At 58.6% G+C, this 57,671-nt stretch carries 38 protein-coding genes and 2 pseudogenes; 21 read left to right on the top strand and 19 right to left on the bottom strand.

The window, feature by feature from the left end; all coding sequences use genetic code 11:
* Positions 1-401 precede the first annotated feature (401 nt).
* Positions 402-1,748, top strand: coding sequence for an NAD(P)/FAD-dependent oxidoreductase (locus tag AC0L24_RS30975; RefSeq protein ID WP_473564769.1), 1,347 nt, complete (start codon positions 402-404; stop codon positions 1,746-1,748).
* Between the two features lie 185 nt (positions 1,749-1,933).
* Here AC0L24_RS30975 and AC0L24_RS30970 read toward each other — a convergent pair whose 3' ends face one another.
* Positions 1,934-2,155 carry a hypothetical protein gene (locus AC0L24_RS30970; RefSeq protein WP_473564768.1) on the bottom strand — a complete coding sequence of 74 codons (222 nt, stop codon included), beginning with the start codon at positions 2,153-2,155 and terminating at the stop codon, positions 1,934-1,936.
* 56 nt (positions 2,156-2,211) lie between these two features.
* Between AC0L24_RS30970 and AC0L24_RS30965 the strand changes: the two genes are divergently transcribed.
* Entirely contained in the window at positions 2,212-3,411 is a 1,200-nt protein-coding gene (locus tag AC0L24_RS30965; RefSeq protein WP_473564767.1) for an IS256 family transposase, read from the top strand.
* On the opposite strand, the gene AC0L24_RS30960 is transcribed toward AC0L24_RS30965, so the two are convergent.
* From AC0L24_RS30960 to AC0L24_RS30950, 3 genes and pseudogenes are all read right to left on the bottom strand, one after another.
* Complete coding sequence (locus AC0L24_RS30960; protein ID WP_473564766.1) at positions 3,412-3,570, bottom strand: hypothetical protein; 159 nt, start codon at positions 3,568-3,570, stop codon at positions 3,412-3,414.
* Positions 3,570-4,061: pseudogene (locus AC0L24_RS30955) on the bottom strand (Mu transposase domain-containing protein); the annotation flags it as partial. The pseudogene AC0L24_RS30955 and the gene AC0L24_RS30960, both read right to left, overlap by 1 nt.
* A gap of 238 nt (positions 4,062-4,299) precedes the next feature.
* A complete protein-coding gene (locus AC0L24_RS30950) occupies positions 4,300-5,394 on the bottom strand; it encodes a GlxA family transcriptional regulator (protein ID WP_473564765.1) in 1,095 nt (364 codons plus the stop codon).
* Between the two features lie 634 nt (positions 5,395-6,028).
* On the opposite strand from AC0L24_RS30950, the gene AC0L24_RS30945 reads away from it, so the two are divergent.
* Complete coding sequence (locus tag AC0L24_RS30945) at positions 6,029-7,291, top strand: NAD(P)/FAD-dependent oxidoreductase (protein WP_473564764.1); 1,263 nt, start codon at positions 6,029-6,031, stop codon at positions 7,289-7,291.
* Positions 7,292-7,417: 126 nt separating this feature from the next.
* Positions 7,418-8,206: a putative hydro-lyase gene (locus AC0L24_RS30940; protein WP_473564763.1), complete on the top strand. Its 789-nt coding sequence runs from the start codon at positions 7,418-7,420 to the stop codon at positions 8,204-8,206.
* A gap of 619 nt (positions 8,207-8,825) precedes the next feature.
* On the opposite strand, the gene AC0L24_RS30935 is transcribed toward AC0L24_RS30940, so the two are convergent.
* The 4 genes from AC0L24_RS30935 to AC0L24_RS30920 all read right to left on the bottom strand — a co-directional run bounded on the left by AC0L24_RS30935 (position 8,826) and on the right by AC0L24_RS30920 (position 13,493).
* On the bottom strand, positions 8,826-9,305 hold the full coding sequence (locus AC0L24_RS30935; RefSeq protein ID WP_473564762.1) for a helix-turn-helix domain-containing protein: 480 nt from the start codon (positions 9,303-9,305) through the stop codon (positions 8,826-8,828).
* Entirely contained in the window at positions 9,292-10,017 is a 726-nt protein-coding gene (locus tag AC0L24_RS30930; RefSeq protein WP_473564774.1) for an ISL3 family transposase, read from the bottom strand. Before AC0L24_RS30930 ends, AC0L24_RS30935 begins: the two co-directional genes overlap by 14 nt.
* Before the next feature lie 711 nt (positions 10,018-10,728).
* Positions 10,729-11,427: a GntR family transcriptional regulator gene (locus AC0L24_RS30925; protein WP_473564761.1), complete on the bottom strand. Its 699-nt coding sequence runs from the start codon at positions 11,425-11,427 to the stop codon at positions 10,729-10,731.
* Positions 11,428-12,512: 1,085 nt separating this feature from the next.
* The gene (locus AC0L24_RS30920) at positions 12,513-13,493 is read right to left on the bottom strand and encodes a GlxA family transcriptional regulator (protein ID WP_473564760.1); all 981 of its coding nucleotides are present in this window, start codon (positions 13,491-13,493) and stop codon (positions 12,513-12,515) included.
* A 95-nt stretch (positions 13,494-13,588) separates the two neighbouring features.
* Here AC0L24_RS30920 and AC0L24_RS30915 point away from each other — a divergent pair, with 95 nt between their 5' ends.
* The 6 genes from AC0L24_RS30915 to AC0L24_RS30890 all read left to right on the top strand — a co-directional run bounded on the left by AC0L24_RS30915 (position 13,589) and on the right by AC0L24_RS30890 (position 24,202).
* On the top strand, positions 13,589-14,839 hold the full coding sequence (locus tag AC0L24_RS30915) for a sarcosine oxidase subunit beta family protein (RefSeq protein ID WP_473564759.1): 1,251 nt from the start codon (positions 13,589-13,591) through the stop codon (positions 14,837-14,839).
* 17 nt (positions 14,840-14,856) lie between these two features.
* Positions 14,857-15,132, top strand: coding sequence for a sarcosine oxidase subunit delta (locus tag AC0L24_RS30910; protein ID WP_473564758.1), 276 nt, complete (start codon positions 14,857-14,859; stop codon positions 15,130-15,132).
* Entirely contained in the window at positions 15,132-18,098 is a 2,967-nt protein-coding gene (locus AC0L24_RS30905; RefSeq protein ID WP_473564757.1) for a sarcosine oxidase subunit alpha family protein, read from the top strand. Before AC0L24_RS30910 ends, AC0L24_RS30905 begins: the two co-directional genes overlap by 1 nt.
* Positions 18,091-18,615 carry a sarcosine oxidase subunit gamma family protein gene (locus AC0L24_RS30900; protein ID WP_473564755.1) on the top strand — a complete coding sequence of 175 codons (525 nt, stop codon included), beginning with the start codon at positions 18,091-18,093 and terminating at the stop codon, positions 18,613-18,615. The genes AC0L24_RS30905 and AC0L24_RS30900 overlap by 8 nt, the downstream gene beginning before the upstream one ends.
* 155 nt (positions 18,616-18,770) lie before the next feature.
* Complete coding sequence (locus tag AC0L24_RS30895; protein WP_473564753.1) at positions 18,771-19,850, top strand: GlxA family transcriptional regulator; 1,080 nt, start codon at positions 18,771-18,773, stop codon at positions 19,848-19,850.
* Between the two features lie 1,055 nt (positions 19,851-20,905).
* The gene (locus tag AC0L24_RS30890) at positions 20,906-24,202 is read left to right on the top strand and encodes a metallophosphoesterase (protein WP_473564752.1); all 3,297 of its coding nucleotides are present in this window, start codon (positions 20,906-20,908) and stop codon (positions 24,200-24,202) included.
* Positions 24,203-24,532: 330 nt separating this feature from the next.
* Here the strand turns inward: AC0L24_RS30890 and AC0L24_RS30885 are convergent, their stop codons facing one another.
* Both AC0L24_RS30885 and AC0L24_RS30880 read right to left on the bottom strand, forming a co-directional pair.
* On the bottom strand, positions 24,533-25,102 hold the full coding sequence (locus tag AC0L24_RS30885) for a hypothetical protein (protein WP_473564751.1): 570 nt from the start codon (positions 25,100-25,102) through the stop codon (positions 24,533-24,535).
* A gap of 799 nt (positions 25,103-25,901) precedes the next feature.
* Positions 25,902-27,641 carry a DNA methyltransferase gene (locus AC0L24_RS30880; RefSeq protein WP_473564750.1) on the bottom strand — a complete coding sequence of 580 codons (1,740 nt, stop codon included), beginning with the start codon at positions 27,639-27,641 and terminating at the stop codon, positions 25,902-25,904.
* Positions 27,642-28,330: 689 nt separating this feature from the next.
* On the opposite strand from AC0L24_RS30880, the gene AC0L24_RS30875 reads away from it, so the two are divergent.
* The gene (locus tag AC0L24_RS30875) at positions 28,331-31,714 is read left to right on the top strand and encodes a DEAD/DEAH box helicase (RefSeq protein ID WP_473564749.1); all 3,384 of its coding nucleotides are present in this window, start codon (positions 28,331-28,333) and stop codon (positions 31,712-31,714) included.
* A gap of 698 nt (positions 31,715-32,412) precedes the next feature.
* Here the strand turns inward: AC0L24_RS30875 and AC0L24_RS30870 are convergent.
* From AC0L24_RS30870 to AC0L24_RS30855, 4 genes are all read right to left on the bottom strand, one after another.
* Entirely contained in the window at positions 32,413-32,661 is a 249-nt protein-coding gene (locus AC0L24_RS30870; RefSeq protein WP_473564748.1) for a hypothetical protein, read from the bottom strand.
* Positions 32,662-32,901: 240 nt separating this feature from the next.
* Entirely contained in the window at positions 32,902-33,099 is a 198-nt protein-coding gene (locus AC0L24_RS30865) for a hypothetical protein (RefSeq protein ID WP_473564747.1), read from the bottom strand.
* 66 nt (positions 33,100-33,165) lie between these two features.
* Positions 33,166-33,801 (bottom strand): hypothetical protein, encoded by a 636-nt coding sequence (locus AC0L24_RS30860; protein WP_473564746.1) that lies wholly within the window; start codon positions 33,799-33,801, stop codon positions 33,166-33,168.
* Positions 33,798-34,187, bottom strand: coding sequence for a sunset domain-containing protein (locus AC0L24_RS30855; protein WP_473564745.1), 390 nt, complete (start codon positions 34,185-34,187; stop codon positions 33,798-33,800). Before AC0L24_RS30855 ends, AC0L24_RS30860 begins: the two co-directional genes overlap by 4 nt.
* Before the next feature lie 78 nt (positions 34,188-34,265).
* On the opposite strand from AC0L24_RS30855, the pseudogene AC0L24_RS30850 reads away from it, so the two are divergent.
* Both AC0L24_RS30850 and AC0L24_RS30845 read left to right on the top strand, forming a co-directional pair.
* A pseudogene (locus tag AC0L24_RS30850) lies at positions 34,266-34,481 on the top strand (tyrosine-type recombinase/integrase); the annotation flags it as partial.
* A gap of 280 nt (positions 34,482-34,761) precedes the next feature.
* Positions 34,762-38,730 (top strand): hypothetical protein, encoded by a 3,969-nt coding sequence (locus AC0L24_RS30845; protein ID WP_473564743.1) that lies wholly within the window; start codon positions 34,762-34,764, stop codon positions 38,728-38,730.
* 273 nt (positions 38,731-39,003) lie between these two features.
* Here AC0L24_RS30845 and AC0L24_RS30840 read toward each other — a convergent pair whose 3' ends face one another.
* Together AC0L24_RS30840 and AC0L24_RS30835 are read right to left on the bottom strand one after the other, a co-directional pair.
* Entirely contained in the window at positions 39,004-39,399 is a 396-nt protein-coding gene (locus tag AC0L24_RS30840) for a hypothetical protein (RefSeq protein ID WP_473564742.1), read from the bottom strand.
* 34 nt (positions 39,400-39,433) lie between these two features.
* Positions 39,434-40,255: a hypothetical protein gene (locus tag AC0L24_RS30835; RefSeq protein ID WP_473564741.1), complete on the bottom strand. Its 822-nt coding sequence runs from the start codon at positions 40,253-40,255 to the stop codon at positions 39,434-39,436.
* A 1,058-nt stretch (positions 40,256-41,313) separates the two neighbouring features.
* On the opposite strand from AC0L24_RS30835, the gene AC0L24_RS30830 reads away from it, so the two are divergent.
* Entirely contained in the window at positions 41,314-42,102 is a 789-nt protein-coding gene (locus tag AC0L24_RS30830; RefSeq protein ID WP_473564740.1) for an AbiJ-NTD4 domain-containing protein, read from the top strand.
* A gap of 393 nt (positions 42,103-42,495) precedes the next feature.
* A complete protein-coding gene (locus AC0L24_RS30825) occupies positions 42,496-44,229 on the top strand; it encodes a competence protein CoiA family protein (RefSeq protein WP_473564739.1) in 1,734 nt (577 codons plus the stop codon).
* A gap of 106 nt (positions 44,230-44,335) precedes the next feature.
* Here the strand turns inward: AC0L24_RS30825 and AC0L24_RS30820 are convergent, their stop codons facing one another.
* Together AC0L24_RS30820 and AC0L24_RS30815 are read right to left on the bottom strand one after the other, a co-directional pair.
* Complete coding sequence (locus AC0L24_RS30820) at positions 44,336-45,046, bottom strand: hypothetical protein (RefSeq protein ID WP_473564738.1); 711 nt, start codon at positions 45,044-45,046, stop codon at positions 44,336-44,338.
* 12 nt (positions 45,047-45,058) lie between these two features.
* The gene (locus AC0L24_RS30815; RefSeq protein ID WP_023724567.1) at positions 45,059-45,532 is read right to left on the bottom strand and encodes a hypothetical protein; all 474 of its coding nucleotides are present in this window, start codon (positions 45,530-45,532) and stop codon (positions 45,059-45,061) included.
* Positions 45,533-45,860: 328 nt separating this feature from the next.
* Between AC0L24_RS30815 and AC0L24_RS30810 the strand changes: the two genes are divergently transcribed.
* The 5 genes from AC0L24_RS30810 (at position 45,861) to AC0L24_RS30790 (ending at position 53,515) form a co-directional block, all read left to right on the top strand.
* Positions 45,861-47,042 (top strand): CBASS cGAMP synthase, encoded by a 1,182-nt coding sequence (locus AC0L24_RS30810; protein WP_473564736.1) that lies wholly within the window; start codon positions 45,861-45,863, stop codon positions 47,040-47,042.
* Positions 47,042-48,700 (top strand): ThiF family adenylyltransferase, encoded by a 1,659-nt coding sequence (locus AC0L24_RS30805; RefSeq protein ID WP_473564735.1) that lies wholly within the window; start codon positions 47,042-47,044, stop codon positions 48,698-48,700. Before AC0L24_RS30810 ends, AC0L24_RS30805 begins: the two co-directional genes overlap by 1 nt.
* Complete coding sequence (locus AC0L24_RS30800; RefSeq protein ID WP_050593865.1) at positions 48,697-49,161, top strand: Mov34/MPN/PAD-1 family protein; 465 nt, start codon at positions 48,697-48,699, stop codon at positions 49,159-49,161. Before AC0L24_RS30805 ends, AC0L24_RS30800 begins: the two co-directional genes overlap by 4 nt.
* 371 nt (positions 49,162-49,532) lie before the next feature.
* Positions 49,533-50,705, top strand: coding sequence for a Fic family protein (locus AC0L24_RS30795; protein WP_352441421.1), 1,173 nt, complete (start codon positions 49,533-49,535; stop codon positions 50,703-50,705).
* Positions 50,702-53,515, top strand: coding sequence for an NACHT domain-containing protein (locus AC0L24_RS30790; RefSeq protein ID WP_473564734.1), 2,814 nt, complete (start codon positions 50,702-50,704; stop codon positions 53,513-53,515). Before AC0L24_RS30795 ends, AC0L24_RS30790 begins: the two co-directional genes overlap by 4 nt.
* 20 nt (positions 53,516-53,535) lie before the next feature.
* Here AC0L24_RS30790 and AC0L24_RS30785 read toward each other — a convergent pair whose 3' ends face one another.
* Complete coding sequence (locus AC0L24_RS30785) at positions 53,536-56,511, bottom strand: Tn3 family transposase (RefSeq protein ID WP_473564733.1); 2,976 nt, start codon at positions 56,509-56,511, stop codon at positions 53,536-53,538.
* Between the two features lie 495 nt (positions 56,512-57,006).
* Here AC0L24_RS30785 and AC0L24_RS30780 point away from each other — a divergent pair.
* Positions 57,007-57,671: CHASE domain-containing protein (locus AC0L24_RS30780; RefSeq protein WP_473564731.1), on the top strand; the 665-nt coding region annotated here is incomplete at its 3' end.

Genomic DNA, 57,671 nt, shown 5'->3' with positions numbered 1-57,671 from the left:
ATTACCGCACCATACCCTATAAATGAAGCGGCGGCATCCCGGTCCACGATCATAATTTCGCCCCGCGGCGATCGTCGATGCTTGCTGCCCACTCGCTTTTTGTATGGCTCCTCCCGAGCCGGTGGAGAAAAGTCCGCCAATAGTTGAGCGGCCCACGATGATTTGTACCAGCCACGAGCTCATCCAGCATCAAACGCCATTGTTCCCCAGCCGCCCGCACCACGCGCCGTAGGCTTGACGCCACCCCTGATGACCTTGTCGTTGCGATCCACCCGCTTTCAGATCAACCAACGCGGACACGTTGGCTGCCGTTTTTTCTAACGGGTTTGACGAAAATCCAAAACTTATCCGAACAAGATCGGAAGATGCTCAATCCAGAAAAGTCGAATAAGGAGTAATCTATGGCCTTCCCAAATTCGTCGCCCTACGTGATCATCGGCGCTGGTATCCATGGCTTGTCAACCGCCTATCATCTTGCCCTGGCCCTCAAGAAGGCCCGCAAGGGTTCCGGCACGGACATTCTTGTGATCGATAAGAGCGGCATCGCGGCGGGAGCATCCGGCATTGCCTGCGGCGTTGTCCGCAACAATTACTTTCAGCCCGCGATGCGCGAGCTCATGGCACACTCAGTTAGCGTTTGGGAAAGCGACGCCGAAGCCTATCAGTACAATCCAGTCGGCTACATGCAGATTAGTTCGGAATCGATGCACGAAGACGTACGGAGCATCTACGAGCAACAAAAAGCAATCGGGTATTCCTCGGTCTTTGTTGAAGGCAAAGCTGATTGCGACGCCTATATGAAGGACCTATTTTCGGATTGGCAGGCAAAGAACATCACCTCCGTCCTCCACGAAAAGAAGGGCGGCTACGCCCATAATGCAGCGGCGATCTACGCGCTGGCGAAGAAGGCAGAAGGCGAGGGTGTCCGTATCCTGACTGGGGTGACCGTTACCGGAATGACCTTCGCGAGCGGGTCAAGCTCAGCCGTGACCGGCATCGACACCGACCAGGGCCACATCAAATGCGACTATCTCGTCGTCGGCGCCGGCCCGTGGGTCCGCGATTTTTGGCGCATGGCGGAGCTGCCGCAGACGGTCATGATCAAGGGCAAGGATGGCCAGCTCCATGGCGATATCCCCATGTGGCGTTTCTGGCAGCTTGAGGAAGGTGTACTCGGCGTCGACCCGAACGCCTTCAGAGCCAACGATGGCGAGATGCCGCCGGTCATCCACGTTGACACGGACGCTCCGCTCTACTCCACCGTCGACGGAAGTCTGATCACCGACAAGATGTGGGGCATCTATTACAAGTCCGACTTCAATTTCGGCGGCGTGCAAGGTGGTGCAATGCCTTACAAGGTCGAAACACCTGTCGACGAAGTTCAGATCGATCCATACGGCCCTTCCTCGCCGCAATTTATCGCTAGCATGGGGTTCGCCCATATGTGGGTCTCGGCACTGGCTCACTGCAACAAACGATTTGAAGGAACGATGGACAAGTTCCATCGCGAGCCGTCGGGCGGCATCGGTTGCTTCACACCGGATAGCTTCCCGATCTTCGAAGCATTCCGTGAGAACGTCTACATGATCGCCGACTCCAACCACGGTTACAAAATGATCGGCGTGGGTGCGCTTGTTGCAGAAGAGGTCTTGGGCCATGAATGTCGGCTGCTAAAGCCGTTCCGCATAGGCCGCTATGAAAAGGGCGAGCTGCACCCAACCTCGAAAAGTCCTTATCCTTGGAGCTAATCGGACTGGAAAAGGCGCTCGGGATCGGACGAGCACTCATGTTAGTGCGCAGCACGGTGCAGGATAACCTGCAGCGTGCGGCAGCAGTTGGATTGACTGACCTAGCCCTCGCCGGGCTGGGCTTCAGCCGGTGCGTCTTCCAGATGTAACGTACGGTGCCTACGGCAAGCGTCAACACAGCGTATCTATCCGAGCAGGACCGCGAGATTTTGGAGCTTGGCGACGATCAGCTGGTATTTGATGGAGCGCGCCTGCTTCTCGGCCGACAGTAGATCGCGCGATCCTCGGCGGCTTGGACGCTTGATCCGGTCGTGTCCCACCGCGTGGTGTAGGTCGGCGATAGCGAAGCCGCTCGCGAGCGCGCCCTCGATAGCGCTGTAGCGAGCGAGCGGCTTTGCGGCGGTCATCGATGTTCTTCGGTAGGGTTGGGTTGCTGACACAACCTGATTCGAAGGAACCACCGATGACCAACGACATGATGAACCTGCGCACGCTCGTAGAGAAGACCCCCGACGCCGATATCCTGCGCGAGATGATCGGCTTTGCCGCCGAGCAGCTGATGGAGCTGGAGGTGGGCGCCGCCACCGGCGCGGCCCATGGCGAGAAGAACCCGCTGCGGCTTGTCCAGCGCAACGGCTACCGCGACAGAGACTGGGAGACGCGGGCCGGCACCGTCGAGCTGCGCATCCCCAAGCTCAGGAAGGGCTCTTACTTCCCGAGCTTCCTTGAGCCGCGGCGCATGGCCGAGAAGGCGCTGATCGCCGTCATTCAGGAGGCCTACGTCCAGGGTATCTCGACGCGCTCGGTCGACGACCTGGTCAAGGCGATGGGCATGAGCGGCGTCTCCAAGAGCCAGGTCAGCCGGCTGTGCGAGGAGATCGACGGCAAGGTGAAGGCCTTCCTCGACAGGCCCATCGAGGGCGACCGGCCATACCTGTGGATCGACGCCACCTACCTGAAGGTCCGCCGCGGTGGGCGGATCGTCTCGGTCGCTGTCATCATCGCCGTCGGCGTCAACGCGGCCGGCCGGCGCGAGGTGCTGGGCATGGAGATTGGCACGTCGGAGGCCGAGCCGATCTGGACGGAGTTCCTGCGCAAGCTGCCACGTCGCGGCCTGCGCGGCGTCAAGCTCGTCGTCTCCGATGCCCACGAAGGGATCAAGGCGGCCGTCACCAAGGTGCTGTGCGCGACATGGCAGCGCTGCCGGGTCCATTTCATGAGGAACGTGCTGGCGCATGCCGGCAAGAGCGGCCGCCGCGTCGCCTCGGCCTTCATCGCCACCGCCTTCGCCCAGGAGACGGCCGAGGCCGCCAGCACCCAATGGCGCGCCGTTGCCGACCAGATCCGGCCGAAGGTGCCCAAGCTCGCCACCATCATGGACGATGCCGAGCCCGACGTGCTTGCCTACATGACCTTCCCCAAGGAGCACCGTGCCAAGCTGCATAGCACCAACCCGATCGAGCGCCTCAACGGCGAGATCAAGCGCAGGACCGAGGTCGTCGGCATCTTCCCCAATGACGATGCCATAGTCCGTCTCGTCGGCGCCCTCCTGCTCGAACAGAATGATGAATGGGCCGTGCAGCGGGCGCGCTACATGACCCTTGAGACCATCAGCCAGATGAGCGATGATCCGCTCATCAGCCTGCCGGCAGTGGCGCGCTGATCAGTCCGGCCCTTGGAGAGCACGGCGACCAATGCCGTTACCTACACCACGCCATGGGGCACGATCCTTGTTCCCGGTGGCCATGATCTCGTCATAGGCGCCGAGCATGCCGTAGAGCTTCAAAGCGCCCATGAGTTCGAGAACCTGCGTCTTTTCCATCAGCTTGCCCCCCTGAGGCTGTCGTAACGGGCGCAATCGGCCTGCGGCTCATGCTTAAGCCGTAGCACATCCGGAGTGAGCACGGTCAACGCCGGCGCCGGATCGCGGCGGCGGGCCAGGATGTTGAGGAAGACGGCCGACGAACAGACGTTCTGGTCGAGGACCTCCTGACAGGCCGTCTCGACTGCCTCGCTCCCGTCGGAGACCACTGCAGCCAGGACGGCGACCATCTGCCGGTCGCCGTCGTTGGCATCCTTCAGTTTGCGGCGGACCTTTTCCGTGGCCGACGGCAGAACCCCATCCCGGAACGGTGCGCCGTTGCGTAGCGCCCCGGGCTTCCGGGAGAGGACCGGGACGTAGTGCCAGGGATCATAGACGGTCTCGCAGCGTCCGAAGGAGCGGGCGTGCTCGCCGACGATGAGGCCGTCCTGGCGGATGACGATGCGGTCGGCATAGGCCTGGATCTCGACCGGCCGTCCGACTGCAGGGGCTGGGTGCCCGCCAGTCGGGCGTGGCGGGTGAGTGTTCTGCTCAATGCTGAGGCCGTTGCCATGCTAATCGAGGGAACGAAGGCCGCCCCCATGACAATCCGAGAGGTACTTGTCGTTTTGCTTCTCGTGATTTGTTACCGTTTGCCTGGCCGAGAATGTTACACCCTCGCGCGACACGAAAGATCCGGGGCAGGAATGGCCTCGCCGATGAGCCGCTGCTGGCTTGTACGCCCCATGTCTAGAGAATTCGACGGCGTTCCCTTGAAGGCGAATGACCGAAATGCTGATTGTAACAAACAGAGAAATAGGAACTTGAGCAAAATCCAGTAGCAATCGCGATTTCGATACTCGCAAGGTTTGTGTGCATCAGCAAGTCGCGCGCATGCTCTAGCCTCAGCACCTTATAATATCGGGCTGGCGTTTGACCGGTGTGACGCTCGAATAAACGTTCGAGGTTTCTAACGCTCAAGCCTACAGCAAGGGATATCCTTTTCATGCTAATCGGGTTTTCGAAAGAAGTCTTCATCAGCGTGGCCGCCTGCATAATTTGGGGCGGAAGCGTATCCCATCTGGCCGAACTTCCCGGCCTCTGCTCCATGTCGCCCTTTCGGATGCGATCCACCTGAAATTGATTTGCAATGGAGCGCGCGAGCGCTGCTCCGTGCTCGCGCGTTATAAGGTGCAGCATCATGTCGAGACTAGCGGTGCCACCCGCGCAGGTGTAGCGGTTTCTGTCAATTACATAGAGGTCGTTGCACAGCCTAACCTCAGGAAATTCCTCCCGGAAGGCTGGTTGACCTTCCCAATGCAGGGTGCATCGGGCATCATTGAGCACTCCAGCTCTTGCCAGAAAGACAGCTCCCATCGAAAGGGCGCCCAGCTTGCAGACTTGGCGGGCGCGTTTGTTTAGGATGGCACTCAGTCGGTTCTGGTCCTGGGCAATGAGGGTCATACCAGCGCAGACGAAGACAAAATCAGGTGCACCTGATCTACCAAATTGCTCATGAACCTTCACCTCGATACCGTTTGATGCGATAGCGGTATTGCCGTCCTCGGAGGTGAAACGCCACTTATAGACCTCGCGGTCGAGGAGACGATTGGCTGCGCGCAACGGCTCGATCGCGCTGGTCAATGACATCATTGAAAACGCGTTGAGCAATACAAATTCGATTACTTGGATGTTTCCAGAAGCATGTTCGCTGTCTTTCTCGGGCGACCAATTTGCGTTTTTCGGGCTTTGTTGTATGATGCCTGTGATGCCGCTTCGAAGCTCTGCATAGTGAGCCAGTTGCTCCTGTCCAGCACTTTTACGTGCTCTGTCATCGAACGTCATGATGAACCTGCGCGTTGATTGCCCGCTACGCAAAGCAGCGAGTTGACGTGAACATGAAGCCGCGCGCGGTTTCGGCTGGGTCGAAACGCTGCGATGAGGAGCCATAAAGACTGCCTGAACCATTTGCATGAGCGAGAAGTTGTAGCCGGCAGCTCGATCGTGGTTGCAGCGGAGCGTCTGGCGATGGCTGAGGGGGGACAGGACGCTTCTGGCCGGCGGTGTGGATGCCGTTCAAAAGGCCGTCCCCGCTTGATGCGCAGCCAGCAGCCCCAGCGGCGCGGAAACAATTTAGCGACACGATCATAGTCGAACTCTGTCCCGAGGGTGACCCTCGGCTTATTTCTGGACACATAATCCGAGAAGATTGCGTAAGTGTCGTAGTCGCCGCTGCTATCATTGGGTCGCGGACCTCGGACACTAAGTCCTAATCAACGGAGTGTATCGGCCCTGGCTGTGCTCCCGGAGCAATGGCAGGGCCGCCTTCTCCTCCCAATCAGTCTGCGATCGGCTTACCCTCTCTTTCAAACCACCTTAATAACGCATTGTCAAGCGATTGTAGATTGGATACAGTTGATCAGCCCGGAATTGGGTAACTCCGCGGTCATCGGTCCACTGGAAAGAGAAAGCTTACGCAATGGTTGGAGTGAGCGTCATTGTCGTGGGCGCCGGTATTGTCGGATTATGTGTTGCCTACGAGGCGCTACAGGCGGGTGCGGCAGTCACACTCGTCGACCGCGATCCTGAGGGGGATAAAGCCTCACTGGGCAACGCTGGCGGTATCGCCGTAACAGAAGTGATACCTGCCTCCGTCCCCGGGCTGTGGAAGAAAGTGCCGCTCTGGATGCTGGATCCCCTCGGGCCGCTTGCCATTCGGGTCGAGCACGCGCCTCATCTATTGCCGTGGCTCTGGCGGTTTGCGCGTGCTGGCTCGAGATCCGAAGTGGTCCGGATCTCCGCGGCACTGGCCCAACTCAATGGTCGCGTCTATGACGACCTTCTGCCGCTATTCAATAAGGTCGGCTTGGGAGGCGATCTGTATCGCAAGGGTGCATTGACCGTGTACGAGAGCGAGAGCGGTTTGATAAATGACAAGCGGGAATGGGACGCAAAGCGAGCACTCGGTGTTGAGGTCCAAGAGTTATCGGCGCCTCACGTCAGGGATATGGAACCTGCACTTGGTCCAATAGTCAAAGGAGGGATTTTCACGCCACAATGGTCTCACGTTTCGGATCCAAAAAAGGTCGTTGACGTTCTGCGCGACTGGCTTGCCGCCAACGGTGCGGAAATCTCGAAAGCTGAGGTTTCCCGGGTAGATCCTGCAACTGACGGTGTCAGGATCACGCTAGACGGCGGCAAGACTCTCAGAGCGACAAAGGTTGTCATCGCGGCGGGTGTCTGGTCGGCCCGAATTGCCGAGCAGTTGGGTGACCGCATTTTACTCGAAAGCGAGCGCGGATATAACACCACAATAGTCTCCCCGGGCGTCGCGCTTGAGCGCGAAGTGATATTCGCAGAGCGAAAATTCGTGGCTACGCCGCTTTCGATCGGCTTGCGGATTGGCGGGGCAGCCGAGTTTGGTGGATTGACGTCGGTGCCAAACTTCAAACGCTCAAAAGCTCTCGTAAAGCTCGCAAAACTCTATCTTCCGGGACTGAAGGAAGAGGGAGGCCAGGAATGGAGTGGTCATCGGGCAGCCACGCCGGATAGCCTTCCTGTTATAGGCCGGTCCGGTCCCAGCCGGCATATCATTTATGCTTTCGGCCACGGTCATCTCGGACTGACGCAGGGTCCGACAACCGGCAAGATCGTTGGTGACCTTCTGTTCGAACGTGAGCCGCACCTTAATCTGACGCCCTTCTCCGCCGCCCGCTTCTCTCAAAAATGGGTGCCATCTTGAGTTGGCTGGCCCCTTCCCCGTGTTAACGCCTAACCTGCAAAAACCGTCTGCCAGCGGAAGTTCCGGCTTCCAAATACACGATTAACCGATCTGCTTTCATCTGCAGTGCCATTAAGTAGAAGAAGTATGAGCTCCACCTTCAGGTCTTCGGCACGAAACGTTCGTCTGATGGCGCGTTCCGGTGCCCTATCCGGTCCGACCGCCAACCTCGCTCCAGGCTTCGTACAAGCTAATCTTGTAATCCTGCCACGTGAGCTTGCCTACGATTTTTTGCTCTTCTGCCAGCGCAATACAAAGGCATGTCCACTTCTCGGAGTCTCCGACCCGGGGACAGCGATGATCGGAGGGCTTGGACAGGATCTCGATATCCGCACGGATGTGCCGCGGTATCGAATTTGGAAGGGGGGGAGACTGGTTGACGAGCCGCGGGAGATAACTCACGTCTGGCGTGACGACTTGGTAGCGTTCGCGATTGGCTGCTCCTTTTCCTTCGAAGAATCTTTGCTAAATTGCGGCGTGCCGGTACGACACATCGAAGAGCGCCGCAACGTACCCATGTTTCGGACATCAATCGCCACCGTTCCATCCGGTGTTTTCTCCGGTCCACTCGTAGTCTCGATGCGGCCCATGCGCCCCGAAGATGCGATCAAGGCAGTTGGGATCACTTGGAGGCTCCCTTTCATGCACGGCGCTCCAATCCATATAGGCGATCCAGTTGCAATCGGCATTCATGACGTCTCCCGTCCTGATTATGGTGACGCTGTGACCATTAAAGCGGGCGAGGTGCCTGTTTTCTGGGCCTGTGGAGTTACCCCCCAAGCTGCTATTGCGCAGGCACTGCCTGAATTGTGCATTACCCATGCACCGGGGCACATGCTTGTAACAGATATCCCGAATGCTCAATTGACATGCTGATCAATAAGCCAAGAGTCGATGGTTTCACCCCGCGGCTCTGCGGGAAAAATATTCTAGAGAGAGAGAGAGCGTCGGACCTATGCCTCCGGTGAACGCCCCCAAAGCCATTGAGCATGGCTCCAACTTGCCGTTCACCCGTGACCTCGATGCTGCTGGTTCTTGGCAACCTCGTCACGCTCGCTAACGTGCGGCGCGGTGCGGCAATCAACGTGAGAGGCTTCTCTCCCAGATCTTCCGCATATTTGGTGCAGAGGCGGCGTTCCCTTGGTTGCCCCGTCTGTTTCTACGGTCGTTAGGCGGCTGCCAGTAGCCTGTTTCTCAGCAGCGGATACCCGGAGCGCCCATACATCTGGCGCTTGATGGTCTTGAGACGGTTGATCTGTCCCTCGACGGGACTGGTGCTCCAGGGCTGGGTGATTGCGGCCCGAACAGCCGCAATGTCACGGCCGATGCCTGCTGCAAGAAAGCCAGTTCGCTGTCCGTGGCGTCCTCGATCCATTGCTCGAGGCCGGCATCATCGTCGCCGCGTATCAGTGCAGCGAAACGTCGAGCCAGGTCACCCGCCTTCAAGAGCTCCGGCGCGCAGTCATAGAGATGGCCCAAGAATTGCTCGGTCTGCTCATCGAGCAAAGTCGGGTCTTCGCTCAGCAGCCATGCACAGTTTCGGCGCGACGGCGGCCGCCATCGCGCATTTGACGGAGCGGTCGATGAGCACTGCTGGCGGGCGGCGGTCCACCTGTAGACGGTCGCCCTGCTGCCTGCAAAGCCGCGGCACTTGATTTCGCTCCACAGGTGCAACCCGTTGCGTTGGCCTTCCTGCCAGCGTCCTTCGAGATACTCCTGGAAAGGATCCATGAGAACCGAGCGCGGGCGGCCGCCGGTGCTCGGGCTCCCCGCCCGCTGCAAGCCAGCGCTCGACCGTTCTCACGCTCATGCCGGTCCGGGGCGCGATCTGTCGCGGCGACATGCCGGTCGTCCGCAAATCAAGGACTTCAGCATAGAGTTCACTGCGCTGGTTGCGGCGCGACCGGCGCAGGCCATCAAGCTTCGGGGAAGTCTCCACTGATGGTTCCGGATTGGCGTCGTCATCGCCACTCATCTCGGCCCATCATCGCCTTTCCGGCGGCACTGACCGCTTTGCGATGGCGGCCGAGGGCCAGACGCAACGCTTCGCCCAGATTCTGGAGAAGATGCCAGGGGTCGGCGACCTGCGTTGCATCGGGAGCACCGCGACGGGCGCCGTCAGCATAAACGCCGGCGCGATCGCGAGCGATGACTTCGATGCCCGGATGACGTTTCAGCCATGACGCGACAGTGTTGGCATTTCGGTCCGGCAACAGATCGAGGACGCGGTTGCGCTCCAGATCGCAGATGATCGTTCCGTAGCGCTGCCCCTTGCGCCAGGCCCAGTCGTCGATGCCGACCACCCGCGGCGCGTCCGGGGGCTCGAACCCGGCTGAGCGGATCATCCGCAGCAGCGTATCGCCGCTTACCGGCATGGCGAGTTTGCGCGACAAGCGCGAGCCGGATTCGCCGCCGACCGCGAAGCTGATCACCAACTGGCTCTCACCGAGGCGGGCGGTGCGTCTCGCTTTCGGCTGCACCGTTTCCGGCAATCGTTCCGTAAAGATCCGCTGACGGCATTGCGGATCGGTGCGACGGAACCGCCTGGCGTGAAGCCGGATTTCGACAACCCGTCCCTGCCACGGCAGATCAGCCACCCGGCGCATGTAGTGGCTGTGGACGCGGCCGGTTCCGCAGCCGCAGGAGGGACAGCACGAGTCTGTCGCCTTCGGCCGGGCTACAAGCACCACCTTGTCGGCCTGTGGGAGAATTTGGACAATCGAAAGCTCGGGCGAGACCAGCGAACGAAGGCATTGAGCACGGGCGAATCACCGGCGTCGACTGCGATTCCGACTCTATGGACTCATTCGCACCGCCCGTGAATCCCGGCCCCTGCACCAAATATGCGGAAGATCCCCAGATTGTCGCGCTACACTAATCAGTGCATTCACCACGGGTCGGCCGATCGCCACTGCAGAAAGGCAAGATGTCCAATACACATTAGTAGGTCTACGGCCACACGTTGAGCTACGCGCATGGCGAGTGCGTCATGTCAGGCGGGCCGCTAAGGTTCAGCCGTCGGAGCTGGTTCCCCTGCTAATGAACGAGGAGCGGAAAAATGGGGGTTGGGGCGAGAGATGTGCCGAGCTTCACTAGCGGAACCCAGGCCTCCATCCAGAAACTCGTGCCGGCCCTGATCGGTCTTGAACTGATCCTGAGCAAGTGCTTGTTCAAGGTTCAAGGGGAGCACGTGACGGAGACCCCGCCACACGCCACGGCCGCGCGTGGCGTGGTGTCCGGGGTCGGGCTTGGCATCAAGATTGATACCGGGGCGCCAGGAAACCGCTGTTCATAGTAGTCTGGAGCCACAGCCGGGGAGCGACGGTGCTCGATCCTCGGCGCGACCACATGTCAGCAAACGAGGCGGACATCCGACACATTCACACAAAGCGACCCAGTTATGTAGCTGAGTGGCTTACTCTGCGCTCACTGAGTGCTTGAAGAAGGTTCTGACCAGCCCTCAAGATATGCCCTCTCATAAACTCCACCACGTTAGGGTCGCGGTTTTTGCTCATACTCAAAATTTGCCGATGTTCCTGCTCTGCTTCGTCGAACCCAGAGGTCACAAGTAGCTGAATCCTGATATAGCGATCGATCTGGACATTGATGCCTTGGAGAATGGCGAGTGTTTGAACCCGGTCCGACGGAACATAGAGACTGCGGTGGAACTCCCAGTTCAAAGCGCCGACCCTGGAAAAATCGCGCTTATGGTAGGCGTCTTCGAGCTGCTTCAGAATTTTCTCCGAGTGAGCCAGGCTTTCGTCCGAGTGTAGGTCTAGCGAACGCGCCAAAACGTCACATTCCAGCATAGCTCGGAGGTCGAATAGCTCCATAATCTGTTCAGATGGCAGTGCCGAAACAATCGAACCCTTATGAATCTTAGAAACAATTAATCCCGCTGCTTCCAATTGGCGAAACGCTTCGCGCACCGGCATTCGGCTGCAGTCGTATTCGGCTGCGATCGCTTCTTGTATGAGCGGTGCTCCTTCCTTGAACTCGCCACTGAGGATGCGCTCCTGTAATGATTCCGCCAACGCCTCGGGTAGGCTTAGCCGCGGAAGGCGAAACTTTGCGCGCTGATTTTCCGACTCGAGCATATTGCAAATCACCGATTGTATCCAAAAACCGTTCCTGCCTTCTACACGAAAGCTACCTCGCATGAAAGGGCTCGGTCTAGTAGTGAGGACTGCAGTTTTTGCGGGCTTCGACCGCGGTTGCCTTTGCTTGATAGCGCGAAGATCGACCAGCTCGCTTGCCGAAGAATCGGGACGCGCCGATATCATCGTTCTTTGCCAACACTGCGCGAACACATCTGCGTTTCGGTCGAGTGAGGCCCGATGGTGTCTACAGGCCTGGTCTCGCTCACGTCGCATCGTTGCCGCCGACTGATCGTCAGCCAGGCACGATCCGGGAAGCTCGATGGTGTTCGTCTCGAAGGTGGTGCCGCACTGCACTTAAATGGGCTCTGCCTCACTTTGTGTGGCAACAGTATCCTGTAAGCCAGCTCATCAAGGAAGGTCATGCACTCGAAGAAGCACTGGGCTCCGGGCAGCGGAGTGAAGGTTTTGCGCGTTGCGCGAACCGACGGGCGCGGCTGGAATGTCTAGGCTGCAGTAGCTGAGAACGGCACCTGTCCCGATTGCGGGATACGCTCAAGTCGGCGTCACAGTTGGTGGCACAGACGGCTTCTGGATTATCCGGCTCATGGGGAGGCGGTTGTTATCAGGCTTCGTATCGGTCACTGGCGATGTACAGTTTGGCACTGTAGCCGCCGGGGCTCGTCGAACAGCACGGGCCGCTGAGATTGCTAGCCACCTGGGCCACTCCACAGGAGGAAAGCCAGCCGAGCGCTGATGCGACGTCTCGGCATGTCCACGAGTGACGATACGATCTTACGACACCTTAAACGCGCGGCCGCAGATGCCGCCCCACCGCCAAGGGGACCGATCCGATGGTTGCGCGCAGGGCCGTGGTTGCCGTGCTGAAAGGTGCTGGGACGCACTTTTAACAAAATCCAGACGCCCCCGAGGATGTTGTCAGACGTTTCATTGACTACAGAGGCATCACCTCGGCAGCCCTGGAGGCTATGATTGCGAGCAACTTCGAGACCGCAGTGAGCAACGGGTTGAGGCAGCACTTGCCCGATCCTACTTGCTGGGGTCGGACGATGGCAAAAACAACATTATCGCGCGCTTTCCCGTGTTTTGTCCCGAAGACGGCGCGGGGAATTCGAGAACCGCTTTAAGAATGCTTTCGAAAAATGCCCCGGACTGGAAAATCCAGCGGCGAACGCGATCTCCGAAATTGACAGTGGGCTTTGCTCCAGAAGTCTACGCGCGTGATCCAGGCGCACGTTTCGGTAGGCTTCAAGAAATCCGATTTCAAAGTGGTCCGCAAACAGTCTGTCGAGGTGGCGAACGCTGACGCCAGCGACCTTCGCCATCGCATCACGGGACAGAGGATGTTCGATGGTGGCCTCCATCTTTTCCAGGACGGTTAGCAGCGCTGGATGATGGGTGCCAAATCGCTCGGCCGACGAGCCGCGCTGAGGGGCGGTGGGTTCGCCGATTGCAGTATGGAGATACCAATCGCTGACGCGGCGAGCGAAATGCGAGCCCATCCGCTCGGAAATCATCGCATGCATCATGTCGAGGGGTGCGATGCCGCCACCGCAGGTGATCCGGTCGCCGTCTAGGACATAGCGCGCCTGCCGGGGCGACAGATTTGGAAAGGCTTCCTTAAGTAGCTCGGCATGTTCCCAATGGATGGTAAAGTCGCGATTGTCCAAGAGGCCCGCGGCGGCCAGCAGGAAAGCGCCCGAAGATATGCCGCCAATCCGGGCGCCCTGGCGCGAGAGCTTGCGTAGCATCCCGTAGAGGCCGTCCCGGTCGACCCAGTCATGGCGAGTCCCACCAGCACAAACAAACACGGTGTGGCAGGCTCCGCCCTTTGCCTGCAAATCATCGCACTCAATGGTGAGGCCCGAAGAACTTCGCACCGGCTGGCCGGAGGAACACAGCGGAATGACATCGTAAAGCGGTACGCCCGCGATCAGGTTGGCAGCGCGCAACGGTTCGGTGGCCGAAGCATAGGACATCAATGCGAAGTTCGGCACGAGCAGGAAGCCCATGCGCTGGAGGGATTTGGATTCATTCGTCACCATGTCCCCATTTTATATCACTATGTCCCTTTTGGGCAATTACAGTGACCAAACATGACGTAGGTTGCTGGATAGCAGCTCCATTCATAGGGCATTTCATGCGGTATTCGGCTCTATCCGTGCTTCTCAACGGACTTCGTGGCAACAAGGCCTGGACGCCCGCCTGGCGCGCGCCGGAGCCTAAAACCCACTACGACGTGATCATCGTCGGCGGGGGCGGGCATGGCCTAGCGACGGCCTATTATCTCGCCAAGGAATTTGGCATCGCCAATGTCGCCGTCCTGGAAAAAGGGTATATCGGCTCCGGCAACGTCGGTCGAAACACGACAATCATCCGCTCCAACTACCTGCTGCCGGGCAACAACCCCTTTTATGAGCTGTCGATGAAGCTCTGGGAAGGCCTGGAGCAGGATTTCAATTTCAACGCTATGGTCTCTCAGCGCGGCGTCCTTAATCTCTATCATTCCGACGCACAGCGCGACGCTTATATGCGGCGCGGCAATGCGATGCTGCTGCATGGCGTCGATGCGGAACTGCTCGACCGCGAGGCGGTCCGTGCCAAGCTGCCATTCCTCGATTTCGACAGTGCACGCTTCCCGATCCAGGGCGGCCTGCTGCAGAGGCGCGGTGGCACGGTGCGGCATGACGCGGTGGCCTGGGGCTTTGCCCGCGGCGCTGACATGCGCGGCGTCGACATCATCCAGCATTGCGAAGTGACCGGCATTCGCCGCGAAAACGGCAAGGTCGCCGGCGTCGAGACCACGCGCGGCTTCATCGGCTGCGGCAAGCTGGCGCTCGCGGCCGCCGGCAATTCCTCGCGGGTTGCCGAGATGGCCGATATCAAGCTGCCGCTGGAAAGCCATGTGCTTCAGGCCTTCGTCTCCGAGGGCCTGAAGCCCTTCATCGATTGCGTCGTGACCTTCGGCGCGGGCCATTTCTACGTCTCGCAGTCCGACAAGGGCGGGCTCGTCTTCGGCGGCGACATCGACGGCTACAATTCATATGCCCAGCGCGGCAATCTCGCCACCGTCGAGCATGTCGCCGAGGCCGGCAAGGCGATGATCCCAGGCATTTCCCGCGTCCGCGTGCTGCGGTCCTGGGGCGGAATCATGGACATGTCGATGGATGGCTCGCCAATCATCGACCGCACCCATATCGACAATCTCTACGTGAATGCCGGCTGGTGCTATGGCGGCTTCAAGGCGACGCCCGCATCGGGCCTCTGCTTTGCGCATCTCATCGCACGCGGCACGCCGCACGAGACCGCTCGCGCCTTTCGGCTCGACCGTTTCGCACGCGGCCATATTCTCGACGAAAAGGGCCATGGCGCCCAGCCCAACCTTCACTGATTTGCAGGGTACTGAACATGGCAAGCCTTATCCCGTGTCCACATTGCGGCTCTCGGCCGAAGGAGGAATTCACTGTGAAAGGGGCGGCCCTCACACGGCCCGCGCCCGATGCCGCCCCGGGGGCCTGGATCGAGTATGTCTATCTGCGCGACAACCCACGCGGCGCCTATGAGGAATATTGGCATCATACGTCGGGCTGCCGGCGCTGGCTGGTGGTGAGCCGCGATACGGCGACACACGAAATCTCGGGCTCCCGCGACGTCGTGCTCGACCTATCGGCGGAGACGTTCTGATGACCTCCTATCGACTGCCAAAGGGTGGCCTGATCGATCGCCAGTCACGCCTCGGCTTCAGCTTCGACGGCCAGTCGCTCATAGGCCATGCCGGCGATACGCTGGCTTCCGCCCTGCTCGTCAATGGCCGCCAACTGGTGGGCCGCAGCTTCAAATACCATCGGCCGCGCGGCATCCTGACCGCCGGCGCCGCCGAACCGAATGCATTGATGACCATCGGCAGCGGAGGGCGCACCGAGGCCAATACCCGCGCCACGATGCAGGACCTTTACGACGGTCTCGAAGCCCGGAGCCAGAACCGCTGGCCTTCGCTCCATTTCGATATCGGTTCGCTGAACAGCCTGTTCTCACCCTTCCTCGCCGCGGGCTTCTACTACAAGACCTTCATGTGGCCGGCGAAGCTCTGGGAAGGTCTCTACGAGCCCTTTATCCGACGAGCCGCCGGTCTCGGCAAGGCGACCTACGAGGCCGATCCCGACCGGTACGAGAAGAGCTGGGCGCATTGCGACCTGCTGGTGATCGGCGCCGGCCCCGCCGGGCTGGCCGCCGCGCTGACCGCCGGCCGTGCCGGGGCACGTGTCATCATCCTCGACGAACACAGCCTTGCGGGCGGATCGTTGCTGTCGGAGACCGCGACCATCGGCGGGGAAAGCGCGCCGGCATTTGCCAGGCGGCTCACCGACGAACTGGAAACGCTGCCGAATGTACGCGTACTGACCCGCACCACCGCTTTCGGCTGGTATGACGGCAATGTCTTTGGCGCTGTGGAGCGCGCCCAGAAGCATGTGCGCAACCCCGATCCAAACAAGCCGGTCGAGCGCATGTGGCGCATCGTCGCCAAGAAGGCGCTGCTCGCCACCGGCGCCGAGGAGCGGCCGCTCGTGTTCGGCGGCAACGATATTCCCGGTGTGATGATTGCGGGTGCGATGCGCAGTTATCTCAACCGCTTTGCCGTGGCCCCCGGCCAGTGCACGGCCATCTTCACCACCAATGACAGCGGTTATGCACTCGCCCGCGATCTCGAGGCGGCGGGTGTCCAGCTAACCGCAATCATCGACAGCCGCGCCGACGCCCAGTTCGCCTATACCGGCAAAGCTCGCCTTATCAAGGGCGCCGTCGTGTCTGACGCCAAGGGCGGCAGAGCGCTCTCCAGCGTCAACGTCACGGCCGCAAACGGGGCGACCGAAGCCATCGCTGTGGATGCGCTCGCCATGTCCGGCGGCTTCAGCCCGATCATCCACCTAGCCTGCCATCGCGGCGGCAAGCCGCAATGGTCGGATGTGCATGGCGCCTTCATGGCGCCGTCGGAGACCAGCGGCCTCGCGCTCGCAGGCGCCGTCACGGGCACAAGCGGATTATCGGCAAGCTTTGCAGAGGGCGGCGCGCGCGGCGCTGCCATCGCCCAAGATCTCGGGTTCGCCGTCCAGCCATTCGACGCCGGTCCTGTCGATGGCGACATAGTCGCTCCACCGGCCCGCCCGCTCTGGAATATCCGTGGCGTGAAGGGCAAGGCCTTCGTCGACTTCCAGAACGATGTCGGCCGCAAGGATCTCGGCCTTGCCGTGCAGGAAGGGTATGGCGATGTCGAACTTGCCAAGCGCTACACGACATCGGGCATGGCCACCGACCAGGGCAAGCTCTCCAATGTCAACGCAATTGGCCTGCTGGCCGAAGCGCGTGGCGTCTCTCCCGCCAAAGTCGGCACGACGACCTTCCGGCCCTTCTACACGCCGATCAGCTTCGGCGCGCTGACCGGCCCGCATCACGGCCATCATTTCCAGCCGGTGCGCAAGTCGCCTCTGCATGACTGGGCCAACAAGCACGGCGCGGTCTTCGTCGAGACCGGTCTCTGGTATCGCTCATCCTGGTTCCCGCGCGCGGGTGAAGCCAGCTGGCGACAGAGCGTCGATCGCGAGGTCCTGAACGTTCGAACGAATGTCGGCATCTGCGACGTCTCCATGCTCGGCAAGATCGAGGTCTGCGGCAAGGATGCGGCGGACTTCCTCAATCGGGTCTATTCGAACCCATTCCTGAAACTGCCGGTCGGCAAGGCGCGCTACGGCCTGATGCTGCGCGAGGACGGTTTCATCTATGATGACGGCACGACGAGCCGCCTGGCTGACGATCGCTTCTTCATGACGACGACCACGGCCTATGCCGCCGGCGTCATGACGCATCTCGAATTCTGCGCCCAGGTGCTGTGGCCGGAGCTCGACGTGCGTCTCGCCTCGGTGACGGACCAATGGGCACAGATGTCCGTGGTCGGGCCGAAGGCGCGCGTTACACTGCAGGCGATCGTCGATGATGATATTTCCAACGCTGCCTTCCCCTTTCTTGCGGCAAAGGAAGTCTCGCTGTTCGGCGGCCGGCTGCATGGCCGACTGTTTCGTATCTCGTTCTCGGGCGAACTGGCTTATGAGCTTGCCGTGCCGGCCGGCTATGGCGAGAGCGTCGCCGACGCCGTTCTCCAGTCAGGCAAGGAACATGGCATTCAGCCCTATGGCGTCGAGGCGCTCAGCGTACTGCGCATCGAGAAGGGCCATGTGACGCATAACGAGATCAACGGCACGGTGATCCCGTTGGATCTCGGATTCGCAAAGATGGTGTCGACAGCCAAACCGGATTTCATCGGCAAGGCGATGCTCGGCCGCGAGGGCCTATTGGCCGAGGATCGCCCGAGCCTTGTAGGCGTCGCCCCGCTCGATCCAACGACCACATTCCGCACCGGCTCGCACATCCTCGCCAAGGACGCCGCACCGACCCTCGAGAACGACGAGGGCTATGTCTCGTCGAGTGCCTTTTCACCGCATGTCGGCTCGACCATCGGGTTGGCGCTGGTGAAGCGTGGGCCGGAACGGCATGGTGAAGAGGTGGTTGTGTGGAACGGCTTGAAGAAGGAATTCACCCCAGCGCGGCTGTGCAATCCGGTTTTTGTCGATCCGCAGAACGAGAGGCTCCATGTCTGATTTACGCCTGACACTTCAACCGGTGCTCGGCGCCAAGACTGCGGTCACCTCTGCGAAAGTAAGGCTCTCGGCGCTGCCCGAAGGCGCGATCGTCTATGTGCTTGCAGCGCCCCGAGAACAGGACCTGGCATCCTTCCTGAGCGGACTTGGCAAAGGCGACGTCCGGGCCGTTTCGCCGAGACAGTGGTTTATGGTTGGCGACGAGCCGATGACGCATTCCGCTATGAAGACGCTATTCGAGACGCTCGAACCGCGCTCGACGGGCGTCGACCAGAGCGCCGGCCGCGTCCGTATCCGCATCGACGGCGACCAAGCAGAACGCATCCTATCAAAGGGTACGGCCATCGACCTTTCCGCCGACTCCTTTCCCGTCGGCCGATCGGCAACAACCCTGATCGGCCATATCGCCGCTCATATCACTCGCATCGGCAGTGACGCCTTCGAGTTAATTGTGCTCAGGAGCTTTGCGGAGAGCCTTTGGGACCATCTCACAGGGATTAGCGCTGAGTATAGATAGTTCAAGAATCTAGCGCAACATTTTCATGTGATGCGGTTTACTTGCCGCGTACTTAACGGAATTACCTTGCAGACGTCTCGCTCCGGGCCGTTTTCGATCCTAAGGCCTCAAAACCAAAGTCTGAATGGGTTCCAGATCTTGAGAGAAGCGTAACGATGCTGAAGATGAAGGTAGCAAAACGCCTGTTCAGTCTCTATCTTGGGCCGGGATTTTCACTACAGGCTTTTTCTTCTGCAGTAGAGGCCCTACGGCTTGCCAACGAAGTGCTTGAATCGGAGATTTATGCTTGGCGAGTTATATCTGATAACGGACACCCTGTAAGATCGAGTTGTGGACCTGCGATCTCCGTCGATACCTCGCTCAACGAGGAACGCTGTCTTCTTGGCAAAACGGGCTGGTCGCCCTCAGTGGCCGCAATTTGCGGGGGCAGCCAACCACTTACCGCAAATCGGGCCCTCCATGGCTGGTTGCGGGAATGCCGGGCTAGGAAGCTAGACCTAGTCGGAATCGCGAGCGGGGTCTTCAGCATCGCCCAGACAGGTCTGGCGGATGGACGGAAATGTGCAGTACACTGGGAACAGTTCCCATCGTTCGTGGAAAAGTTTCCAAGTGTCGCGGCGGTCGAATCTGCGTATGAGATCGACAGAGACTTGTACTCCTGCTCGGGTGGAGATGCTGCTTTCGACATGTTCGTGCAGTTCGTCAGAGAAGATTATGACTACTCTATTGCAAACCGGATGTGCGAAAAAGCCGCCGCTATGAGGGTCCGGGAACCTGGAGATCGTCAGAGACTACCGCTGCATGCAGGCGCGGCCATTCACCACAATGGCCTTTTGAAGATCATCGAACAGATGGAAAGGCATATCGACGAGCCGTTAGCGCTCGAAGACATAGCTGCGTCCAGCTGTTTGTCTCGGCGCCAAGTTGAGCGCATCTTTTCGAAACAAATAGGACGTTCGCCTGCGCGATACTATCTCGAGATGAGACTTGAGCGGGCGCACTTGTTGATCTTGAACTCGCAACTCCCAATCGTCGAGATCGCGATGGCCTGTGGTTTCATCTCGGCCTCGCACTTTTCCAAGGCATATCGCGAGAATTACGGACTGGCTCCACGTGAGGCTCGCTCGGAAGCCCTACAACGCCGACGAAGCGGGCTAGCCACGCGACCCGTTTGGCCTGCCGCTCAGGGCGGCCATGCAGCCGGCCGCCTGAGGAAACCTGCCCAAAGCACCTGATCTTGGTGTCCCCTTCTAGTCGCACGTGCATCTTCTATCAGGCATTCTCTATCACAAGCCGTTGGTGGCCAATCTCTGGATCGCGCAAATCGTTTATAACCTCGGACTTGAAGCGGGTCCAAAGCGCTGTATTGCGGCAACCAGCCGAGATGGACCTGGTGAAGACGCCGGCGAAACCAGCGATTATTTCCGCGCCGGCGATGACGTGCTTGCGAGGGCACGCAGCAGCCCAGCAGCGCGTGACGACAACACGCAACAATGTGCCCGAGGCCCTGCCTTTGGGGGTCGGAACAAGAACTGTATGCCGTCCAGAATTATCTGTCGTTGTCCGGAATTAAGCCGGGCTTAGAATCCGCCGAGAAGTGCGAGCGCGACTCATTCGATAGGGGTTACCAAAACCTGTTCCTGCGGGTTACCAATCCGCGTGTTGGGGGGCCTCAGGTTACCAATCAGCGCCACAATAAGCTATGACGACAGCCCCTTAGCGCCAATTCGGAATTAATTGTCGTTGGGGCACATTGGTAACCTGTTGACCGAAGGGCATTGGTAACCTCTTCTGGCGAAAATGGTGGGATATGAGCCACTTAGCAGTAAGGCCGACGACAGATAATTCTGGACTTGGAGTCTCACCAACGACAGATAATTCTGGACGGCATACCAGTCTGCCATTTATGCGACTTTCGAGGCACAAAAGGCGAACATTGAGGGCGTTGGGTGTTTTAGCCGTCAATAGCCCTGCACATTTCCGCGGCTCCGGCGAGCCTTTTCGGGACGATTGATTCCTGGTAGCGCGAGGGTAGCCGCTCGCGAGCGCGCCGTAAACAGCGCCGTAGCGAGCGAGCGGCGGTTTTGCGCCTCGTCCCGCTCTGATGATCGACCAAAAGCTGCCAATCCGGCGAGGGGTGGTTAATCAGCTCCTCCTATTGCCCCATTGGATGAACGTCGGCCAAATCCCTCACTTATTTGCCGGGACACTTTCGGAGCGTGAAGCTTAATGACAGACTGTTGTCTAAGGCCGATGAGTCGGATCACGAGAAAACCTGAATAGCTGATTGATGTCTGACGTAAGTTTCCGCTGGCTCCATTTGTCAGATCTTCATTTCGGCATGAAAGGCCAAGCACCGCTCTGGGCCAACCTCAAGCATCATTTCTACGATGACCTTCCTCTGTTGCATCGTCAGTCGGGGCCGTGGGATCTCCTGATCTTCTCCGGTGACATAGTGCAGAAGGGCGACGCCGAAGAATTTAAGGGCGCAACGGCTGCGCTTGTGGAACTCTACGGAAAGTTGACGGACTTGGATTGCTCGCCCAAGTTCATGGCGGTTCCAGGGAATCATGACCTCGTTCGCCCAAGCGCCAGCGATATGTCCGCGATGTTGCTGCAGGACTGGTCGAAGAAGCACAATGTCCGCGATGATTTCTTAAACAACCCTACTGGTCCCTATCGAGAAACCATTCGGAGCGCCTTTGCTAACTACCAGGCCTGGTACGAAGCGCTTGGCGCGGTCGGGATATCCGTCGTTGATGCGGCCCATGGCTTCCTGCCTGGCGATCAGGTCGTCAGGTTCGCCAAGGACGACAGGCAGCTTGGCCTGATCGGTCTAAACTCCACATGGCTTCAACTGAGCAAGGAGAACAAGGCCGGCGATCTGCACGTGGACCATCAGCAGCTTTCAGTGTTACTGCCGGATGCGGAAGGCTGGTGCCGCGCAAACGACTTCAATCTTCTGGTCACCCATCAACCGGCAGAGTGGTTGACGCCAGGCAGCTTGGACACATGGAAGAAGGAGATCGCTCCGCCTGGCCGTTTCGATCTCCATTTATTCGGTCACATGCACGAGCCTCTCTCAAGCAGCCTGTCGCAGATGGGCTCGTCCCCGGTAGCCATATTTCAGTCCCCGTCCCTTTTTGGCCTGGAACATTTCGGCGACGGTAGGACCCAACGCATCCACGGCTATAGTGCCGGCGCGCTTGTCATAAACGAGAAGGGTCGGCAGCTCAGGATCTGGCCTCGGACGTACCAAGCCACGAGATCAGGCCAGAGTCGGGTCACTCCCAATTTCGAGTTCATCTTGCCCGATAATGAGAGCACGGTGACGCAACTGCCTGACAAGCAAGTGATCAAGTCCGCAGCCGCTGGGGTGGTGAGTCCCGTCTCGCCTCTCGCGCAGGCAGAAAGAGAGGAAGCATTCGTCGCGACGGCGTGGACAGAAAAGACAAACCTCCTTTCAAGATTCAGGCATCACCTTCTGCCACCCGGGCCCCACGCCTTCGTCAGGAAGGAGGAGCAAGACATTGCTGCCAACGCGCTGACAAAGCGCGCATTGTGGATCATTGCCGATTGGGGGCTGGGTTCGGACGAGTTTGTGTCTTCCGTCCTGCAAATGCATGAGATGTCGGACTGGCCTGTGTTCCGGTTCGACTTGAGCGAAATGTCCGCCGGCAGCGATCTTGCCCAGGAAATCGAGGCCAGGCTAGGCTTCAAGATCCAGCAGATATCGGACGAGCTTGCGACTGGCGACGCGGCCGTCCTGCTCCTGGACGATTTGGTCCTGGGAGAACGAGTGCAGGGCACGATACCTAGAGAGGCAGAGCTAGAGGCCCTTTCCCAAGCTATCCTGGACTATTGCCCCGGCATAGCAATCCTGTTGCGCACCAGTTCTGATCCGGCGAATAGCCAGTTCGGGAAGGTCAAGATCGGAGCCCTAGACGAGCCCGATCTCAAAGCCTACATCGCCAATAGTCCAGAAGGCGGCATCGAGCTGGCGGCTCAGGATGCGGTTGCCAAATTGCTGCTCATCACCGGGGGCGTTCCTGATCAGGTCGACCAAGCGCTAAAGGCACTACAGGTCGTAACTTTGTCCGAGCTGGTCGCGAGCCATCAGGAGACTGGCGAGAACGAACCTTCAAGCGGTTCCCAGGGTCTCCGGCGAGCGATCGAGGACCTGGGCGCCGCCACTCAGCCAATGCTGCAGCGCGCTCTGCAGATGTTGCAAGCGCTGGCAACATTTCCTCATGGAGCTCAATTCGAGCACATTAAACGTTTCAACGGGGTCAACGGATTCTATCCCACCAATGCAACCGAGCTTCGCCATCGCGCGCTTATAGTCACTTCTACTCTTCCGGGACTGGAGCAGCAGAGCCAGGCTGAAATCCGCAGGATATTGACCGTTCCCCGCACGGTGCGCGACGTCGTGCGTGGGCAGATGTCCGAAGAGCTTCTCAATCAGCACAACAGGCGCGCGGCGGAATTGTATTTTGGCTCAAATTGGCGAGCCGGATCCACCAGTTGGCCCCCTGACCGAAAGTATTCCAGTCCGAAGTGTTCGCACCATGAGATCGCGAATGCTTCGGCTATTCTACTGCGCCTACTAAAAACGGCGTTGCGGGCCAGCGACATGGAGGAGGTTATCGCGCTGATGCACCTGAGCGCAGCCTTTGCCGACGCTCTCAACTCAGGATCACACTACTACGGTGCTTCCGAATTCTCCTCGTCGTTCTTGCACACGGCACCGGCCGATGTCGCCGACGATATGGTCGCTCGCGTTCGGCTCAACTATGGCCAGGCGCTGCGGCTGACTGGAGAGCGGTCCAGAGCGATCCATGTATTGGAAGAGCTGGACCCCTCAAAGTTTGATAGATCAGATCGCGAATCCCTCTGGCTTTCGCTGGCATTGGCTCACGGCGGAGATCCGAAGGCTAAGGAATACGCCGAGAAGCTTCTCAAGGCCACTAAGGACAACTCTTACAAGCTGCAGGCGAGATCGATCATCATCCAGAGCGAGCCCGCAAGCCCGGAGCGCACAACCAAACTCGTGAGGCTGCAGCTGGAGGCGCGCAAGAAAAAATCGCATATCGTCGCGAACAATCTGGCACTTCAGTTGGCAAGCGAGAGCGACGACAAGGGGGTTGCGGACAGGTATTTGAATGAGGTGCTGAGCCCAAAAGAGGATTCGGACGACATATACAACCTGGCGAGGGCCGCGGTCAGTTTGGCCGAGCAAGTCCTTGAGCGCGGTGAAGCGCTTTCGAATGCAGACCATTCCCGGCTCATCGCGGCCTACCAGTACCTGTTCATCCAACGGATACCCTCGCTTTTCGACAGGTGCCACCGGGCACTCTGGAAGAGCTTTGCCAGACGCCGCGAGATGAACAACCTCTTCGCGTTGTTCCGCAACAGCTCATTCATCTGGAGGGTTAGGGGCGTGGGAGAAAAGGAGGAGCAGTACATCTCTTCGCTGGCGTCGATAGCCAAGGGAGATGATAGTGCAATTCCGGAAAATCGTGACGGAAGCTATTTCAAAGCGCGCTTACATTCCACTGCCAGGACTCCACTTGCGATTGAAGGCTGACTGGCGGTCGCGGTCGGCGACAGGCTATGACAAAGGCTGCAGCGGCGATCTGGACGAACCGTCCACTGTCTCCGGTGGGCCGCAAACCGCCTTAACCTGGCCGTTCACCGCAAAAACGATGTTCTGAAGACGGACATTCTCCACCCTCAGATTGCCGAGCGTGGGATGGTCCAAATGTTACCTTGGAAACTTCCGGAGGCTTCCAGCATTCACCGTCCCGACGTAGGACACCTGCTCATCGAGGGCCTTCCCGAATGCGCTACGTGAACGCATCATTATCGCAGCGTGGAAAGGCTGCTCCCTACCATAACGTCTTCATCCTGTGCACGACTAAAGCTGGTTGATGAAACCATCCCAGCCGAGCTTCCCCAGTGCCTTGTCGACGGCGGCCGTCAGTTCCTCGTTCTTTGCCTTGAACATTGAATTTGTGGCAGAAAAGCCATCATAGCCGAATTTGGCAGCCCCGAGCGCTGCGAGTAGCCCGCACCACTCGCGGATGCTATCGACCTTTGCGAGTAGCTGCTCTCTCGAATAGCCTTGCCCGGTTTGCTGGCCGTGGAAAATCTTATCGCGGGCTTTCCAAGCGTGATCGAGCGCGGCGTTGAGTGGCCCATAGCGATCGCCGAACTCGTCCTTGAAGCGAAGCCCGGTCAGCCGCTGTATCCCACCGCGAAAGCCTGTGTGGGCTATGCCCTTGTTGTTGGCTAGCGCTTGGCGCACAGACGAGGCCTGATCCGGTCCGATCGCCGAGGCTTGGAATACCAGAAAAGAGCAGATCTTCCGTTGTTGCCGCTCGTATTTGATCCACGCGAGGCAAAACGCATCGACACCGCGAGTCTCCAAGCCGGAACACAGCACGTATTCGATGATATTGAATTCGTCCTCTAAAGTTCGACGCATAATATCCTCCTGCCCGATGTCTACCCTAGATTACTCGGGGTTCGGGCGCATCCAGCCTTCGGCGGAGCTGGCTCTGGAGCATTGCACCGAGGCGTGAACCCGTCACGACCATTCGGTCATAATTCCTTGCGCAGTAAAGAGCGCGTATGCGCGAGAGGCAGGACCCTCTTGTCGGGCCTATCCGTGGACAATGCAATTGCCAACTGAGAAGCACATTGTCAATTGTTGAGCAAATACAATTGTTTAGCATTGGAGCGCACACTGCGGTAAAGTGCCGAGGGTGCAAAAAATCCTAGCAAAAACAACCAACCGACCCCAGCACAATGTGCGCCCTTTTCTCTTGCCATCTTAATCGGTCGTGTTTCGAGATACTTTGTGCCAATCGTCGTTACTCCTCTCGGATACGATAATATACGAATCCATTCTCCTTGCTACGATTCCGCTTTTGGGCGTCGAGTTCCGATGCGCCGTGCAAACTTCCGCGCTCTGCGACGGGGTGTTTTGGCTGCACGAGTGCAGCGCTCGAACCGTGGTGGCGCACTTTTCCATCGGTCTGACAGCGCGTCGTCACAGGCAATCGAGCGCGGTCCGGCTGTCGGTCGATCGGCGCGGCGGCAGGATAATTTGCGTTCCGTCGTTCCCGGTATGCATCGGTTCTCATCCGCCGGAGCGGATTTCCTTGTTCACATGGCGTCCGTCAGCATACCGGCGCCATGCGTTTCATTTGCCGCCGCACCGCTCATCATGCGCTCCCAGCAGCTTCCGGTAGCGTGCGAGACACTTTGTGCTAAGCCGGGTATCAGTTGCGCTTCCGCCGGCGCCCTTGTCCCGGCTGAGGATGCGAAAGTAGGGGATCTTCTAGAGGCAAAGAGGGCTGGCCTCTGGAGATTTTACCTCCAGAGATCGGCATCGGAGGCAACTCTGGCTGCCGACGGAGCTCGTCGGCAGAGGGCCGTCGCTGGGGCTGCTTACGAGCGACTGAACGCGCTGCCTGTGCCGCCGCGACGATGTTGAGTGCAGTTAAGATTCCGAGGTTCGGCCCGCTGATTAAGTCGGCAGCCGTTACGATCTGAATCCTCGGGCGATCACCCCCAGGAAGCGTAATGCGTCCAAAGCCATGGGCTTCTGACTTCATGTCCCGTGTCGGTTCGTCCATGCAAACGAAAATTCCGATATCTGCTTGCTCGCGTTGAACGACGGCACAGAGCGATCGGATCATTTCGGGCCCAACGTGACGGCCAGCCTTTACGGAGACCAAACCTCGGCCGTAGGTTTGGGTACCCGTCTGGAACACAATCTCGCCGTCGATGCCTCCGTCCGCCCCTTTTCCTCGCGATTGACCACCCACTTTTCCAACGGCCCATTGCTGAAATGTATACGGGTCGTGAGCAGCGAGTTTCCTCGCCGACATCTCATCCGCAGGAATACCATTCAGCTTGTAGGATGCTGCAGGCAACCAGGTTTTGAATCGATCTTCGATCACTTGAATCGCGAGGTAGGTTATATCGATCCCTATCCAGATGCGGTTAAGTTTCTCGGCTGCATGAATCGCCGTACCGCAGCCGCAAAACGGATCCAAGATCACGTCTCCCTGGTTGGTGGAGGCGGCTATTATTCGTTCAAGCAGAGCGAGCGGCTTCTGGGTCGGATATCCAAGAGCTTCCTTTGATCGGTTGCTGATAATCGGTATGTCCGTCCAAATTTCCTGCAACGGGACGCCCGGCATCTCATCCAGGTACCGCTTGATCTGAGGAACTGCACCAGGTCTCGTCTGAACGATCCGGCCTTCATCAACGAGGGCGGCCATCTTTGCCTTGGAGTAACGCCAATAGCGGGTCACTCCCATCAACTCATACGAGGGGTTGCCTTTTTCTGCTCCGCCGGGACCTTGGATATTGTCCAACCGATACCGTCGCCCATCTTCCTCGACGCGACGGTAGTCTCGATCTTTGTACTCCTCCGAATATGGCGTGTATTGGACGTTAAAGACACGATCAGAAGAACGAGAATAGAATAACAGCGTGTCGGAGTTGCGTCCGAAATGCTTGGCACCTTGGCGACCGTCACTGTGCGCATGTGATCGCTTCCACGAGATGTGATTGATGAAGCCCTCGCCTTTGAAGACGGCGTCCATCAAGATTTTGAGATAGTGGCAGGCGGTGGGGTCGCAGTGGAGGTAAATCGAGCCTCCGGACTTCAAAACGCGTCGCAGTTCGACTAACCGAACCGCCATCATTGCAAGATAGGCCATCATATCACTTCGGCCCAGAAACGATTGGAGGGCGCGAAGCATGTTGAAAGTGGTTATGTCCTCGCGGCTCAAATCATCGAGCGCCTTCGAGGCTCCGTCCTCCCAACTCCACGTATCCTCGAAAGCTTTGACCTGCGCGTCCCCCCCAACGGGTGTTTTATAGAGGATGTTGTATGTCGCATTGGAATTGAATGGCGGATCCAGGTAAACAAGATCGATACTCTCAGATTGAATCTGCTGCCGCAAAACGGTCAGATTATCACCGAACCATAGATGGTTTTTTATCACAACATTTGCCCCCACTCTGACAAATCTTGCCTGAATTTCCCCAATGAGCCGTTAACCTATCTTTGGGATGCGAAGCCCGTGACGGAGGGCGCGAGCCCTCGGCCTGTGATTTGACCCTGCATGACCGCGTCAAGGACGCCCTGTTCCTTGCTGACCAACATGAGGAATTGAAGCGGTTTTTGGAGCCCGTTCCGGTTCGGCAAGCAGAGATACTCTAGCAATCTCGGCGCCATATTCCCAGTTACATGGCGTGCATGGGTTCACCACAACTTGCGGCGGCCAATACGCCACATGACAACATCAACGCAGGTGTGTCTTGCAGACCGGTCCGAGAAAGCCGCCCGTCGCCGTCCCACCCCAAGCGGCCATGCCGTCAATTTCGGGGAATGGCAGTTTTCAGTCCAGCGGAGAGAGGCCAGTGCCGCTCCTCGTCGATGAATGGGACGCTGACCCGGAAACTAATGCGCCGTGAGGTCGTACATCAAGCCGTTCGCCACAACCCAGAAGGCGTGCTCATATGGATCGAAGTGGATTAGGTGCATGATCACTGCATTGCCGAATGCCGTACTTCTCGGTGAGCAACCGGGTAAGATAGTCGAGGCGCTTTAGCAGCAATTCCGCGAAAACGAGTAGACAAATCCCTGTAGTCTGCATCTCTATCTCCGAGGTCGCCAAGACGGGGAAACTGGATGCTTCTTAAGCTTGCCTATCATGACATGCACACGACGTTCGAAATCCCGCCTAGCGGCGGTTTCGACCAGGCAGGCTACGGAAGCGATATCACAGCGCTCGAGGCACTGCCGGTTTGGACGGGAAGCCCGACCGGCCTCTCCCTGTGGGGTAATCAGAAGCAGGCTATAGCATTTGGCGCAGCGTACGCCCGGCTAAGTCAGCCGGATGGACGCGCCGAAGCGGGGCTCATCAAGATGCCGACGGGTAGCGGCAAGTCTGGCGTCATCGCTGTACTGACCCGCTGTCTTCCCAATCTCCGCCGCGCGCTCGTGCTGACGCCGCGTGAAGGCCTAGTTCAGCAAATGTATGGTGATATCCGCCGGCGCTTTTGGGCCAATATGGGCGTTGCCGACGCAGCAGGTGATGATTGGACCGGACCGGGCGTCGATCCGGCATTGATCCGGATCCTCCTTCCCAATGCTGGCCGCACCCAGCGGATCTGCCGCGAGGCCGAGACACGTGAGCGTGTCATCCTGATCGGCACCCTACAGGCTCTCGACAAGATACGGATCGATCGGGATCGGCTTGCGCGAAAGGCGACTATCGGCCCGCTGGAGACGAAACAGTCGTCCGAGCTCCTCCGGCTCGACCAAATTCTCGCCCTGCTCACAACTTTCGATCTCGTCGTCGTCGACGAAGGGCACTATGAGCCCGCAGCATCTTGGAGCCGAAGTGTACGCTCGCTTTCGCGTCCCACACTTCTGTTGAGTGCTACGCCGTTCCGCAACGATTATAAGCTCTTTTCGGTGCGGGGCGCCTACGCCTACAATTTCCCCTTCCCGAAGGCCGCCGAGGCTAGGATCGTGCGCGAGGTACAATTTGTCGATCTCGCAACCCGCGATGGCAGTTTGCCAGCAATCGATTCCGCCCTCTACGATACAGACCAGGACTTGACCGCAGCGGACAAGACCGCGATCAGGACTTTCGCCGAGCAGCTGCTTGCGATCATGCCATCGCTGCTCGCGGAAAAGCCCGCCGGATCCAAGATCATTGTACGGGCCGCATCCTGGAGCGCGCTCGCAGCGCTCCAGCCTCTGCTGGCTGGAGACGAACAGTCCAACGCCGTGCTGATCCACGATCAGGTGCGCAAGGACGAGAATCGCCAGGCTCATCCGGGACGCTTCGTGACCGTCAAGCAGGCTCAGGCCGCATCCGGCGGTGCGACCTTCTGGCTGCACCAGACAAAATTGCTCGAAGGCATCGACGATGCAACCTTCGTGGCGGTAGCCCTTCTCGATGATTTCACCAATGACCGACAGCTCGTCCAGCAAATCGGCCGCGTGCTTCGCTCGACCGACGCTAAGCGCCGAGAGATACAGACCGCGACGGTAATCGCGCGCAACTCGGATCAGCTTTCGCGGCTCAAGACAAGCTGGGACCAATATCTCGCCTTCGAAGCCGCTGGCGAAACGAGCCTCGCCAGCATCATCCCGGGTGAGGCCTACCTGCCCGAGAAGATCGTCCCGCAGATGCCCGAGCAGCAATATGTCGATGGGCGTTTCCGCGAACGACTGCCAGTTTTGGGATCGCTTGATCGCGACGATCTCCTTGTACCGCGCCGCGCCGCCATCTTTTCAATTGGCGCCGGGTTTCACGACAAGCTCGTCGAGACGGAGGCCTATGAAGGCATCCTCGCGCGAAATCGGTTCGTTGTTCGTCCGATCGCGCGTCTGCCCGAGAATGCCTGGGGATGGACCTTCTTCACGGTCGATGAAAGCCCTTATCTGAGCCGCCATTTCGTCACCGAATGGCAGTTCGGACTGACCCTCATGGTGCGGGTAAATAATCGCTTATTCGTCTTCGACACGGATGGCGTGCCGTTTGATGCCGGTAAGATCGGCGTTGCGCGGCTGGACCGGGGAGAGCTGGTCCGGCTGTTCGGTCCGAGCAGCACGGCACAAAAGGTCCGGATCACCAAGCTCGCGACCGCGTCCTTGGAAATGGCCGATCGCGCGATCCGAACGATGACGACCAGTACAGCGTCGTTTGAAGACACCTTCACCGACTTACTAGATGCCGTTCTGCTACCGACCAATGTCGCCGGCTACGTCAACAACACCGCGCGCTATCTGGGTCTCAGCCGCTCCAAGCTCACTGATGCTAGCGTCCGGCGGGTTAGCATCGACGATTATGTGCGCTGGGCGACCGCCATCGACAGCGAACTCACCACTGCCACCGCTAGCAATCGGGTTTTCGAGCGATTTGCCCAGCTTGCCATTCCGGATCCGGATAAGGCCAAGAAGCCGACGAACATCCTACTCGATCTTCAGCCACTCGACGATTTCGGCGTTTTCATCGCCGACAAGGAAGGACAACCGTCAGCGCCGAGGACACCCGCCGTGCTCGACCTGTGTGCCGACATCGTCGACGGCAAGTTCCAAGTGACCATGATCGATGGCCGCAAACTCGATTGCGCGATCAGTTATAACAGCAAGTCCAATCGCTACATGCTCGCCAGCGACGCCCTAAATGCCGAATTCGGCCAAGGGCTTTCGGCATCGGGCACCGTGATGACTCTCACCGAGCGGATCAACACCGACCAGGCCTTCCGCATTCTTACCGCCGAGGCCGATAAGGTCTACATGCATGGTAACTGGGTAAAAGCCCGCGATCTGGTGATCGACAATCGGGTACCAGCGCTTGATGTCGCAGAGGCGATCCCCGCCCTTGAAAAGACCTTTGTCGAAAAAGGGGAGGTAGCATGGGCGGTGGGCGACACCGCGAAATGGGAAAAGGAATCCATATTCGGGCTTACCAGCCGCTATATCGGCCTGGCTGGGCCTGGACCTGACGCTTACGCTGACGCGCTTCGCGAATTTCCGCTCATCCTGCTCGATGATGATGGACAAGAGCTTGCCGATTTCATCCTTGTTTCCAAGACTAAGGTAGTGCTCCTTCACGCCAAAGCCTTGGGCAAAGATGGAAGCGATAATAAAGCCTCTGTCACCGCGATCCAGGAGGTTGGACGACAGGTAGCCGCCTCACTTGGCTTCTTCATCACCTCGTCACCGCAGATCGAGGATGATCGCTGGCAACGCGGCTATACCGCGAACAGTACGGCTATTCCGGTACCAAAAGGCGCCAATATTCGCATCTTCAAAAATGCAGACGGCATCGCGGAGGATAAGATTGCACCCACGGTCCGCGCGGCGCTTCGTGATCGGCGGATCAATAAAGAGGTCTGGCTGGTCGCGGGCCGATTGCTAGATGTGGAGCGTGCTCGCAACCTCGCGCTCGCGAGCACGCTCTCCAACCGAACCCGGCAGCTAATCATGTATATCGACAGCCTGACGACTGTGTGCAGCCGCGCAAACGCTAGGCTGCGCATCTTCGCGCATTAGATATACGACGGATGCTTTTTGCAGATTGGAGCCGATAAATTGCACGTCCGGAATAAGGCGCAGAGCCGCCGTTCAAAGCGTAGAGGGTTCGTGCTGACGCGAGCCGTGAGGAACCTTCATCCCCCTTTGTTCGGCCAACATATACAGGCCAGGGGCAGGGAAGTGAAACCGCGCGCCAAGCGGATGATTCGTCCATCCCCTCACCCGCGTGACAGCTCAGTGTCGGGGGCGAGAACGGAATGGCAGCTTTTCGGCGACGGCCCCATGGAATGGGGCAGCTTTTGGCAAAGACGCCCGTGAACTCGCTACCTAAAATGTTTGTGGCGCGACCCGGTAGATTGCTGCCGCTTGCGATGGTCCACCAGGTCACGACATAGAAATTTTCAGACCGACGGCCGCCGCCTTTCTGCCGGAGTCTTCCATGGCCACCTGAGGTTGCCGACGCCAGGATGAACCGGCATAGATACGTGGATCGTGGTCATCATCGGAATTGAGAAAAAGGGTGGTATGGTGACTCTTGTTAACGTCGCGGGCAGTGATCCCGCAGACATGATTCAGAGAAGTATAGAACTCATGGCCTTCCCGCCGTCGGCCTGGGAAGCGACAATCTACGCCGAGGTGATTGCACTACCGCGCGTGGTCGTGACGCGGCCGCCTGCGGAAGATCTGCTGGAGACGGGCTTCGTACCCTATGACTGTCACCGCAATTGCGCGGAACAGGTTGCCAACGACCCCAGGTCTCGGCGGCCCGGCCGATTGTCGTTGGCCGCCAGCCCCGCCTCGAATGCCTCTCGCGCCAGCTGCCGGCCGATCAGCCGGGCGATATCCAGCATGACCCGATCCAGCCTGGCCGCCAAGTTTTCTGGGCGCCCCTCGGGGTTGGCGAGGTCGCCGTTGTCGTTCGCCGGAACCAAAGCCTGTGGTCCAGTCCTGGTTTCCTCTGCCATCGCGGTCGCGCTCCCAATGGTGGATCGACCCGCTAGCGGAGGCCTTCGGAGGGCGAAGGAAAGCGCGAAGTTCATGTCGTAGGGCCACAGCGTGCAATGACTTGCGTCGTGCGGTTTCGTCTCTATCGCTAAGGGTCGGGCTGCAAGGCGACAAGTGGGAACGTCCTGATGCTGACATCCAGCCAAACCATCAGTGGAAGCGACCCGTCGCAATCGATAATCCCGGGCTGGTGATACACTTCAGAGAGCGGGTGCTTCGTGCTTCGCATCGTGTGCCAGGAGATGGCCAACGAAAAGATAGAGCTCCCAGACTTCCGGAATCGCGTTCTTGTTGGGGTTGTCGACATTCGTAGCCAGTTTTCTCAATCGGTCGGCTGGCATGTGAGCGGCAGCGGTATTGATCATTTTCTGCAAAGTGCGCCGTGAGAAAATCAGCATCCCGGGAACGCCTTCCGCCAGTTAGTCGCCTGCCTATGCGTCAGAGCAGAATCCCCACTCACCCTACTAACGCTTTCCAAAAATAGCAGACCACTCAGCGTATCGATCCACATTCGACAACGCTCGCGAAGGGTGGCTGACTTCGAAGTACGATAGCTTCCGCGATTTGATCTCGCTGTAGAGTCCAGAGGCTCCGAGAGCGCGCGCGGCATCGGTTCCCATCGCGATGACCTTTCGCAGCTTCGGCATATGGTTAAGCGTGAACCGAACAACTGGCGCCGAAATCGAAAGCGCTAGTAGCCCGTCCGGCAGCTCGCCGCGCTTCAAGCCGTCGTTGCGGAGGAGGAAGCAGGCCGAGATGTACAGGAAATTGCACGATGTGTTGCGAAAGCCATCCTCTAGCTGGCCAAAGTGGCAAAACGTTTTGATTAGGTTCTTGTTGGTCGGTGCCTTCGGGTTGTGGCTGTAGGGATTTGGATCGCCAGCCTCTAGGCGCTCATCTATGTATTGCGCCGGGTAGAAGTCCTTTGCGATCAAAAGGTACTCGCCATCCCAATCGCCTAGCAGCGTCTCCGTTCCCCATAGGTGCCTATTACCCAGGCGGAAGGAAGAAATGTTTCTGTAGAGTGGATGCGAGAGTTTGTGCACCCACGGCGGGATGGCGGGTGTCTTGAAAACTACAGGTTCTGCAGCAGTTTTCATCTCCGTGCCTTCCTCCAGCCCGCCGCACGTGCCTCAGCCTCCGAGCAAAACCATTGCTCTCCGAACTCAGGACGGATGACAGTGTCATCGTAAAACATCTGGCCGGGAACATGATAAATCCGCTCGCCGGTGTTGATCGAGGTGTTGCCTTTGATGTTACAACTACCCGTGCCGTTGCTGGCGGCTACTGTGAGCCGGCCAGCGGGGACGAAGCCGACAACGGTATCGAGGGTTTGCGGTCGCACCGTGAGAAACACAGCCACGGGAACCGTCACCAGCGGAAGCAGATATTGCCATCGCCACAACCGCGCTCGACGCCTCGTGGCGTTCTTTCGCCAGCGGTCAGCCTGATTGGCACCCTGATGATGACGCTGGACTTTGCCCACGCCCCTATCTCCCCGTCGGGAGAATGCTTCCAATCTGCGACTGAGTCCATACATCTGAGCAACCGTTAATAGAAGGGCCTAGTCGATGAATGGGTTTCGGCGGTTGGCTTTCGCCGTGAGGATTATGGCACCCACTCGCTACGTCGTACCAAGGCCTCCATCATCTACAAGGCCACCGGGAATCTCCGAGCAATTCAAATTCTGCTCAGCCATACCAAGATTGAGAACACAGTCCGGTATCTCGCCGTCGACGTCGAGGATGCACTGACGCTGGCCGAGGGAACTGAAATCTGAAAGTCGACGACCTCGCCTGGGTCGGGCGGGGTCGTCATCGCTTCGTGTTGGGTCCAGCAGCTTTGCGCCCCATGTCGGCCACCCGAACTACGTCGCCCATTCCCCAAAAGCAGTCATTGTGATTGCCAAGCCGTCAGTCGGCCTCGCGCCACGAGCGGACCTGCAAAAGAATGTCCCGCCGACGCTCTCGTTTCGCGCGTGACGTCAGCCACCCCATGTCAATAATGCGCTAAACGAAGTAGCCCTAGCCAAGCGGGGTTGTCTGACCTACGGGAAATCCATGTCGCTGAAACTCAACAATGCCGGAAAGCCCGCTCCAAGTTCCCCCAAGCGGCCCAAGAAGGCGCCGGCGGGTGGCGCGGCAACCGGTGGCGGGATGAACTTTCAAGCGGCGGTCACAAGCATTGCGGCCGTCCACCTGCTTCGCAATACGCCCATCGGCTGGTTGGCCGGCACAGCGGACGATACGCCACTGGCCATTTGGGCCGAGACCAACGGTCCCGGCGACGACGTTAGAGTCGAGATCAAGGGCGATCTCCCGATTGAGGTTCAGGCGAAGAAGGGCCTGAGCCGGGGCGCTTCGCTTTGGGACTCATTGATTGGACTCGCGGAGGGACTTCGCGACAAGAAGATCAGCTATGGCATTCTCGCCATCGCCCCAGACGCGAGTGGCACGATCCGTACCGATCTCGCAAGCGAAATGGCCCGTCTCGCAGGGGGCAGGAAGGACGACCTCTCCGAGATCACGCTCGAGTTCGTGCGGCAGCTCGAAGCGAAGGCCTTGCCCGTCGTCGAAACATGCCAACACCTTCGTATCCAAGTCATCCACGCGCTCGATGCCGATCGGGCGAGCCTAGACGTGGCCCAAGATGCCCTGCGCCAGTTGTGCGTGCACAACGACGATGCCGCCTCTGCCTGGGACGCGCTCACCGCCGGGGCAATGGCCATCATTGAGCGAAAGGGCCGGTGGGATGTGACCCACCTGCTGCGGCTTCTCGAGAGCAGAGCCATTGATCTGCGGCCCGGTCGATCGGCGGCGGCGGCGTTGCAGGCGCTTAACCGATGGCGAGTGGACACTACGCAGACCTTCTCGTTGCCAGGCCTCCCGAAGCAGCTGCCCTTAAGTGCGCTACTGCCTATGAGCACAGTTTTGGAGGGGCCTTCGGCTACCGCTGCGGGACCTGCTGAGGCCTTGGAACGCTATCACGCGAGAGCCACGACCATGTTGCGGGGACGAGCGGAAGCCTTTGACGCCGAGTTCACCGGACTTTTTCATCGCAATGCCGTGGTTGTCGCGGGACCAGGTCTCGGCAAATCTACGCTAATTACTCAGCTGGCTCACAGCTACGCCGACGAAGGTTTTCCGGTGTTGCGTGTCGTCCTAAAGTCGGTGGCAGCGTCCATGAGGGCCGGTTCCACCTTCGAAGAGAGTCTCTACCGGTGGGGACTCGACTCGGCACCGATTGGCGTCGACGCACTTCGAGCGGCCAACTTCTCCAACTTAGTGATATTGGCCGATGGCCTGGATGATTGTGGAGACCAGCACCACAATGCAGCCGACGGGCTCGCAGCCTTGGCAAGGAGTCATCCCGAGGCCCGAGTTATCGTCACTACGCGCCCCATCGGATACGAATCCCTCGCTCTGGCAACGTGGCGACACTACAGCTTGAAGGCGCCCGACACAGACAAGGGTAAAGCAAACCTGGCGGCGCTCATTCGCGCTGCGACTGACTCCGAGGATCTCAAATCGTCTGCACTTGAGGTCGCAACACGCGAACTCGACAAGAGCAAAGCGACGGTGACCGCCCCGATCATTTCGAGCCCGCAGTTGCTGGGGATGGCGGCTTCCCTCATCTGTAAGGAAGGAGCTCTGCCGCCGTCCCGTTCAACTCTCTACGAGCGAATGATCGCCCTGATTGCAGCCTCGCCACGAGCCAAGGGAACTCTGGTGCCGAGTGAGGCTGTTCGACAGCGCGTCCTGGACATCCTCGGGTGGCTTCTCATGAAGGATCCCATCGCCACTACTCACGACCTTGTAAGGACCTGTAGTGCTGTCCTCGCCTCAGAGTTGGGCGTTACGCCACTGGCAGCTACCAATGAGGTGGAGCCGGCGATTGCTTTTTGGGAGTCGGGAGGGCTCCTGGAACGGCTCTATCACTCCGGCGCGAGTTTTATGACGTTCATCCATAAGAGCTTCATTGAGTTCGCCGCGGCGCGTTACCTGGTGGCACTCGAGGAGCCGGATCGAACAACGGAGCTACAGCTCGTAGTCGACAGTCCTGAACTGAATGAAATTCTTGGCTTTGCGGTGGGCATGGGAGCTGGTGATGAGGTTGCACGGCTACTGGTCGAAAGACAAGAAGATGGAGGGCAGCCCGACCAAGTCCTGCGCGCGATCGCGCTGCTTACCGACCCGGACGCGCAGATTTCAGACTCATACGCTGCAACTCTCGTGGCGACAGCATTCAAGGAAGCGATCCGTGGAGAGGATGAGAGCTATGAGGTCGGGATGGGGCTCGTTGCCTTGGCCCGCCAAAGACCAGACCTCGCCGGACCACCGACCGAAGCTCTCCTCGATCACGATTCCGCAGCGGCACGTCTTATTGGCTGGGCAGTGGCCGCCGTTGCAGGGCCAGCGTGGGCCGAACACGCGCGCGTCCGTACCGCGTTGGCCGAACTCGGTCCGCACGTTGGACCAGGCTTACGGGGCGCACTCCTCGGCGGTTTGAAATTCCATGCGCCCAAGGATCGAGACCTGCTCCAGGAAATTGCGCTCGCTGTCCTACAAGACATTCCAATTGACGAAGTTGACGTCTTCCTGCGCACCGATTTGTCAGGGGACTCATTTCAGAACATGGGGTTTCTGGAAAAAGTCGAGCGTACGCTTGATTTCCGCGGCCTAGGAAAGGTCAAGCGCCCATGGCTTGAAAACATGGTACCCATGGCATGGGCAACTCCCGACTTCGCCGACAAATTCAACGCGGCGACCCGAGCCACCCTTTTGGGAGTCGTGACGGCTCTTGAACCCGCTATTTTCGGTGGCGCAACTCCGACCAAGTATCCCCATGTCGCTGCTCTGCTCAGCCTTGGAGGGTTCTACGACGTAATCGCCGGTGACGTTTACGCGTGGATGGACAAATACGACAAAGAGGCCGTCAAAGAGACACTCCGCCTGTTGGCCGTTGCGAGCGGTATTGACCGTTCGATCCTCTCGAGCGAGGCCGACGCCATCGTGAAGCGATTTGCTGACGAACCGAATCTAGGGCTGTTTTCGGTCGGTCTGCCATCGGTAGACCTACCTCAGTTAGCTTGGGCGAAGGTCCCCACGTCGTCTCCCAACAGAGAGCTGGTGCAGCGAGCGCTGCGCCATGGGTCGGAATGGCTCGTCGAAACGGCGGCCAACGTACTTGAGGCGGCCCCCCCGGACTTGGCCGATCTCCGGCGTCTGATCGATCAGGCCGAGAATTTGGAACTGGCCGCATTGGCGCATCTGGTCGTGACCCGCTATCGGTCTTCCGCAGTCGAGACCCTGTTACCGGTTCTAACCGGACCTAGTCGCAAAGGGTTGGAATACGTCCTCCAGAGCCTGGCTAAGCTCGAGACCGAGATCGAACCTGATGCACGCTTCGTTGCGATGCTGAACGTTGTTCTCTTCGGGAAGAATGCCAACGTCGCGAAAGCTGCAGCAGACCTCTTGCTCGGCTTGGTTGAGCGAAGCCGGTTCACCGATGCGGCCCTTCTCAATCAGGCCTTTGCGCACTGGCAGGAGCACGAGTCGCCCTACCCAACGTCCGGAGGAACCGTGCCGACAACCCCTCGCCCGAACCTCCTCAAGGCCTTAGTGGCGCTCGACGCAATCAGCGAGGAGCGTTTGGTCGGTTTGCTGCAGGACACTCGCCCCGATGTCAGGTCTCTCGCACAGGAGCGAATAGTGTCGATCATCGGTTCATCGGCAGCGCTGCGAACGCTGGTCGTCAATACCATCGTGCGCCACTCCGTGGCTCCTTCCATCGCCGCTGCCCTCCTGTCGAAATGCACCTTCGACCCGGATCAGCTTAAGGCCATGATACCCCTTCTCTCGGACCCCGACGCACAATGGCGACGTGCAGCGATGGAGATGCTCGGGTCCCCGCCGATGTCACGGCAAGAGCTGGAAGCGCGTGCCCGATCGCTTCAAAGCGATCCTGAAGTCGAGATCCGGAAGTACGCACGCCAGCTCTTGAAAGGAATGGTTAGGGGCGACGGCTAAGGTCCGCATACGCTCGTCGTTGTCGGCCGCATCAGCGATCTCCTTCAGCGGATCTGCGTCGAATATCTCCCTGGCTTCATTCAAGCCTGAAATCCAACCGTGCCATCTCCTTCCCTGAGGAACGACCGTGCCCACAGCGTCGCAATCCCACCAACTCCGTTCACAAATGGACCGCCAAACCCTCTCGGCTTATCGAGGGTCTAGGACCGCGGCACTCGGCGGGTGATGGGCGATCGCCAGCACCATGGCGACCGAACCGATCTGGAGCCTGGTCTAGGATTCGGCAGCGGTCGTCGCGCCCCGGCGAAGGCGCTGGTCCAGCCGGTTCGCCAGCCACTGCAGAGTGTGGTCTGCAGTAAGAGCCAATTCCTCCATCAACTCTCGGTACACAACTGCGGCATCCCGTTGCTGATGAAAGAAGCGCTCGATAAAGGCGTGCTTGAGCGGTTTTCCATCTTGGTCGACGTCCGGAGCGTTCGCGAGGACGTAGCGGATCGGAATGCCGTTGACCTGACCGGTTCCGCTGCCTATCCAACAAATCGGCTGGATATGGCCCGAGGTCATGTTATGGGTCAGATCGTTTCGGAAACCGCGTAGCGCGAAGAAGTTTCCGGGCATGACGTTCGGGAGCGCATATGGCAGATCCGCCGGACCCAGATCGGTCGACACCGGACTGGCTCCACTGGGAAAGGGCGCGTAAGTCTTACCGGACTCGTTGTAGGGGAAGTGCAGTTTGCCTGGCATTTCTGCCGACCCGAAAGGTTCGCGAACCAAAAAGACAAATAGTCGATACAGTAGGTCGAGAGCAGTCGCTACGGCCGCGACGCCATCGATGAATGGCTCCGTGCAGTCGCTCCGCCGTAGGCGAAGCATGGTTGATTTCATCGCCCTCAGCCAGCGCACCGAAATACCTGCTGTCCTTGTTGTCTATCAGCAGACGTGCCTGCTCCATCATGCGATTGCCGTTCTCGAAAGCCCTGAGGAGCGCGGTTCGAGTATGTTCGACCAGGATATGGGCATTGCGCGAGAAAAGCTGATGATGGCCGGGGGTGCCTGCCGAATAGTCCGCTTGGGCCATTCGGGCCGAAAAGGCCGTGTGGCGCATTCGACCATCCCTGACAGCATCGATGATTTCGAGAAGGTCTTCCGCAGCCTGCCTCGTCCATCGGACGCCCGTCATGGGTTCTGAGAGCTCACGCAGGGCTGCGTCTATCCTCTGCGCAGACCCCAGCGTTGCTTCGACGAAGAACTCGGCCGAGATGATGTGGTTCTTCGGCTCCGCCAGCCTGAAATAGGTCTTTTCGCCCTTCCCGTGGAAGCGACATCTCAGCATTGCTTCGACATTGTCGAGAAGAGCATTGCCACGCATCGGGAACGATGCGTTCAGCTGCACCAGCCCGTCGTCGAGCAATAATTGGTCCGACAATCGAACACGGACACCGCTAGTCATGTCGTACCAAACGGCACCATCGAGGGGTTCGCACAGTTGTTGATCTAAAACCCGGAGATGGGCAAGCGTTCCCACGGGGCACTTCCTCCAGTCGCGATTTTGACCAAGCGTCAATCGCGCGCCGGACGCTCTAATGCAAGGTGTTGCACTGTGCTTTCTCAAGGTTCGTGGAATTGATGCAGGAACTACATGCTCGGCACGAATCTCCTTCTGCTGACGGGCGGCGTTTAAGACTACTAAGATTCGTCGTCAATGTCAGCTCGGACGCCGACTGATCTAGGAGATCCGCTCCGGCGAATGGGACAAGATGCAGACAGGAACGACGGAGCGCACGTTGTGCTGCCTGCGGCAGTGCCGATCGCGAGACGGCCGGACCGCGCCGGATTGCCTGTGACGATGCTCCGTCAGTCCGATGGAAAAGTGCGCCGCGACGGTTCCGGCGCTGCGAATTAGCAGCGCAACTACCCGTCGCAGAGCGCGGAAGACTGCACGGCGCGTCAGAGCTCGACGCAAGAGTACGAGATCGTGGCATAGAGCATAGAATATTGTATTATCGTAGATTTGAGGAGGAACGACGATGGCAACCAAGTCTCCCGAATTTCGACCGATTAAGATGGCAGGATAAAAGGGCGCACATTGCGCGGCGCTCGGTTGGTTGTTTTTCCGGCTTTTTCGCCCTTTCTCGCACATTGCGAGCCTTTGCTGCAATGTGCGATTTTATAATAAGCTCTTGATTTGGTGTGAGAGTCTACGAGGTGCGAAGCGTATCCGCTGGCTATACCGGCTTCGCCTCTTGTCTTTCAAACGTCTGCACCGGGCCGACTGCTGACTGGCGGCTTTCAGGCGCAGGCGGTGGAATAGCTGCCATTCCTCGGGAGGTGCAGTGTGACTGTTTTTCGACCCAAAAATGCGGCCGACATGAGTTCGGACTGCACTCGCACCGCTCAGCGGCGCTACAATACATTTGAGATGCTTGACGACAACGACACGCCCCAAGTCCGACGATCTGGCTGCGGTCAAAACAAGCATTCATCAGCTAGCCTGGCCACCAACGGGATTATGATCATCGCTTCGGATGGCGACCGGGAGACGCTAAGGTTGCGCCGCCGCCCACCTAACGACGGATTCAACGAATGAATCGACCATTTTCTGAACGCTTTGGCTACAGCGGTCCTGATGCTGAAATCACACTCCGCGAGGATGCCCCAGAGGGTCTTCGCTTCGCAATCGTTCAGATCGCACACAACACAGGGAGCAGTTGGAAGTGGATTCGTGAGCAGGTTTGTGCTGTGCTCTTTGAAGTTCCAGACGACAACAATTGGTCCGATTCGAATGTCCGTCGTGAAGTCGTTGGCCTGAACGCCGATTGCCAATGGTTCAAGGTATATGACATCGCCGAGACCCTTTGGCGCGGGCTTAGTGACGACCCAGAAAATCAGGATCGATATCGGGAGGAGCTCAACCGGTTCTTCCGCGAAAAAGGCATTGGCTGGCAGCTGGAGGAGCACAAAGGCCTTTCGTTCCGAGGCAGCGAGGGCTTTTCGGCCGTTACAGCGAAGGCGCTGCAAGTGCTCAAGCAAAGTGACAGAGCGACAGCCGCCAACGAAATTAGAGAAGCACTGGGTGATCTTTCACGCCGCCCAATTCCAGATCGCACGGGCGCAATCCAACATGCAGTTGCCGCCCTCGAAGCAACCGCACGCCATCTCACTGGGCAGCCGAACAAGAACCTCGGACAGCTCGTCGACGCACTCGATTTGCCCAAGCCGCTTGACCAAGCTCTGGACAAGCTCTGGGGGTTCGCTTCACAGTACGGACGTCATCTCCGGGAAGGAGAGATGCCGGACGACGACCAGGCTGAGTTGGTTGTGAGCATCGCCTGTGCCGTTTGCATTTTCCTGGTCAGTCGTAAGCCGGAGTAGCAGCGGAGGGGCACTCCCTAGTGAACTGGACTGCCATCGATTTGGGTTCGTGCTGTTGGATATCGACGAGAGAGGCCTCCAGCCGGAAATGGGGCAAGTGCATTTCGATGGAAGAGTGTGGGCACGGTCCTCCGACCAGATCTAGGTGATCACTAGCCAACCTTTGCCGTAGTTTGACGTGACCGACAAACAATTCGATGCCGCTTCGGTTGATATATGACAGTTCGTTCAGGCCATGGACCTCTGCGCACTAGGTTCGGCTCGGATCGCGCCGAGCTTGTGTATGGGCAGCAGTCTGACGGCAGTTTGGTGCACATCTCGATGGCCGTCCGCGGGCTCAGGTGCGACTGCGTCTGCCCCGGAATGTGCGGCAGTCGCCTCGTGGCCAGGACATTGGCAGAGACGCCACATTTCGCGCACCATCATCGCGACGCCTGTGGCGGAGGGCCTGAAACTGCACTGCACAAGCTAGCCAAGCAGATCATCAAGGAACGCCTGCTCTTGTTCGTCCCAAGGCGGATCGCGAACCACGGGAGCGTTGAACGGGTCCTTCCAGGTCGAGAAAAAATACAACTCGAGTCGGCGACTCTCGAATTCCGTGACCCGCAGCAGATAGTCCCCGATCTCTATGTCACCCTCGGCGGACGAAAGCTGTTTGTTGAAATTGCGGTGACCCACCCCTGCGGCGAGGAAAAGATTCGACGCATCCGCCAACACGGCGTTGCGGCGATAGAAATCGACCTTTCGCACATACCTAGGGATGGCGGCCTAGAGGTGGTTGCCGACGCCGTAATCCGCTCGGCCCCCAGGAAATGGCTGTTTAACGAGGCGATCGACCGCGCTGTTGTAGAGCTCCAAAAAGAAGCTGCCGCAGCAATGGTGGCCGCTGCGAACAAACTGACGGCCGACGCTCGACAGAAAGCCCGCGCCTACAACATCGCTCTGGACTCAATGCCGGAACCTCTACCCATATCGACCATCGATGTCTTGCGTGGAATCGGCCTGGACAAACACATCGGGTTAGAGGTTGCCGGGTATGGCTGCTTCACCACGCATCCCAGCAACTGGCAAGCGATTGTTCTCGCCGATGTCCTGTACGGCAAAGGACTCGGAAAGAAGCTGCCAACAGCGATTTCAGCGACGAAGCACCTTGTAAGCAAGGACCTTGTCCGCCCGGAATTCAGATGGATGAGCAACGACCTTGAGGCGGCCATCAAGGCGCTAGACAATCGCTTTGCTGCGCCATGGAAGGCTGTGGAATTCTATCTGAAATATCTTACCGGAGTCGGCGTCGCGCTGGATTGGACGCACGGTTTCGCAATTTCGCCGGCCGTGGCCTCGTCTTGGTTCGATCAAGTCATGGAAGAGATGAGCAGGTCTTCCGCCCGAACGGGGATCGAAGAAACGGTACGATGGCTTCTTGACCAGCTGCCTGACGAAGAACGCGGCGGTATGACGGTCGAGGATTGGCTGAACATAATCAACCCGGAGACAGCTGAACCGTACGCCGCCCTGCTGGCAAGCACGCGCACGATGCAACCAGTTGAAGCTGAGTTGCGCGCCATCGTTGGCCTTTTCAACGGCACTCGCACTGACGTACGTGAACTTTTGGGCCTTCCGATTGCAAACGAATGCGATCGTCGCCTGGCTGTTGTTGCCACGAAGGAGGCGGAGAAGAAGGCCAGAGCTGCCGTGCAAGCTGAGACAATCAAAATCAATCGGCAGAAAGAGCTTGCGGAGTACGCCGAAACGGTACTCAACGACCCCGGCGCATGGCTGAACGAGTCACATCCTGATCTTGACGGTCGCTCGCCTTCGGAGGCCGCCTATCATGGCTATCACGCCGCCGGGAAGGCGCGTGAAATCCTTTCCGCGATTGAACGCCGCCAACGGGCTGACCGTGACAACCTAGCCGAAGCAAATTTGTGGCGTCAGAAATTGCGGAAAGCGGTTGAACAGCGATTGAGCAAGGATGAGGCCGAAGCGTTCCTGAGCGACAGAGATGAGGATTACAATCGCTCGACAGCCACCATCTTCTGCCGAGACGAGGCAAGCTTTCGATCGGTCCTCCGTAAGCTAGAAATCTGGATCAACGCGTTCGTCTCTAAGCGCCACCACCCATTTTGAGATCTGCAGGCTTGTACAGCCCTTGAGACCAAGGGTTTGAGAAACAGGCCAGAAAGGGCTGGCGGACACACGCACCACCCAGTCCGGCCTTAAGCTACGCGGATTTTTAGCCTAAGAACCGCGCGAAAAAGCCAGGTCTTGGCACGCGGCGCATGACAATAGTGCCGGCCGTACTCAATGCGGCTTCGGCCTTTCGGTTGGTCCAGTAGTGACCAGAGAGCTCGCCGGTCCTTGCGATGAACTCGACAATGCCGGCCCCGTAATGCTGTCTCACGTCAGTCGGTTCAAGACTGGTGTTATCCAACTGTTCATAGACGTAGCTCAGCTCTGGCCGATCTGGCTTTGCCCAGCGTGGACGAACGAAGCGAGTGCGGCTCACTTTTTCTGTTCCGTCCGGCGTAATTTCGATCGAAATGTCGAACAGGCTCGATTCTATCGTGACAGTCGCCTTGGTAACCAATTCATCGGCTTGTGTCAGTCCCGTGGCGAGAGCATCGAAGGAAGGAGCTTCGCGCTTAGCGGCCAAGTACAAGCGCTGCACCTTGGGCCAGTTGGACCGAATTTCCGCACGCCATTCCCCGTCAAGCCATGGAAACCACCAGTATTTCGCAAAAGTTACCCAGTGCAGAAAGCGCAAAATTGGTCGGATACTAAGAAGCACGATCGCGCAACTGATGAATAGTGCAATTTTGGAAGTCCATTCAAAAAGATCTCGAGGACTTGCCGCATAGCCAAAATGGAGAATTCCCACGCAGAACGCCACGATTACCAGCACGAGCGTACTCAGAATCAGACTGCGACTCATTGCGAAGATCATTGCAAACCCCCCTCACTCCCGGCCGCGATCGCGTGCAGCACGGTAGAACTCCTCTTTACCTCGATGGAACACGGCCAAGCCGAAGTCACGACTCGAAATGCCGGTGGCCAGCACCCCGGGGAGCGTCGATCCAAACAACGCTGCGAGATAACGCCCACCGAAGCGTTTCTTTCTGTCAATGCGTGCCGCAGGAACGATAGGTGGTGAAAAATATTGAGCAACCCTGGTCACTTCGAGGTTTGGCTTAAGAACATGAAAGCCATCATGAAGTTCATGCCAAGGATGCGAGATCGCCGCCAACGCTGTTGCAGTTTCGGCATCATCGGTGAGATTGCTTGTCGGGCGCAGCGAAATGATCGGCAAGTATTCAGGAGATTCCGCGACTATCAACCCAATTCCGGAGAAATCTGACCCTGCACGAACGTCGACTTCCTCAAGAAGGCTCACCAGTTGCTTGATCAATTTTTTGGGTGCGGCCGACGTCATGGTGCTGAACTGCGCGCTTTTGGAATCGAATGCAAACCGTTACAACATTGTGTTTGTGCGAGCTGATCTGCCCAATTTTGGTTACCTGAAGCTGGGGTGGTCCAGAGGCGCATGGTAGACATCCATTCGTCTTTCAGACCAAGCCTGTCCTGGCGCGCCATCCTGGACCCGATCGGATCTGAAAGTGGCGCAAGGTCTAGTACAGACAGTCAAAACGGCAAAAAATCAAGCCTTCGTCAGACTCCTGTACATATCGCGCCTATACTCCTTGAATCCCCTGCCTGCCTCGCCCATGTTGAGATCAAAGTAAGAATGGGCCAGGTGGGGAATGACTCTAGCAAATGCGCACGCGCTTTTTTGCGGCCTCAAAGCCGAGCCGAGCTATCTGGCGAACCTAGATGTAAGCGACGATGAACGCGCACAACTGATGGAAGCGCGCAGTGAAATTCGCGCGACATTGAAGGCTGCGGCATCACAAATCCAACTGACCGACAACTACTGGCAGGATTCGTATCGTCAGAAAGTCAGCTGGCGGCAACGACCCGAAATCCAAGTCAAGTTCATGACCCAAGGCAGCTTCGCCTACCGGACGCTCAACGAGCCCGCGCAAAAGCCCAAGCAAGAAATCGACCTTGACGACGGCATGTACGTGCCCGTCCAGTTCATCGCCAACGGCGAACCCGCACTTGCCGCGAAAGGCTTGTTCGAGTTTGTGGATTCAGTGCTGATACCGCTTTGCGACGCGCGAGGCTGGGTCCGTGATACGACCAAAGCTTGTTGTGCAAGGGTGAAATTGTGGCCGGGTGCTCACATCGACATTCCGATCTATTCAATCCCACAGGACCGCTTCAATCAACTTCGTGAAAGTCTCGCAAAGGCGCATGTAGCCGTAGCAACACGCGGTTCCGTTAAAGGTGGCTGGAAAATACCTTCAGATAAGATCATGTTGGCTCAACGAGACGGGAGTTGGGTTCAGTCCGACCCGCAGATGATACACGATTGGGTCGACGGCCGATCGGAGAGATACGGGCCGCCGTTTCGACGTCTTTGCCGTTTCTTCAAGGGCTGGCGCGACTACACTTGGGAGAAGTCGGTGCTCTCCTCGATCTGCCTGATGCGTGCAATCGACATGGCTCTCTCGGAACTCCCGGGCCTTCCGAGAGGCGATCGCGACGATGAGTTGATACTGGAGATTGCGAAGCGCCTGCCCGGTATATTCGACGGAACGATCGTCAACCCGGTTCTGTGGCATCTTTGCATCAATGACTGGAGCGACCAAGATCGCAACGAGATCGTAAGAGGCGCGGTCGCGCTTCGAGGTGAAATGGAAGCCGCCCTCGAACGCACGGGCGACGCAGAACAGGTTGTGCTGAAACTGCGGAACCGTTTCGGCACGCGCATTCCTTATCGGCCCGACGCGATTAAAATGGCGCCAAAAATTTCAGCGATCCAAAAGGCGGCGGCCGCGGTTGTCCCCGCACCGCGTATTATTGCTTCGACTTCGGGCTAATGAATTCAAGGGACGCACTGGCTATCGTCGATGCGACCTTGCGCAATGCCGGCTTCGCTCCTGCCGGTGTAGGGCCAGCCGATTATGACGGCCAGATAAGAGTGCATGGCAGGCCCGTCGATGTTTCCATATCGATCCCGGATATGCGCTTTGCAACTCGCCCTCGGATCACACTCAAAGATCGCACTCAGATTCCGGTCGAAACTCTCGCGCATATCGAAGAGGAGACCGGGATTTGCTATGCCTCCGGGGCTGGGCTTCCTTTAGATCTATATCAGCCTGGCGAGGCGATTTTGCGAGTGCTCGAAGAAGCGAGCAGGACACTGGAGCTTTCCTACCGAGGGAAAGGCCCCGCCGAGTTGATAGACGAATACCAATCTTACTGGAAGTCAGACCTGACAGTGCGCTGCATGCTTCCGCGAGATGAGGTTGCAGATGGCAGGCGTGCAACTCTCTTTTTTGCCAAGCGTGAAGGCAAGGTGGAATTTCTATGCATCTCAAGTGAAGAGAAACTACGCGGCTACGAGTCAGCATTTCCCCGCGCAGTTGAGTTCTGGCGAACGGAAAAGCTCGTTGGGCCTATAGGTATCATGATGGCGCCGCGGACGCTTGCAGACCTCAAGAAGTGGCTGGAAGGACATCCTGATCTGCACCGCGATTGGCGAAGGCTTGTGCAGCTCCTATGTGCGGACAACTGTCTCTTTATCTCCGCGCCAAACGCTCTGCTTGGCATTTCCGTCAATTTTCCGCAAGACCTCAAGCATGCAGTGTCGAAAGGTAATATACGTCAACAGGCGCTGCTTGGTATCGCAGAAACGCTAGCCACCAAAATCACTCTGGACAGATATTCGGGTCAATGGTCGAGTCTGACTGACGTGACAAATCGAAACAATCAAAGCGAAAATACCCTGCAGCAAAAATCGATAGCCCTCATTGGCTGCGGCACGATCGGTAGCAATCTTGCTCGCATGCTCGTCCAGATAGGCGCGGGCAGTTGCAAGCCTTTTAGCCTCTTCGACAACGAAGTTTTGGCCCAAGGCAACATCGGGAGACATTTGCGTGGCTTTACCGACATCGGAAAACCAAAAGCCTCAGCTGTCGCGGCCGAGCTAGAGCGGTTTCACCCGCAGGTGCATGTAGCTGCCTACGAGCAAGATGCGCTCGAACATTTGGACGTGCTGGCTAAACATGATCTGATAATCGATGCGACAGGTTCCTGGAACGTACAGTCGGCCATCAACGAATGGTATCTAGATAACTCCGCCATTCAGACTAGCGCACTTCTTCACTCTTGGGTGTTTATGAACGGCGCGGGCGTGCAGAGCTTTCTCAATTTAAGAGACGAGTTCAGTTGCTTCCGGTGTTTGAAGCCCGTCTTCGATGGACCTTGGCGCTTTCCGGTCGGAGACGAGAAGGACGAACTGAATTTGCAGCCTGCGACTTGTGGGGACGGCTCATTCATCCCCTTCACGATCGACGCGCCGATGATGGCAGCCAGTCTGACAACGCGTGCGGCGCTCGATTGGGCTAACGGCCATCCGGGTCCGCGGCTCAGGTCCGCTGTGGTCGATCTGCGCCGCGGGCGGGTGCAAGGACCACGTTTTCCGAGACCTTCTGAATTCTGCCCCGCATGTGCGTCGAGACGAACGTCAGCATGACGCAGGTACTGGTGCCGAAATCGGTCTTGGATAAAATTCGCGAACACGAAAATAACTGGCCGAGACTAAGCGAACGCGGCGGTCTTCTCCTCGGCTACCGCAAAAACGATGCAATTCAGATCGACAGCGCTACCTTCCCGGGGCGGTGGGACTATGCCACTCCAACCCTCTTCCGGAGATCTGAGCAAGGTCACAAGCTTCGGGCCCTTCGAGAGTGGGTGCGCTCGGGGCAGACGATCGATTGGGTTGGCGAATGGCATACACACCCAGGCGGAGTAGCCGAACCGTCCTTTGTCGATCGGCGCAGTTGGCGGCGCATCGCGGGTCATACAAAAAGACTGATGGCTTTTCTGATCTTCAACGACACTCAAATGTATGCTGGTTTGCAATCGCCGCACGTGAGTCGCGTTAAGAAGCTGACGCTCGACGAGGAAAACGACGTAGCGAAACTCTTTACCTAAACGTTTGGCGTAAAATCAACTTGCCGCTTGACCGCCAAGCTCCGCTACTTTGAAGCATGCGTTCTTCATTCGTCAGTTAGCTTGAAAGCGTCAGAAAGTTTGGCTTGAGAAAGTCGCTGCTGCCAGCCTTAGTTGCCTCAGGAGCGCGAGGTTTACGGGATCTCGCTCGCATAGGAGGACGCGGGATGCGCGTGTTGGTGCGCTGAAAAGGGCGATTTGCGAAACTCCTCTTAGCCCATGAGGTGGTCCACGGAGCTAACCGGAAATATAACCGGCATAGATAGCGGTATGATTCGCATCTTTTCCCATGAAATCCGGCATATACAAGCGGCATGAAATGCGGCATAATTTCCGGCATGGGCACTAGCGCGATGGAACCGATGCTACCCGAAGAGGGTGTGCGCGATCTTGAGGACACGACAGCGCAGTTGCTGTTGGATGCCGGCCGCCTTGCCGGCCGCATGCACCCGATCGTGCGGGAGACTGTTGGTGCGCTCGTGCGCTCGATGAATTGCTACTATTCAAACCTGATCGAGGGCCACGATACTCATCCGCGCGACATCGACCGTGCGCTAGCAAATGACTTTTCGAGTGAACCCAAGCAGCGCGAACTCCAGCAGGAGGCTGTTGCGCATATCTACGTGCAGCAGTTGATCGATGAGCAAAAGGATCCGGAGATCTGGCCGGCGACTGCAACCTACGCTCGCTGGCTGCATGAGCGATTTTGTGAGCGGCTGCCAGAAGAGTTCCTTTGGGTCGAGAATCCTGACACGGGCGAACGGCTCCGAGTGGTGCCTGGCCAGTTAAGAACCCGCGATGTCCGTGTTGGGCGTCACGAACCTCCGCTTCACGGTGACCTGCCACGATTCCTCGCCCGGTTCGATCAGGCTTATACGGCCCCAACTCTATCGCGCCTACGTCAGGTCCAGTCTGTTGGCGCTGTCCATCATCGCTTCCTTTGGATCCATCCCTTTCTCGACGGCAATGGGCGTGTTGCGCGACTGATGTCACACGCGCTCCTGAAACGGCTTGGCATTGGCACAAGTCTTTGGTCGGTCGCGCGCGGCCTTGCGCGTGAAGAGACCCGTTACAAACAGTTGCTGATGGCGGCCGATGGTCCTCGGGAAGGCGACCGCGACGGGCGCGGGAACTTGACACAGCGCGGTTTGGTCGCCTTCTCACGATTCTTTCTTGAACGCGCACTCGATCAGATCGCCTTCATGAGCGAGTTGCTTGAGCCCGACGTGTTACTGCGCCGGATGGAACTGCATATCGAGGAAGAAGTCCGTGCCAAGCGGCTGCCACGAGGTAGTTTCGTGGTACTCCGAGAGGCAGCGCTCAATGGCGAGGTCGAGCGCGGCCGGGTGCCGTCTCTCACAGGCTACGAGGAACGCGCGGCGCGGATCATCAGTTCGGCGCTGATCGATCGGGGCATGCTGACATCGTCGAGCAGTCGGGCACCGCTTCGGTTGGGTTTTCCGGCCAATATAGCCGAGCGCTGGTTTCCGAGGCTCTATCCGCTCGATGCAGGGTCAGGGCCGTGATCGGCGCCGTCCCCCTTATCCGACGGTTCACGCCGATCTCCCGCCATTATCAGGACGCAGATGTCGATCTTGAAAACATCTGGACGATCCTCGATCGGGGTAAGCGCCTTGAATGGGGATCGCTTCGCGACGCTTATCGAAGCGTGATCCTTGCCGATGCCGGCGCGGGCAAGACGTTTGAGCTTAAGGCGGAGGCGGAGCGTCTTGCGGCACGTGGCCGCAATGCCTTCTTCATCAGGATCGAGGATATCGACGAGGCGTTTGGGGCCGCGTTCGAGGTCGGCAAGCCGGAGGCTTTCGAGGCGTGGCTAGCGGGAACCGGCGAAGCTTGGTTCTTCCTCGATTCCGTGGACGAGGTCAGGCTCGAGGCGCCGCGCGCGTTCGAGACGGCCATTCGCGCCTTTGCCAGCCGTATCCACGATGCACGGCAGCGCGCGCATGTCTATATTTCGAGCCGGCCATACGCTTGGCGATCTAGGATCGACTGTGCGTTGATAGAAGAACTGCTGCCCTATGAGCCGCCCGTACGCGAGGCGACCGGCGATGAGGCCGAGCCCGAGGTGTCAGCGGCCAAGAACGATCCCAAGCCGGGCCTTGAACTCTTTCGACTTGCTCCACTTGACCCCGACGATATCCGCATCTTTGCCGGCCATCGGGGAGTGAGCGATGCCGACGCGTTGATCGAGGCGCTCGAACGCACCGATCTATTCGTCATCGCCCAGCTTCCGTTCGATCTGGAAGACATCCTCGCCGTCTGGGGGGAGACCGGCTCGCTTGACAGTCGCCTGGCGGTACTCGAACGCGGTCTCCGGCGCAGACTTGCGCCTTCAGCCGGCAGGCTCGTCACACTATCGTTAGAAAAGGCGGTGGAAGGCGCCCGCCGCATCGCGATTGCAACGACACTCACCGGCGAGGCCAACATTCAGATGCCCGGGGCCTCTGGCGGGGGGATCGATGCCGTCGCAGTTCTGCATGACTGGACGATCGCCGAGATCCTTGAACTGCTCGGCCGGGGAGTGTTCACCGACGCGATTTACAAAATGGTGCGCTTCCGCCATCGCGAGAGCCGCGAACTGCTGGCGGCGCAGGAGTTGGCCGGCGCGCTGGCGAACCCCGAGCTTCGCGCCAAGATTGAGGCTTTGCTATTCCGCGAAGTCTACGGGGAAGCCGTGGTCGTGCCGCGCACGCGTCCGCTGCTACCATGGCTCATCCTCTTCGATGAGCGCGTACGAGATCGGGCTCTCGCGTTGCAACCGGAGATCATCACCGAAGGCGGCGATCCAGCCCGCCTGCCGATCGAGGTTCGGAAGCGCATCTTGCGCGATCTTGTCGAGCGCATAGCCACTGGAGACTCACGCGGTGGCGACAACAGCGCGATTGCCAGGATCGCACAACCCGACCTTACCGATGAGACGTTGGCGTTGCTCGGCGCCTATGGTGACAATGATGACGTCATCTTCTTCCTCGGCCGGTTGGTGTGGCAGGGTGCTATGGTGGTCGCCGCCGAACGACTGTCCCCAGTCGCGCGTGATCCTGACCGTGGCATCTACGCGCGTATTGTTTCGACCCGTGCGGTCTCGACGATCGGCGGTGCTGACGCTGGCAGGGAGTTATGGTCTGCGCTGAATGCATCCGGTGTAGTGCTGCCGCGCCGGCTTTTGGGCGAACTTGTCGATGGGGCGCCACCAGATCTCGCTTCGGTCGACCTTTTGCTCGCGTCACTAGAAACGGTCGAGCCGCACGAACGATTCGAGACCACAGGCCTTAGTCAGGCTATTCGCAGTCTGATCGATCGGCTACCGCTAACCAGCGACACCGCCCCGGAGCGGCCATTAGTTCGACTCATCGAGGGATTGGCCGATTTCCTCGCGCGCGAACCGCATATCCAACGACGCGAATGCAAGATCTCGGAAGCCTTCCGCTGGCTGATGGCGCCGGCAATGCATGCCATCGAACGCCTAATCGTCAGCCGCTCGCAAGCCTGCTTCGACCCCGCCCCGCTGGCGGTACTGAGCCAGGCGCCTGCCCTGCGACATTGGGGCGCCAGCGAAGAACACGAGCATCGGACCAAGCTTAACAAGTTAGTCCCGCGGTGGACGGCACTGAATGATGCACTGTTCTGGCACACGGTCGCGATGGTACGCGAAGCACGTGAGGACACTGACAAGCCGGTGGACGACGACTGGACCGTCAGTTGGATGGGTCACTTCTGGGCATTTGACGAACCAAGCTTCTCGCGCACGCTTGGTTGGACCAGAACGCGCGACTTAGCTGATGATCGTTCGCTGGCATTGTCCCGGACGTTTCGTACCTATGCGCAGAACCGGCGTCCTCGTAGTTGGCGCCGGCTTCTGTGGCGGGCGGTTGGCGGCGATCCTATTCTGGAATCCAAACTCAAGACCTTAATGCGCCCGATGGGGTCGCCAGAGCGGAGGCGGTGGCGCGCCAATGAGCGCAAATGGGCACAACGTCGCCGCAGGCGCGACGAGAATGAGGCGGCCGGCCGGGCGGCGCTCGTCGCACGACTCAAGGCAAATCCCGACCTCGTGCGCGAGCCGGCTGGCCTAGAACGCGGACAGATGAGTTGGGACCAAGCTCATCTGCTGCAGAGTGTTGAGGGCGATGGGATGCGAATCAGCCGCGGCGCTGGTAGCAAATGGCAGATGCTCATTCCCGAATTCGGCGAGGCGGTCGCCGTGGCTTTTCGCGATGGTGCTCAGCTACATTGGCGCGCCTATCGCCCAACCCTGCGCTCAGAAAATGGCGGTAGCAAGGGGTCGGAACAAGAGCAGTGCGAAATCGTACGCTAAGGTCGAACGGAGCAGGAACGTTATGCGGCACGCCGTAGCCCAGCCGGAAGGCGAAGCGACCTGAAGCCTTGCGGGAGATGTTGCTCGCTGTCCCAGGTGTAGATGCCCGTCAGGTTGATGTGCTCCCAACTCAGCGGCGAGATATGCTTCAACAGCGTATCTGGGATGTTCCTTCCCGCTCGTTTGAGCTCTGTGACCGCGCGGTCGAGATAGACAGTGTTCCAGTGGACGATCGCGCTGACGACAAGATTGAGGCCCGATGCGCGGAATGCCTGACTTTCGAACGACCGGTCGCGGAGTTCGCCACGCTCATGAAAGAAGACTGCGCGTTTGAGTTTGTGCGCTGCCTCGCCCTTGTTGAGGCCGGCTTGGCAGCGCCGGCGCAGTGTCGAGCTCGAGTACCATTCGATCATGAAAAGCGACCGCTCGATGCGGCCGAGTTCCCGAAGAGCCTTGGCCAGTTGGCTTTCCTTCGGTGATGCCGAGAGCTTCTTCAGGATCGTAGACGGCACAACGGCACGGGTGGTGATCGATGCCGCCAGATGAAGCAGATCATCCCAGTGATCGAGGATCAGTGTGGTGTTGATCGGCGCCCCGATGTGGTTCGACAGCGCCGGGTATGCATCGCCTTTCTCGAAAGTGTGGAACTTCCGATCTTTGAGATTGCGCAGTCGCGGTGCGAACCGCTTGCCGATCAGAGCGAATAGCCCAAAGACGTGATCGCTCGCGCCGCCGGTGTCGGTGAAGTGCTCCTGTATTTCGAGGATTGTGTCCTGATCGAATAATCCGTCGAGCACAAAGGCGGCCTCGCTTTCGGTCGGGCTGATGGGCAAGATGCTAAAGTAGCCGTACTGATCTGACAGATGGCTGTAGAACTTCGATCCGGGCTCACTGCCGTAATGTAGATTGATATCTCCGCGCTTTGCGGCGCGGTCGCTTGCTCGGAAGAATTGGCCATCAGATGACGACGTCGTGCCATTGCCCCAAAGGCGAGAATGCGGATGGCGGGTGTGTGCGTCCGTCACGCAGGCCTGGGCTGCTCGGTAGGTCTCCGACCGGGCGTGGAACGTGCGCATCCAACTGATCTGGTGAGCGCTGATGCCTTTGGACGCGCTGGCCATCCGTTTCGGACCAAGGTTGGTCGCATCGGCCAGTACGCCAGCCAGCATGGCCGAGACATTCCTCGGAGTGTCACCCGTGCGAACATGGGTGAAGCAATCCGCAAAGCCGGTCCATTCATGCACCTCCCTCAAGAGATCTGGCACCTCGACCAACGGATAGAGCTCGCTGATCTCGGCATTCAGGTCCTCGGCTGCTGCGGGAACTTCGCCAGCTGCCGGCGTGACGATAAGCGTTCCACCTTCGAGACGAACACCGTCGAGCTTCCCGGATCGTGCCCTGTGCGCCAGGCGCTTCAGGTTGAAGTCGAGCATCTGCCGCGCTTCGGTAAGCCACGCCGCACCGTCCTCTTGGACACCAAGTCCGAGGCGACCTTCATCTTTCAGGATTGTGAACGTTGACCGCGGCATCAGGTGCTCGTCGATCGGTCGGAAAGATCGGCTGCCGTCGACCCAAATGTCCGCGGATCTAAGCCGGTCCCGCAAAGCCGCGAGCGTAGCAATCTCATAGAGACGGCGATCGGGCTTCTCCTGCCCGAGGATTAGCCGTCGATCAGCTTGGCTGAGGTGGGTGACCGGGACGCGATCCGGAAGGCTCCGCCGCTTCTCGGCATAGAGCCGTTTCAGCAGCGAAATCGCCGCAAGAAGGGGATCATGGCGGCGCGCTGAGCGGAATGTGAACGCCTGCAGGAACGCACCGGCGTACTTGTTGACGGTCGCATATTGCTCGGCCGCCAAGGTCAAAGGCGACGCCTCGTTGTCCTCGACCATCGACTCAAGCTCAGGCTTCATCCGAAGCAACCGGTGCCATCCAACTTCCTGATCGAGAACCTCCAATGCGTTACGGCCATAATCGTTCGCGGACTGCAGGGCTGTGATCGTGTCCAGGAACATGCGTAGCGCTTTGGCCGTATCCGGCCTGCAGTCCATGTGCCGCTGCTTCTTGCGGTTATTGGCTTGCGAGAACAGCCGGCCTATCATCTTGATGAACATCGACACTGCATCGTCAGTGAGCTTCTGGCCGAGCTTGATAATCTGCGCCACGATCAGCGCGTGTCGACGGCTGGCATTGAAGTCGTTGGCCAGCCATGCCGGTGTGGCGTTGCCCTCACGGATCATCTGATCCCACCGTCCAGACGATATGCGCATCTGCAATTTCGGATCAATTTCTAGCTTGCGCAGGAAGGCGATCCGTTCGGTCAGCCCGACCAGGTTTGACGCACCTGGCGCATCCGGCGCTGATCGCAGCCAATGAAAGCGCGTTTGGCCAATGGCCGGGTCAACCTCCAACAGCTTATCCAATGATTGAAGCGTATCGACCGAAATTTCTTCGATCAGCGCTCTCTCCGCCCGCCGACGGGCAATGGCGCGGGCGGCAAGACCGATCCGTTCGATCGTGTCGATTGACGGCAGAAGAGATCCGCGTTCACGAAACATGGAGACAGTAGCACTCGCTATCGCGCCACCGTCGTCGGAGATCGCGGCCGCCTGAATTGCAGCCAACAGCGCAGCTCTACGGTCTTGCCCCGTCGCGCTCCGCGCGGCCAGATAAACCATCAAGCGAGCAATGTGATCGCGGCGCGTTTCTTCACGGCGTGCATAGAGCGCAAACTTTCCAGCGTCGGCGCCAATCTGCTCAGCAACGTACTTTAGCATTGCGCGAGGCGGCGTTTCGTCGGTCGCCAACACCCTGCCTGGATATCGCATCAAGCAGAGCTGAACGGCAAATCCGAGCTGATTGTGTTCTCGTCTGCGAAGTCCAATTTCAAGCCTGTCAGCCGACGACAATGAATAGTGTCGGATAAGGCCGTCCTCATCGGTTGGTATATCGAAAAATCTCTGTCGATCCTGAACCTTGAGAAGCCTCCGTTTACCCATCGCCCAACTCCATCCACGACTAATCTGCCGGGAGCGTTGTCGAGTCGGAGGGGCGAAGAAATCAAAATTGGTGCCCTGCGATGGCAATCCACAGGGATCGGATGCTGCACAGCCGGACTACGGTAGAGTTCACGATCCGTTCGCCCTTAGCGTACGATTTCGCACTGCTCTTGTTCCGACCCCAGCATGGGCCGTCGCGCATACGCCAAGCCATTCGCGGGCGTTGCACCGGCCGGCCCCCGGGGTTTGCACTCGCACCGAGGAGAACCCAACCGCCCTCCGCACGAGCGGCAGAAGCGGCCGCTGGTCGAAGATTTCACCAAGAGTTTTGCTGGAGCCTTGCTTTCGCATCGTCAACAAGGACGAAGGCGAGCGCCAAAGTGCAGCCTTTCGGAACTTGGTGGCAGAGACCGGAAGCTTTTATGAAGCTTCGAAGTCTAAATTTAAGCAGTTCGTTCTAGGTTGACTGGTGGGCTTGTTGTCAAGGAAACGCAATTGGGTGGATCGGGCAGAGCAATTTTCAATTTCGAGCGCGCAAGAAAGGCAGTCTTTTCAACGGCCAACTTGCCGGCGGCAATTGCGGTCGCCGTGCTTGTGATTTGCGCGATTCTTGCCGACGTGCAGAACACGAAAGTCTCCGATCAGCTCGCGCGCGCCGAAGTCCAAGCCAAGGTCAACATCATCCGGGCCAAACTCGAAGGCAATGTAAACGGTAACCTCCAACTCGTTCAGGGCCTGGTCTCGACCGTCGTTACGGAGCCGTATATGGGGCAGCAGAGATTTGCCTCCCTTGCCAGCAACCTGTTCCAACAGAGATCGCAGCTGCGCAACATCGCTGGTGCTCCCGATCTCGTCATCTCACTGATGTATCCCATGGAAGGCAACCAGAAGGCGATCGGGCTCAATTACCGAAAGAGCGAGGCGCAACGAAAGGCCGCGCTTCGCGCGCGCGACCTTGGCGTTCTTGTGCTGGCAGGTCCCGTCGACCTGGCCCAGGGAGGGCGGGGCTTTGTCGGCCGCATTCCCGTCTTTGTGCCGACGGCGGGCGGCGGCAGCCGCTTCTGGGGCATCATCTCGGCCGTCATCGATGTCGACCAGCTCTACGCCGCAAGTGGCCTGAATGACCCAGGGCTAGACATCGACGTCGCGCTGACGGGGAC

The organism is Mesorhizobium sp. WSM4809 (genome assembly GCF_055811655.1).
This window is presented reverse-complemented; position numbering and strand designations above follow the sequence as displayed.

Bases quoted from the DNA above. Each gene is read 5' to 3' on its own strand.
- AC0L24_RS30925 (WP_473564761.1), bottom strand. From the start codon at position 11,427: ATGCTCGAGTCGGAAAATCAGCGCGCAAAGTTTCGCCTTCCGCGGCTA.
- AC0L24_RS30915 (WP_473564759.1), top strand. From the start codon at position 13,589: ATGCGGTATTCGGCTCTATCCGTGCTTCTCAACGGACTTCGTGGCAAC.
- AC0L24_RS30810 (WP_473564736.1), top strand. From the start codon at position 45,861: ATGACTCTAGCAAATGCGCACGCGCTTTTTTGCGGCCTCAAAGCCGAG.
- AC0L24_RS30920 (WP_473564760.1), bottom strand. From the start codon at position 13,493: ATGGTGACGAATGAATCCAAATCCCTCCAGCGCATGGGCTTCCTGCTC.
- AC0L24_RS30970 (WP_473564768.1), bottom strand. From the start codon at position 2,155: ATGACCGCCGCAAAGCCGCTCGCTCGCTACAGCGCTATCGAGGGCGCG.
- AC0L24_RS30875 (WP_473564749.1), top strand. From the start codon at position 28,331: ATGCTTCTTAAGCTTGCCTATCATGACATGCACACGACGTTCGAAATC.
- AC0L24_RS30895 (WP_473564753.1), top strand. From the start codon at position 18,771: ATGCTGAAGATGAAGGTAGCAAAACGCCTGTTCAGTCTCTATCTTGGG.
- AC0L24_RS30905 (WP_473564757.1), top strand. From the start codon at position 15,132: ATGACCTCCTATCGACTGCCAAAGGGTGGCCTGATCGATCGCCAGTCA.
- AC0L24_RS30805 (WP_473564735.1), top strand. From the start codon at position 47,042: ATGAATTCAAGGGACGCACTGGCTATCGTCGATGCGACCTTGCGCAAT.
- AC0L24_RS30795 (WP_352441421.1), top strand. From the start codon at position 49,533: ATGGAACCGATGCTACCCGAAGAGGGTGTGCGCGATCTTGAGGACACG.
- AC0L24_RS30820 (WP_473564738.1), bottom strand. From the start codon at position 45,046: ATGATCTTCGCAATGAGTCGCAGTCTGATTCTGAGTACGCTCGTGCTG.
- AC0L24_RS30910 (WP_473564758.1), top strand. From the start codon at position 14,857: ATGGCAAGCCTTATCCCGTGTCCACATTGCGGCTCTCGGCCGAAGGAG.
- AC0L24_RS30945 (WP_473564764.1), top strand. From the start codon at position 6,029: ATGGTTGGAGTGAGCGTCATTGTCGTGGGCGCCGGTATTGTCGGATTA.
- AC0L24_RS30815 (WP_023724567.1), bottom strand. From the start codon at position 45,532: ATGACGTCGGCCGCACCCAAAAAATTGATCAAGCAACTGGTGAGCCTT.
- AC0L24_RS30900 (WP_473564755.1), top strand. From the start codon at position 18,091: ATGTCTGATTTACGCCTGACACTTCAACCGGTGCTCGGCGCCAAGACT.
- AC0L24_RS30800 (WP_050593865.1), top strand. From the start codon at position 48,697: ATGACGCAGGTACTGGTGCCGAAATCGGTCTTGGATAAAATTCGCGAA.
- AC0L24_RS30870 (WP_473564748.1), bottom strand. From the start codon at position 32,661: ATGGCAGAGGAAACCAGGACTGGACCACAGGCTTTGGTTCCGGCGAAC.
- AC0L24_RS30890 (WP_473564752.1), top strand. From the start codon at position 20,906: ATGTCTGACGTAAGTTTCCGCTGGCTCCATTTGTCAGATCTTCATTTC.
- AC0L24_RS30950 (WP_473564765.1), bottom strand. From the start codon at position 5,394: ATGACGTTCGATGACAGAGCACGTAAAAGTGCTGGACAGGAGCAACTG.
- AC0L24_RS30845 (WP_473564743.1), top strand. From the start codon at position 34,762: ATGTCGCTGAAACTCAACAATGCCGGAAAGCCCGCTCCAAGTTCCCCC.
- AC0L24_RS30885 (WP_473564751.1), bottom strand. From the start codon at position 25,102: ATGCGTCGAACTTTAGAGGACGAATTCAATATCATCGAATACGTGCTG.
- AC0L24_RS30865 (WP_473564747.1), bottom strand. From the start codon at position 33,099: ATGCTGATTTTCTCACGGCGCACTTTGCAGAAAATGATCAATACCGCT.
- AC0L24_RS30935 (WP_473564762.1), bottom strand. From the start codon at position 9,305: ATGAGTGGCGATGACGACGCCAATCCGGAACCATCAGTGGAGACTTCC.
- AC0L24_RS30830 (WP_473564740.1), top strand. From the start codon at position 41,314: ATGAATCGACCATTTTCTGAACGCTTTGGCTACAGCGGTCCTGATGCT.
- AC0L24_RS30785 (WP_473564733.1), bottom strand. From the start codon at position 56,511: ATGGGTAAACGGAGGCTTCTCAAGGTTCAGGATCGACAGAGATTTTTC.
- AC0L24_RS30940 (WP_473564763.1), top strand. From the start codon at position 7,418: ATGAGCTCCACCTTCAGGTCTTCGGCACGAAACGTTCGTCTGATGGCG.
- AC0L24_RS30975 (WP_473564769.1), top strand. From the start codon at position 402: ATGGCCTTCCCAAATTCGTCGCCCTACGTGATCATCGGCGCTGGTATC.
- AC0L24_RS30960 (WP_473564766.1), bottom strand. From the start codon at position 3,570: ATGGAAAAGACGCAGGTTCTCGAACTCATGGGCGCTTTGAAGCTCTAC.
- AC0L24_RS30860 (WP_473564746.1), bottom strand. From the start codon at position 33,801: ATGAAAACTGCTGCAGAACCTGTAGTTTTCAAGACACCCGCCATCCCG.
- AC0L24_RS30965 (WP_473564767.1), top strand. From the start codon at position 2,212: ATGACCAACGACATGATGAACCTGCGCACGCTCGTAGAGAAGACCCCC.